The organism is Pantoea conspicua (assembly GCF_002095315.1).
Lineage (GTDB): Bacteria > Pseudomonadota > Gammaproteobacteria > Enterobacterales > Enterobacteriaceae > Pantoea > Pantoea conspicua.
On the sequence record NZ_MLFN01000004.1, the window covers coordinates 57672 to 115342 of the forward strand.

Consider the following 57671-nt stretch of genomic DNA (forward strand, 5'->3'; position numbering starts at 1 on the left):
GAGGCACGGTTGTGGATGTAATCGAAGGAAAAGCATTACAGGTATCAGATGCCATCATTTCCTGCCAGCTGGACGGAAAGGGCGGCCTGATCCCGATTGCAGAAGATGAAGTGATTCATTGTGAGCGTCCCTGCTGGCTGCATCTGAACTATACCCACCGCCAGAGCGCCGAATGGCTGCAATCGACAGCCCAGATCCCCGATGCAGTGCGAGATGCCTTAGCGGGCGACAGCATGCGTCCGCGCGTCAGCCGGCTGGGTGATGGTTTTATGATTGTGCTGCGCAGCGTCAACCATAACAGCGATGCGCGTCCCGACCAGCTGGTGGCGATGCGGGTGTTTATCAACGACAAACTGATTGTCTCAACCCGGCGGCGCAAAGTGTACGCGGTGGATGAAGTGCTGACTGATTTGCAGAACGGCAATGGCCCCATCGATTGTGGCAGCTGGCTGGTAGATGTCTGCGATGCGCTGACCGATCACACCAGCGAGTTTATCGAAGTGCTGCATGACAAAATCATCGAAATGGAAGATGCCCTGCTGGATCAGCGGATGCCGGCACGTGGCGAACTGGGCTTACTGCGTAAACAGCTGATTGTGATGCGGCGTTATATGGCACCGCAGCGCGACGTCTATGCCCGGCTGGCCAGTGAGAAGCTGGGGTGGATGGACGACAGCGAGCGTCGAAGGATGCAGGAAATTGCCGATCGCCTTGGCCGCGGGCTGGATGATCTCGATGCTGGCGTGGCGCGCACCGCCATTCTGGCTGATGAAGTGGCTTCGCAGATGGCGGAGTCGATGAACCGTCGTACCTACACCATGTCGCTGATGGCGATGATCTTTCTGCCTGCCACTTTTCTCACCGGCCTGTTTGGTGTGAACCTCGGGGGTATTCCGGGGGGAGAATGGCGTTATGGCTTCACGATTTTCTGTCTGCTGCTGGTGATACTGGCGCTCAGCGTTGCGGGCTACCTGCGTAAACGGCGCTGGCTGTAACCTGCCGGCGGGAGCCATCAGCACCGTCTGGTGCAAAAATGGCATTAAGCTGACAAAAGCTGATCGACATCAATAACCCATAGCCCCGACTGACGCAGAATCTCTCTCGCAGGTGAATGCAACGTCAAGCGATGGGCGTTGCGCTCCATATTGTCTTACTTCCTGATTTAGAATTAATGCATAGCACATTTAATTCGAAACACGCCGGCCATTGTGCCGGCTTTTTTTTTGCCGCCTGGCTGTAAGGCGTTTCCTTTCCTATGCTTAAAGTCCATTCGCAAGAAAAGGAGCACGGCATGAACGCGATTCTTAACAGCGAGCCCATCCCCACGGATCCGACCCCGATTCCTGACCCGATTCCCCAGCCGCAACCGCAGCCCGATCCGCCACCGGACCCGGAGTTTCCGCCGGTAATGGATCCGCCACCGCACCGTAACATATAAAAAAGGGCGTGCTGATAACAGCACGCCCTTAATCAGGGTAAAAAGGCTTACTTAATCTGCACCACATCCAGACGTGCAGTGATCTCCGGCGCATCTTCCTCTTCCGCGCGCCAGCCAGCAGGCTGCAGCGGCAGCGTTTCACGGTCAAATGCGAGATCGCCGCCGTCTACGACCGCATCGCCATGTTTAATGCCTTTGAAATCGAACAGGTTGATGTCTGCCATGTGTGAAGGCACCAGATTCTGCATTGCACTGAACATGGTTTCGATACGGCCAGGATAACGCTTATCCCAGTCACGCAGCATATCGGCCACCACCTGACGTTGCAGGTTCGGCTGTGAGCCACACAGGTTGCAGGGGATGATCGGGAACTGACGCGCTTCAGAGAAGCGGATAATATCTTTTTCGCGGCAGTAGGCCAGCGGGCGAATCACAATGTGCTTGCCGTCATCGCTCATCAGCTTCGGCGGCATGCCTTTCATTTTACCGCCGTAGAACATGTTCAGGAACAGGGTTTGCAAAATGTCATCGCGATGGTGACCCAGGGCAATTTTGGTACAGCCGAGTTCGCTGGCGGTACGATAAAGGATACCGCGACGCAAGCGCGAGCAGAGCGAGCAAGTGGTTTTGCCTTCCGGGATCTTATCTTTAACGATCGAGTAGGTATCTTCTTCGATAATCCGGTATTCAACCCCTTGCGATTCAAGATACCCGGGCAGAATATGCTGCGGGAATCCCGGCTGCTTCTGATCGAGGTTAACGGCAATCAGACTGAAATTGACCGGCGCGCTTTTTTGCAGGCTGCGCAAAATTTCCAGCATGGTATAGCTATCTTTACCGCCTGACAGGCAAACCATGATGCGATCGCCTTCTTCAATCATATTAAAATCAGCGATTGCTTCGCCGACATGGCGACGCAGGCGTTTTTGCAGCTTATTAAGGTTGTACTGTTCTTTCTTGTCAACCGATTGATTATCCAGCATTTTTACCTATCTCTAAAACCAGAAAGCGCACCTGGTCAGCCCACTGCGGCTCGCGTTCAGGTGATCCACTCTCTGCGGTGTCACGAATATGCAGCGTATGGTACGTATTGTTGCCGCGCTTGTCAGCGCTGGAGTGAACTAATCAGCAGATAAACCTGTGCTACCCACAGAGAAGAGGGCACAGCAGCCGTTATAACGCCAGCCGCTCAGCGCGGCTGACCCGGGAGTGCGGATATCAGGCAAAACGCGCGGTTAGCCATCGCTATCCGGCACATTATTCCACTGACAATCGATCTCGTTGTCGTGTGCTGAACAGAAGGGCATAGAGGCCTGCCAGGCAGCACTGACCGCATCCACTTTTTTTGCGGCACATCCCGTATTAATAAACACAATAGAAAGAATAAACAGGTATTTCATGGCGGTCACCGCGTAAATAAAAGCAAACAGGGTGCGCCGGATAAATTCAATACGTTATAAACAGAAAATAATTTGCGGCTGAATGAACTGATGTGAATCAATGATAGATCTGTTTTTTATAAAAATTGTTATTCAGCGAAAGTCAGAATTTCTGCAACACCCGGTGACCCGATTTGTTTCGGTGACGGCAAAGTTGAATAAGGTCTGGCTGTTGAATCGCTGTTTATTAGCCTGCGCTATAATATTCTCCCTGACCCTTAAAGGGCGATTATGACCGGGTGATCGATAGTTATATTATCTGTGTCGGGAGACGTAATCATCAGACGCAGGATAAACAGGTAAATACGCCACGGTGAAAATTGAGTCAATACTCAATTTGGGTGAAAACATTCAATATCGTGCAACGAAATCGATGCTCTGCTTTGCGGTATAAGAATATGACTTTTCAGGGAATACATATAAATTCAAACTCAGCGTCACACTGATTTTTTTTTATAATGCTATGTTGCAATTATGTATTTAGGCGTGTTGCTATTGAGCAATCATAATGGCTTAATTCATTTTTTATGGCATTAACTCATCTCAGCTACAGGCTCTGACAATCCAGCGGTAGGCCTGGTGCAGAAACAGTTTGAGTGAGGCAAAAAATTCGTGAATACCATCCTCAACCAGATAGTTGCCGGTATCTAACGCATTGTTTACAGAATCCTGATCGCAAACCATCAGCATGACGCCGACCGCCAGGGCGCTGTAAACCGGTACTATCAATTTAAACATAACGCTGTAATTTTTACGCGTACCATCGGGCAGGACATCGTCAAAGTTATTCGGATTGAAAGGCATTAGTCTCCAGCCAAAATATCATCCAGATCAAATTCAGGGGGAATTATGACATTAATTCACCGTCGGCTCCATGTTTCAGGTCATTTAAAAAGAGATGTGAGAAGATAAACTCAGCGTAGTCGGGGGCGTTTTACCGCCAATTCGCAGCCATGACAGACTATTAACTTTAACCTATATTCTCATTGTTATTCAGTATTACGCACCGCAACCTGGCGAAGCTACATCATTTCCAGTGACTGTACCCCCTTGATCTCCATAACCTTATCGTAAAGGTGCGCGTCGTTGAATTTACGTGACAGCGTGACCTGAATACTGAGCTCACACAGTCCGCTCTCTTCATCGCGATTGACTACCGTCACGTTAGCGTAACGAATCCCTTCGCGCTGTATCACCAGCAACACCAGCGGGACGCTTTTGGGTTTAAGAAACACCAGCAGCGTATGATGCTTGCCGATAAAAAAATGGCTGAGACGGCGAAAGAGTTCCAGCACCACTAACGCCAGCACCGTGCCGTAGATGCCGATTTCATACATCCCGCTACCGATCAGCAGGCCAATTGCCGCCGTCACCCACAAGCCCGCAGCGGTGGTTAATCCTCTCACCACCTGTTTCTGAACCATGATAGTGCCTGCGCCCAGGAAGCCCATGCCGCTGACCACCTGTGCCGCCACGCGGCTCGGGTCCAGCGCGACATGTTCACTGTTCAGCATGTCAGCAAAGCCATATTTCGACACCAGCATGAATATCGCGCTGCCGATGCCGACCAGAATGTGAGTGCGCAGTCCCGCCTCTTTGGCCCGCATCTGGCGCTCCATTCCAATCAGACCGCCGAGGATGCCGGCCAGTGCGATGCGGATTAACATGTCCATTAACATGGCATTACTCCGATTTAAGAAAAGCAGGGGAAGTCTGACGATTCACTGATAGCAGGTAAACAAGATAATTCTGCTTGCAAATGACGCTGGAGAATTTTGTAAAAAGCTGTTTCTCCTCTCGATCCCTTGTGCCGCCTGACATATGCTGACCAGGCCTTTAACCTCAACTCCCGGAGTCCGATTGATGAAAGCAGCCACCTTATTGCTGGCCGGTGCCGCGCTGTTACTTTCTGCCTGCAGCAGCAACAGTGATGACAACGAGCCACCGCAACAGGCGACAGCCGCCCATATCCAGCCACGGGTGATGATGTCCTCGCTGGCCGAAAATACCTGTTCAAATGCAGGCGGCACGCTGGCTTTCTCACATCAACTGGACGGCTCCCGGGTCGGGATGTGCCAGCTGGTGAATGGTCGTCGTTGTGATGAGCAGGCGTTGATCGGCGGACGCTGCGCCCGTTAAGTGACAGGCCGGAGATTTCCGGCCCGCCTGTTCAGGCTGAGAGTTGATTCGGGCAATTTTCGCCGCGATCGAGCTGGTTGAGATTACTCAGGGTCGTTTCAGAGATGGCGGTCAGCGCTTCGGCGGTCAGGAACGCCTGATGGCCGGTAAACAGTACGTTGTGACAGGCAGAAAGACGGCGGAACACATCGTCCTGGATCACATCATTCGACTTATCTTCAAAGAACAGATCGCGTTCATTCTCATACACGTCCATGCCAAGCGAACCAATCTTCTGTTGTTTCAGCGCATCAATTGCTGCCTGTGAATCAATCAGGCTACCGCGGCTGGTGTTGATGATCATCACGCCATCACGCATCTGGCTGAACGCTTCGGCGTTAAGCAGGTGATAATTTTCTGACGTCAATGGGCAGTGCAGCGTAATCACATGCGATTCGGCAAACAGCCTTTTCAGATCGACATATTCGGCACCCAATGCCAGCGCCTCATCGCTGGGATAGGGATCAAAGGCCAGCAGATGCATACCTAACCCCTTCAGGATGCGCATGGTCGCGATTCCAATTTTACCGGTACCAATGACGCCAGCGGTTTTACCGTGCATATTAAATCCGGTCAGCCCGTCAAGTGAGAAGTTGGCATCACGGGTGCGTTGATAGGCACGATGGATTCGACGATTCAGGGTGAGCATCATACCCACGGTATGTTCCGCCACCGCTTCCGGGGAATAGGCTGGCACCCTGACGACCGGCAGGCCAAACTCCGCCGCGGCGGCCAGATCGACGTTATTAAAACCGGCACAGCGCAGGGCAATGTACTTCACGCCCAGCGATGCCAGCTCTTCCAGTACCGGGCGGCTGCCATCATCGTTGACAAAGATACAGACGGCATCACAGCCGACGGCATTTTTTGCCGTGCTCTCGGTGAGCAAAAAGTCAAAAAAGACCAGTTCAAAACCGAATTGCTGATTAACCTGCTCGAAGTACTTCTGATCGTAATGTTTGGTGCTGTAAACCGCGATCTTCATCGTTGTGCTCCTGCATACGGGTGTGAAACAAGGATAACGTTTTCTGGCAGACTTTGCTCTAACCGCTGATTTGCGCGCGGGCGGGACCTTCACCTTCCGGGCGTTACATGCCATCATCATTGTCAGGATACTGTAAGGAAAAGGATTATGGCTGTGATGCCACGGATTTTTCGGCGACGGCTGGCGGCCATTCTGGCGCTGATTCTGCTGCTGCTGGGCTTACTGCTGACGATCACCCAATGGCTGCCACGGTTAGTCGGCATCTGGCTGCCGCCAGAGACCCGCATTGCGCTATCCGGCTCGCCGCGCTGGCGGGATGGCGGCTTGTGGTTTCCCGGCATTCGCTATCTGGCCCAGGATTGTCTGCTGGCGGAGATCCAGTCGGCCTCGCTCGGCTGGCAGGATTCGCGCTGGAAGCTGAACGCAGCACAACTGACGCTGAACAGCGACTGCCTGCAAAAATTACCTGACGGTGATGGCCCGTCGGCGGCACCCAAAACCCTGGCCGAATGGCAGGCGATGCTGCCAGGCGCCGACGTTCATCTGACGAAACTGCTTGTCACGCCGTGGCAGGCTTACGCGGGCACGCTGGATCTGACCTTAGAAAAACAGCAGCAGCAACTCCGTTATCAGGGTGAGAATCTGCAACTGGCAGCGACGCTGACCGGACAACAGCTCGCCATCAATCGCCTGACGCTTAATCATCCCGCATTACCTGAACCGGTCACCCTCAGTGGCCACGTGGAATTGCCGACCTTCGCTAACGGCTTGCCGGTTAGCGGCGAAGTCGCCGGGCAACTGGCGCTGACCGCGCTGCCGCATCCGCTGCTGCTGACCCTTAACTGGCAACAGCAGCAGGGCGTGCTGAACGTGGCGATGCCGGATAACGATCGGCCGCTGCTGCGACTGCCGTGGCAGATCAGCGACGAGCAGATCCGCATCCAGCAGGGTCAGTACTTCTGGCCGCTGGCAGGTCAGCCGCTCTCCGGATTTGTCAATCTGACGCTGGATAACTGGCAATCGGGTCTTGAAGCCAGCCAGATCAGCGGCCGGATTAACCTGTTAACCCAGGGGCGCGGCGGTAAAGGCAACGTGGTGCTGGGTCTCGGTCCGGGTCATTTGAGTCTGACCGACAGCCATCTGCCCTTTCAGCTGACCGGCGAAAGCAAGCTGGCCGATCTGCAGCTGTATGGATCGATACCGGGTCTGCTCAGCGGCTCACTGATCGATCCTCAGCTGGTGCTGCAACCCAAATCGCTGCTGCGTCTGCGTGGTCGTCTGCTCTCTACACTGGAGGTGGATGAGGCGCGCTGGCCACTGGCCGGCGTCCGGATCTCGGCGCAGGGGATTGATGGGCGGTTACAGGCGATCCTGAATGCTCACGATCCCAGCTTTGGTCGTTTCCGGCTGCATCTGGATGGTCGTGCCACCGATTTCTGGCCGGATAAGGGCGAATGGAACTGGCGCTACTGGGGCGGTGGCGAAATGCTGCCGCTTCAGGCGCGCTGGGATGTCAAAGGCACCGGCGGCTGGCGTGATACGCTGATTCATCTGGATACGCTCTCCACCGGTTTCAATCACCTTGCTTATGGCAGCGTTCAGGTGGAAAAGCCCCGGCTGACGCTGACCGCGCCGGTCAACTGGCAGCGCGCTGCGCAGAATCCCTCTTTTAACGGCAGCTTCCGGCTACAGGCGGGCGCCACTCACTTCAGTTACGGCGGCAGGCTGGCAGATTCGACGCTCGACTTTGAAGCGAAAGGCCGCGATCCCGGTGACTTTATCTGGCGGGGCGCACTGAACGCCGGCAGGGTGGGTCCGGTACGGGTCAACGGTCGCTGGGATGGCGAACGGCTGCGCGGCGAAGCCTGGTGGCCGCAGCAATCGCTGACCGTGTTTCAGACCTTACTCAGTCCGGACCTGAAGATGCAGATTCGCGGCGGCGAGTTGCGGTCGCAGGTGGCGTTTTCGGCCGCGCGCGATCAGGGGTTCCAGGCGGGGGGGCACTGGACGGTCAACGCGGGCAGTCTCTGGACCCCGGACAGTGAGATAAATGGCGTCGATTTCTCGCTGCCGTTCCGGCTAAAAGATCAGCAGTGGCAGTTTGGGCAACACGGCCCGGTATCGCTGCGTATCGCTGAGATAAAAAACCAGTTTGCAATGCAAAATATTCGCGCCGATCTGCAGGGCGCCTGGCCGTGGAGTGAACAGGCACCGCTGACCTTGCAGGAGGTGAGTCTTGATCTGCTGGGCGGGCAGATCAGCTTACCGGCATTACGGATGCCACAGCATCAGCCGGCGCGCGTGTCACTGCGCAATATCAGCCTGAGTGAGCTGGTGACGGCGATCAAACCGAAACAGTTTGCCATGTCCGGACGGATCAACGGCGAACTGCCGCTGTGGCTGAATCATCCGCGCTGGCTGATCGAGAAAGGGTGGATCGCCAACAGCGGCCCGCTGACCTTCCGGCTGGATAAAGATATGGCGGATGCGATAACCCGCAATAACGTCGCCACCGGCGCGGCGCTGGACTGGCTGCGCTATATGGAAATCTCCCGCTCCTGGGCCACGCTGAATCTGAATACCGTGGGCGATCTCATTATGGAGGCAGAGGTGCAGGGCATCAGCCAGTTCAGTAACCGTCGGCAGACCGTGAATCTCAACTATCGTCATCAGGAAAATCTGTTTCAGCTGTGGCGCAGTCTGCGCTTTGGCGATAATTTGCAATCCTGGGTGGAGCAACATGCCACCCTGCCATCGAACAAGGACACCACACCATGAGCTTCAGGGCATTACTGGTTCTGGCAGCCGGGCTGCCGCTGATCGGCTGTGTACCGCGCATTGAAGTGACGGCACCGAAAGATCCGATCACTATCAACATGAACGTGAAAATCGAGCATGAGATTCACATCAAAGTGGATAAAGACGTGGAAGCGTTATTGAAAAACCAGAGCGATCTGTTCTGAGGAGAGCGAGTATGAAACGCATCAGCGTAGCCCTGTTACTTGCCCTGATGATCGCCCAGCCCGCCTGGGCGCTGACGCTGGATGAGGCGCGTCAGTCGGGGCGGGTCGGCGAAACCCTCTCCGGCTATCTGGCCGCGCGCGCGCAGGACAGCGAAACCCTGGCGCTGACGGAGAAAATCAATGCGGGCCGACAGCAGCAGTATCAGCGGGTAGCAGAGCAGAATAATTTACCCACCGCAGACGTTGCCAGCATTGCCGGTCAGAAACTGGTGAGCCGGGCCGCCGCAGGAGAATATGTGCGCGGCATTAATGGTCAGTGGCTGAAAAAAGAGTAACACCAGGCATAAAAAAGCCGGGCGCAGGGCCCGGCAAGTACAACGGCATCAAAAGATTAAGCAGTAACGATCTGCTGGATAGCGTCTTTGGCTTCCGCGGTCGCTTTGCTGGCCACTTCAGGACCGTAAGCGATACCTTCAGCGAATACGAACTCCACGTCGGTGATGCCGATGAAGCCCAGGAACAGCTTCACGTATGGCGTCAGCAGGTCGGACGCGGTGTCTTTGTGAATGCCGCCGCGGCTGGAGATCACCACCGCACGCTTGCCTTTCACCAGACCTTCCGGGCCTGCTTCGGTGTAACGGAATGTCACGCCAGCACGGGCAATCAGGTCGAAGTAGTTCTTCAGCTGGGTCGGGATGTTAAAGTTATACATGGGGGCAGCAATCACGATTTCATCATGGGCCTGCAGTTCTGCAATCAGCTCATCGGACAGCGCCAGCGCATCCTGCTGACGTGGCGACAGTGGCGCATCAGACGGACGCAGCGCGCCGACCAGTTCACCATCCAGTACCGGAATCGGGTTAGCAGCCAGATCACGTACGGTCACTTCTTTGCCCTGAGATTTTGCCTGCTCGAGATAGAAGTCAGCCAGTTGGCTGGATTGTGAGTAGCCTGCGAGGATGCTTGATTTCAGAACTAAAACTTTGCTCATGGTGATTTCCTGTCTGTACGCGGAAGGCTGTCCGCTCAATGGTTTACACTCTACGGTTATCAATGGCGCGGTGAAAGCGCAATATTTCGAGGTCGATGTTCGAATTTATTGAATAAGCGTAACGTGCGCCGTCCGCCGTCACAGGTCGAAATGTGCTATGATGCGCGCAATTATTTTATTGAATCAGCCGGTTATCCCGGCTTGCAGCGCGCTGCGACAGCAGCGACAGCGTCTGAGTAAGGTACGTCATTATTATGTCATCTCCCGATACCTCCCCACTGGCTTCACTCTGGTCACGGCTTGACGGGTTAATGCTGCGCGACCGCCAGCGCCTGCAGCGTCGCTTACAGGGTGCCAGGAAAGTTAAAAATCCGGCCGCACAGCAGGGCATCGCCAGCGAGCTGGAGCAGGATTTTAGCGCCGCCGAGCAGCGGGTGGCCCAGCGTCGCGCTGCCACTCCGGCTATCACCTTCCCGGAAAATCTGCCGGTCAGCCAGAAGCAGCAGGATATTGCTGAGGCGATACGCGATCATCAGGTGGTGATTGTGGCGGGCGAAACCGGCTCTGGTAAAACCACTCAGTTACCGAAAATCTGTCTGGCGCTGGGACGCGGCGTAACCGGGCTGATTGGGCATACTCAGCCACGCCGACTGGCGGCCCGTACCGTTGCCAACCGTATTGCCGACGAACTGGATACTTCGCTCGGTGGCTGCGTCGGCTATAAAGTGCGTTTTAACGATCAGGTCAGCGATCTGACCCAGATTAAATTAATGACCGACGGGATACTGCTGGCGGAAATACAGCAGGATCGTCTGCTGATGCAGTACGACACCATCATTATCGATGAGGCGCATGAGCGCAGCCTGAATATCGACTTCCTGCTGGGCTACCTGCGCGAACTGCTGCCGCGTCGGCCCGATCTCAAGGTGATCATCACCTCGGCAACCATCGATCCGCAGCGCTTTTCACGGCATTTCAATAACGCGCCGGTGATTGAAGTTTCCGGCCGTACTTATCCGGTGGAAGTGCGTTACCGGCCGGTGGCAGATGAGGCGGATGATGGCGATCGCGATCAGCTGCAGGCAATCTTTGATGCGGTGGATGAACTGGGCCATGAAAGTCACGGCGACATCCTGATTTTCATGAGCGGTGAACGTGAGATCCGTGATACTGCAGACGCACTGATCAAACGCGATCTGCCGCATACCGAAATACTGCCGCTCTACGCCCGCCTGTCGAATGCCGAGCAAAACCGGGTATTCCAGTCACACAGCGGCCGACGAATCGTACTGGCCACCAACGTGGCGGAAACCTCGCTGACGGTGCCTGGCATCAAATATGTTATCGATCCCGGAACGGCGCGCATCAGCCGCTACAGCTTCCGCACCAAAGTGCAGCGGCTGCCGATTGAGCCGGTGTCGCAGGCGTCGGCCAATCAGCGTAAAGGGCGCTGTGGCCGTGTGTCAGAGGGGATCTGTATCCGCCTCTATTCTGAGGATGATTTTCTCAGTCGCCCGGCGTTTACCGATCCGGAAATTCTGCGTACCAACCTGGCGTCGGTGATTCTGCAGATGACCGCGCTGGGTCTGGGCGATATCGCCGCGTTCCCGTTTGTGGAAGCGCCCGATAAGCGCAACATTCAGGATGGTGTGCGCCTGCTGGAAGAGCTGGGCGCACTAACCCTGAATGAAGACGATGGGCATTACCGGCTGACCGGTTCAGGCCGCCAGCTGGCGCAGTTGCCGGTCGATCCCCGTCTGGCGCGGATGGTGCTGGAAGCGCAAAAATTTGGCTGCGTCCGCGAAGTGATGATCATCACCGCGGGCTTATCGATTCAGGACCCGCGTGAGCGTCCCGCCGAGAAAAAACAGGCGTCAGATGAAAAACATCGGCGATTCGCCGACAAAGATTCCGACTTCCTGGCCTTCGTCAATTTATGGAATTACCTGGCGGAGCAGCAGAAAGCGCTGTCGGGTAACCTGTTCCGCCGCCAGTGCAAAAGTGACTTCCTTAACTATTTGCGGGTGCGCGAATGGCAGGATATCTACACCCAGCTGCGGCAGGTGGTGCGCGAGCTGGGCATTCCGGTCAACAGCGAGCCGGCGGGAATGCGTGAAATTCACTGCGCGCTGTTAAGCGGGCTGCTGTCGCATATCGGCCAGAAAGATGCGGATAAGCAGGAGTTCACCGGCGCGCGCAATACCCGCTTCGCCATCTTCCCCGGCTCCGGGCTGTTTAAGAAGCCGCCAAAATGGACCATGGTGGCGGAACTGGTCGAGACCAGCCGGTTGTGGGGCCGGACCGCCGGACGCATCGAGCCGGAGTGGATTGAGCCGCTGGCCCAGCATCTGATCAAGCGCAGCTACAGCGAACCGCACTGGGAGAAATCACAGGGCGCGGTGATGGCAACTGAAAAAGTAACGCTGTATGGCCTGCCGATTGTGGCGGCGCGCAAAGTTAACTATGGCGCTATCGATCCGACCCTGAGCCGCGAGCTGTTTATCCGCCATGCGCTGGTGGAGGGCGACTGGCAGACGCGTCACGCCTTCTTCCGCACCAATCAGAAGCTGCGCAGCGAAGTCGAGGATCTGGAGCATAAATCGCGCCGTCGCGACATTCTGGTCGATGACGAAACCCTGTTTGCCTTTTACGAGCAGCGTATCGGTAAAGAGGTGGTGTCAGCGAAGCACTTTGATAGCTGGTGGAAGCAGGCTAGCCGCGACAATCCGGAATTGCTGAACTTTGATAAGCAGATGCTGATTAAAGAGGGCGCGGATAAGGTCAGCCAGCTCGACTATCCCAACTTCTGGCATCAGCGCAACCTCAGGCTGAAGCTGAGCTACCAGTTTGAACCGGGCGCCGATGCCGATGGCGTGACGGTGCATATCCCGTTGCCGCTGCTTAACCAGGTGGAAGAGAACGGCTTTGAGTGGCAGATTCCGGGCGTGCGGCGCGAACTGATTATCGCGCTGATTAAGTCGCTGCCTAAACCGCTACGGCGCAATCTGGTGCCGGCACCGAACTATGCCGAAGCGTTTCTCGGCCGGGTTACCGCGATGGAGATGCCGCTGCTGGATGCGCTGTCGCGAGAGTTTCGTCGCATGACCGGCGTCACGCTGGAGCGGGAAAACTGGCAGTGGGAACAGGTGCCCGATCATCTGAAAATGACCTTCCGGGTGGTGGACGAACACAACCGCAAGCTGCTGGAAGGCAAAGATCTGACCGCCCTCAAGGCGCAGCTGAAAGGCAAAGTGCAGGAAACGTTGTCAAAAGTGGCGGATGACGGGCTGGAACAGAGCGGGCTGCATATCTGGAGCTTCGGTGATTTGCCACGCAGCTATGAGCAGAAACGCGGCAGTTATCAGGTGAAAGCCTGGCCGGCGCTGGTCGATGAGAAAGAGAGCGTTGCCATTCGGCTGTTCGACAGCGAACAGGAGCAGCAAAAAATGATGTGGCGCGGTCAGCGCCGTCTGTTGCTGCTTAATGTGCCGTCCCCGGTGAAATACCTGCACGAAAAGCTGCCGAACAAGGCCAAACTCGGTCTCTACTTTAATCCGTATGGCAAAGTGATGGAGCTGATCGACGACTGTATCGCCTGTGGCATCGATAAGCTGATCGCCGACGCGGGCGGACCCGCCTGGGATCAGGCCGGATTTGAGCAGTTGCGGGATAAAGTGCGCGGTGAACTCAATGAAACCGTGGTGACCATTGCTAAGCAGGTCGAGCAGATCCTGACGGCGGTATTCAACATTAATAAGCGGCTGAAAGGGCGGGTCGACATGACGATGGCGCTGGCGCTATCCGACATCAAGGCGCAGCTTAGTGGACTGGTCTACCGCGGTTTTGTCACCGGCAACGGCTGGCAGCGGCTGGGCGACAGCTTGCGCTACCTGCACGGCATCGAACGGCGACTGGAAAAATTGCCCGCCGATCCGCACAGCGATCGGGCGAGGATGTTGAAGGTGCAGGCGGTGGAGCAGGCCTACCAGGCGTGGCGGAATAAGTTGCCACCGCAGCGCCAGGATGATGAAGAGGTGAAGGCGATCCGCTGGATGATTGAGGAGTTGCGGATCAGCTATTTTGCCCAGCAGCTCGGCACGCCTTATCCGATCTCTGACAAGCGCATTCTGCAGACCATGGAGCAGATTGCGGGCTGATAAAACGGGGGCGCGTCAGTGATGACGCGCCCCCGGCTTCTGTTGCCCGTGAAGATGCTGTTACTGCGCTAAGGCTTCCAGTTCATCTCTGAATGAGGTAACGGCAATCGCCCGGTTGTCGGCCAGATAGCGATCTTTGGCGGCGGGTGCCGAGCTCTGGACCGCAATTAACTGCCAGCCGTTATCCCCGTTCAGCAGCAGCGGCGAGCCACTGTCGCCGGGCAGCGTATCACACTGATGCGACAGTACGGCGCGCTGCGCCCAGCCGGTAATCAGACAGTCACTGTGAGAATAGAGCGTATCGAGATGATCGGCCGGATAACCCGCCTGGGTCACTTTGCGGCCGGTCTGTTTCAGCGCCGCGGTTAAATCACTGCGTGAGCCGTCAAACAGCGGAATCGGCGTAATAGCGGAGGGCGGATTGCGCAGAATCACAATGCCATAATCAAAGGGTGCGGCATTACTCGGCACGATCCAGCCTTCACCATCCGCTTTCAGTTTCGAAGCCAGCGACGGTTCGACGCGGGCATCGATATCGTGAATTTCATAACGCCAGCCTTTATCACTGGCCATAAAGCGCAACGCAACCGGCTTGTCGAAATTGCCCGGTGGCGCGAGTAAGCAGTGTCCGGCGGTCAGGGCCAGATGCGGTGAAATCAGCGTGGCGGTGCAGAGGTTACCGCTTTCGGTTTCCAGCTGACCAATGGCATCCCAGGGTGCCGCGGTGATATCGGTAATGGCTTGTCGATGATCCTTGCCGAAAAACAGCATTTTGATTTCAGCCGCGGTTGGCGTGTCGTCGTCGTCATCGGCATGAGCAAAGGAGGTAAAGCTGAAAAGTCCAACCATTAACAAGATAGCCAGGCGCATAGAACTCTCAATGGCGAGAAAAAAGTAACGTTATTGTTATCAGGCAACTGCGATAACTATAGTCGTTAGGCGCTAAAAAAGGGAGTTTTATTGGTTAATCAGTACGCTACAACCGTTAAATAAAAAAGCTCGCTGCCACAATGCCACACAGGATCATAATCAGCAGAATAATTTCGAAGCGATAGCGACGCACCATTTCATCCACTCCAGTAAAGAAACACCCGGTATAACCGGGTGTTTTTAATCATTAACGCGTGGCCGGGCGCGCTATGGCGACCTTAGTTTTTAGCCGCGGGCTTAACGACTTTTTTGTGATGAACTTTTTTAGCGGCCTGGGCTTTCTGTGCAGGTTTTACGACTTTCTTGTGATGAACTTTTTTTAGCCGCCTGCGCTTTCTGTGCAGCAGGCTTAGTCACTTTCTTGTGGTGAACTTTCTTAGCGGCCTGAGCTTTCTGTGCAGCAGGCTTAGTCGCTTTCTTGTGGTGCATTTTCTTAGCAGCTTGCGCTTTCTGCGCAGCCGGTTTTACTGCTTTTTTGTGGTGAACTTTTTTTAGCCGCCTGCGCTTTCTGTGCTGCGTCTTTTTTCACCGCTTTTTTGTGTTTCTTGTGTTCAGCTTTGTGTGCAGTTTTTGCTGGCGCCGCTGTGGTCGTTGAGGTCGCAGGTGCAGCGGCAGGTGCAGCCGTTGTTTCAGCAGCGAAGGCAACAGAAGAGATACCCATAGCAGCGGCGACAACCAGTGCAAATAATTTTTTCATTGCAAATTCCTCGGACATTTTTTTCATGTGTAGCCCACTGCGGGGCCGGTGAAGAGACTATAGGGAAATCGGTGCAGGGCGTCCGTGGGTGTTTGGTATCGGCGTGTAACCGATTGTACAACGCGAGGAAAGGGCGGTCAGATGACCGCCGCGCAGCTTAGTTATTCAGATAGCGTTGTTCAAGGTGCTGACGGAAAAAGGCCGGATTCAGCGTCTCGCCGGTAGCGTTAATCAGCAGCTGATCGGTAGAGAAGCGGCTGCCATGCTGCCAGATGTTCTGTTGCAGCCAGTCAAATACCGGCTGCAGTTCGCCGTGCTGAATCAGCTCACTGAGTTGCGGAATCGCTTTTTTTACCGCCTGGAACAGTTGGGCGGCGTACATCGCGCCCAGCGTGTAGGTCGGGAAGTAGCCGAAAGCACCGTCGGTCCAGTGAATATCCTGCATACAGCCATCACGGTAATTGCCACGGGTATCCAGACCCAGCGACTGCTGCATTTTCTCATCCCACAGCGCCGGAATATCCTCAACCTCAATCTCGCCTTCAATCAGCGCCTGTTCAATCTCATAACGCAGAATCACATGCGCCGGGTAGCTGAGTTCATCGGCATCGACCCGAATCAGTCCCGGTTTTACCTGCTGGGCCAGCCGGATGAAATTGTCCGCCTGCAGCGCCGGCTGATCGCCGAAGGTGGTGATGATTTGCGGCAGAATGCGCTGCAGAAATTCGCGACTGCGGCCCAGCTGCATCTCCATAAACAGGCTTTGTGATTCATGAATCGCGGTTGAACGGGCCAGCGCCACCGGCTGGCCACGCCACTGCTGCGGCAGATTTTGCTCGTAGCGCGCGTGGCCGGTTTCATGGATGACGCCCATCATGGCGCTGAGAAACTCCTGCTCATTGTAACGGGTGGTAATGCGGACATCTTCTGGTACGCCACCACAGAATGGATGCGCGCTGACATCCAGCCGCCCGTGGTTAAAGTCAAAACCCAGCGTTTCCATGATGCTCAGGCCCAGCTGACGCTGCGCCGGCAGGGCAAAGGGCCCCTGCGGCAGCGCAGCTGGCTGCTGCGCCTGCTTCTCCACCACCTGTTGCAACAGCTGCGGCAGCCAGCGCTTGAGTTCGCCAAAGGTCTCATCCAGTCTGGCGCGGGTCATGCCGGGCTCATACAGATCCAGTAACGCGTCATAGCGTGAACAGCCGTTAGCATCAGCGCGCAACTGCGCTTCCTTGCGGCTCAGGCGCACCACCTCTTTCAGATTGGCGGCAAAACCCTGCCAGTCATTGGCGGGACGCTGCGTGCGCCAGGCATGTTCACAGACCGAACCAGCCAGCGACTTAGCCTCGACGAAAGCATCCGGCAACAGGCTGGCCTGCTGATAAGCGCGCTTCATTTCATTGAGGTTGGCGCGCTCCACATCGTTCAGGTCCTGCTGTTCTGCCTGTTGCAGCAGTTCGCCAATCTGCGGGGCGGTCAGAATCTGGTGCTGCAACACGCTCATCTCAGCCAGCGCTTCACCGCGCGCCTGGCTGCCGCCTGGCGGCATGGTGGTTTGCATATCGCAGCCGGCGATGGCGGTGACGTGATTGAAACGCGACAGGCGCTGAAATGTCGCGCTAAGTTGTTGATACGCTGAGGTCACGCAAGACTCCTTGTAATAATTAACGTAGCGGAATTTCCCGCAAGGGTAGATCAACCGGCCAGCAAAAGCGAACGCTGGCCCCGCCAAGCGGACTGGACTCAATCGTCACCTGACCACTCAACGCCTGGGCGATAGAGTGCACTATCGCCAGCCCGAGTCCGCATCCGCCGGTTGCCCGATCGCGGCTGGGATCGAGCCGGACAAAAGGTTCAAACACCCGCTGGCGTTCTTCCGCCGGAATGCCAGGCCCATCATCTTCCACCTGCAGGCAGCCAACGGGCCCGTCAAACCACAGGCTGATACGCAACCGCTGACTGGCATAGCGCAGCGCGTTGTTCACCAGGTTATCCAGTACCCGCTCCATCAGCCGGGTATCGGAGATGCCGGTGTTTTCCCGCTGTGGCAGATCAAGATCCATCTGAACCTGCGGATTGATGGCACGAAAGTCGTCGAGCCGCTCGCGCAGCCAGTTCGCCAGATCCAGCGAACGCAGATTAAGATCAACACGCGGCCGGTCGAGCCGGGCATAGGTCAGCAGCTCTTCAATCAAACTTTCCAGCTGGCCGATATCGCGGTTGAGCGCCACCCGCTCGCCATCCGTCAGGTTATCGCTCATCTCCAGCCGGTAGCGCAGACGAACCAGCGGCGTACGTAACTCATGCGCAATGCCATCAATCAGCTGCTTCTTACTGGCAACCAGCGTATTGATGTTCTCCGCCATCTGGTTAAAAGCGATGCCGAGCCGGAACAGGCTGGAGGTGCTGTCAAAATGGGTACGTACGTCGAGTTCGCCACGGCCAAAGCGCTGCGCCGCTTTTTCCAGCCGCTGCATCTCTTTCCAGTGCGGACGCATCCAGATAAACACCGGCAGCGCCAGCGACATGCCAATGAACACCAGCAGCGCAATATCCAGTAGCCGCATCTGATGCAGGTAAAACAGATAGGGGATCGGTCCGACCGACAACACATAATGGCTACGCGGAATATGCTGCAAAAAGGTGTATTGATCGTCGAGCGCCACGATTTCACCGGCGCGCAACCGACGCATATTACCGTCATCGAGCTGATACTTGCTCATGGGCTCAATGTGCAGATCGAACGAGAGCCCAAGATCGAGGCTCTTGATGGTTTTATTCCAGTCGCGCGGCGGAATCTCCCGCAGTTCACTGCGAATCAGATAGAGCGAACTGGCCATCAGGTCATTCATCGACTGGCGGCCAGCCCGCTCCGCGGTGAATTTGTAGACCAGACCGACCAGCAGCGTCATCACCAGAAAGCAGACAAACAGCAGCAGGTAGAATTGTATAAAAAGCTTTCTCATAGCACGGGAGTATCCCAGGCCTGTGGCGCAAACAGATAGCCTTTGTTACGAATCGTTTTGATACGGAACGGCTCGGTGGCGCTGTCGTGCAGTTTTTGCGCAGGCGCGAAATAGCGACGTCAATGCTGCGGTCGAGACCGTCATAGCTGACGCCGCGCAGTGTTTTAAGCAGCGCATCGCGATTCAGGATCTGACCGGCGTGGCTGGCCAGAACCCATAACAGGTCGAAATCGGCGGTGGAAAGGGCGATCTGCTCGTCAAACAGCGTGACCTGACGATTCAGTGCGTCGATGGTCAGCGAGCCGAAACGCAGCATCCGATTGGCGGCTGGCGCAGGCGGTGTATCATCCGGCTGTCCCTGCTGTGACTGGCGTAAATGCAGACGCAGACGCGCCAGCAACACTGCGGGTGGGGTGGTTTTCAGAATGTAATCCTGTGCCCCCATCTCCAGTGCCAGAATATGGTTCATGTCGCTGTCGAGCGAAGTCAGCAACACAATCGGTCCCTGCCAGTTAGCCCTCAGGTCGCGGCAAAGGGTCATGCCATCTTTGCCTGGCAGCATGATATCCAGCATCACCAGGTCCGGCTGTTGTTCAGCGATTACCGCTTCGGCACGATCGCCGCGCGTCTCGACAATCACGTCAATATCATGACGTCCCAGATAAGCGGCGATCAGCGAGCCCACTTCGGGTTCATCTTCTACATAAACGATTTTGTTCATAGTTCACTGCGCGGAATGGGGATGAATGAAAGCATATCTTTTCCTGGTCCTGAGCTCTACGCTATCGCACGAAATATCCTTATCTCACTGGTATATAACCGGCAAAATGTGCCATCATAACCGCGGCCTTTTTGCGCCAGGGTCGGAACCGTAATGATTAATATGAGGAGCGTGAGTGTGTCTGATAAAGAGCTGGCATCAGCCATATACAGTGACCGCATCTGCTTCAATTACACTGATTTTCTTTCCGCTTCCTGCAAAAAACGCTGGAGTTTCGTCGATGCGATCTATGGTGTGATGCCGATTTTCGGCATGGTGACCCGTAAATCTGCGCACAGCTTACAGGCGAGTGATGACCCGCTTAAAGAATTGGCATTACAAATCATTTCTACCCAGGTCAGCGACGAAATTAACATTGCCCGTTTAATTACGCTGGCTGAACAGCAACAGATTAGCCGCTTTGATATTCAGCTGCCTTATCCGCTTTCTGCAGAGCAGCTGGATGCCATTCATCAGGAATATCGCAAGCCGCTGAGTCTGACACAGCAGGATGACCTGCTGTGCGTCTCCATTCCGCTGCAATCCCACTAAGTCGTCAGCTGCCACACCGCAGGCAACGTTGCCGCAATCAACAGTCCCATCGCAATCCGTTCCAGTGAGCTCAGCGCAATATCCGCGCGGCCGCCGCGACGTGCAAACAGAAACAGCAATAACCCTGGCGCATACAGGACGACTGAGGTCATCAGATGAAGCGGGCCGGATGCGTAAAGCAGCCAGATGCCGTACAGGCTGGCACCCAGGCCCACCGCCATGGCCAGCGGCTTACGCTGGCCGCGAACCACTTTGATCAGGTAGAGGCCGACCAGCAGATAGGGCACCAGGATCATCTCTGAGGCGATAGTCAGCAGGTTGTTGTAATTGGCGCCGGTCACCGCGATCAGGATCAGACAGAGCTGAATGCTGCCGTTGGTCAGCCACAGCGAGGCAGCCGGTGCGTTATGGATATTCTGCCGGGCAATGCTGCGTGGGAAGGCACCTTGCTGCGCAGCAATTAACGGCACTTCGGCCGCCATAATGGTCCAGCTCAGATAGGCGCCACAGACTGAAATGATCAAACCGATGGCAATCACCGCATCGCCCCAGTTCCCCATCAGGCGGGTCATCAGTCCCGCCATCGACGGATTGCGCATACCGGCCAGCTCAGCACGCGGCACCACGCCCAGTGACAACAACGTCACCAGCAGATAGACCAGCAACGCCGCCAGCACCGCCAGCAGCGTGGCGCGCCCCACATCCTTTTTCTGACGTGCGCGCGCTGAGACCACCACCGCACCTTCCACCCCAATAAACACCCACAGGGTGATCAGCATGGTCTGCTTAATCTGTTCCCACAACGGTTGCCCCAGCGTGACGCCGGAGAAATCGAAACGGAACCGATCGTAGTTAAACGCCAGCACCGCCAGCACAATAAACAGCAGCAGCGGCACCAGTTTGCCTAACGTCGCCATCAGGTTAATGCTGGCGGCCGTTTGCACGCCGCGCAGCACCAGCCAGTGTACCAGCCACAGCAGGACTGATGCGCCGAGCATCGCCTGCCAGGTATTACCGTCACCAAAAACGATATGGCCTGGGCTGTCCGTGAAGAAGCTGAGCGCGGAAAAGACGATCACCAGATAGGAGACGTTAGCAATGACCGCACACAGCCAGTAACCCCAGGCGGAACAGAAGCCCATCAGCTCGCCAAAGCCGGCACGCGCGTAGGTAAAGATGCCACCATCCAGATCGGGTTTGAGACGGGTCAGCAGCAGCATCGCCAGCGACAGAAAAATAATGCCGACGCCGGTAATCAGCCAGCCAATCAGCAGTGCGGCCGGGCCAGCCACCGCGGCCATATTTTGCGGCAAACTGAACACACCTGCGCCGAGCATTGAACTCAGTACCAGTGCAGTCAGGGCACCGAGACCTAATTTTTTCTCCAAAACAACCTTCCCGCTAGCATATATGGCTGGGTAAACCAGAATTCATCTCAGATATAACGTCGCCGTCAGGCAAATAACGATGAGAATATCCGGTCAAACAGGCGGCAGATTTTACGGAGTGCGGCAGGGGATGGCAATGCGTGAATATGCAAAACAGCACAGGAATTATGCAAACAGCAGGGCGGCGGACGCCGCCCTGACGGGATTACTTAAAGATATCCGCGGTTACGGTCAGGTTACCGCCACTCTGGTTCTGCCACTGACGGGTGACGTGGTAGTACTTGGCCCCTTTATCCGCGGCGCGTTTCGCCACTTCTTCAGAGATCTCGGTCGGCGTGCCAAAGTGTCCGGTAAAGGTAACGGTGTCAAACGGCTGCATCTGGGCGGCAGTGATGGCGTTAACTTCCTGCACTGATTTGCCGTTTGGCAGATTGACGGTATAGCGTTTGCCGGTTGAGCTTTGGGTCTCATAGAAACGGCCCACGCTTTTGGTTGGGGTTTCTGACGAGGCAACGCCCGGAATTTCAACGTTAGCTGCCGCGGCACCCCCGGCGGCCAGCGCGGCTTTGCCCGCTTCTGAATCGGCCGGGATGGCGTTTGGCGTCTGCACCTTACGCTCTTTGGCATCCGCCTTGTAGACGTAAGCGGTGACGTACTGATTGCCGCCGTTGTTGGCGTCAATCTGGCGCACAATGAAGAAGGAGGCTGCGCCTTTCTCTTTAGCCGCTTTGGAGACCGCATCGTTGACGTCAGGCTGGCTGGCGAAGAAACCGCTGACGGAAACCGTGTCGAAAGGTTCAAGTTTATAGGCTTCGGCTTTGGGTAACTCGTTGATGCCGTTGAAACGACGGTAGCGGGTTGACACGGTTGCTTCCGATGCATCGGCTTTATACAGGTCGGCAGTGACGCGCCAGTTGCCACTGTTGCCGTTAGTGTCGTTAATGCCCTGAATATAGTAAGAGGCCGCGCCCATTTCATCAGCACGCTTAGACACCGCATCGGCAGCATCGCCAATCGCGTTGAACCGGCCGGTGATATTAATACGTTCGAATGGCTTCAACGCGGCCGCTTTTTCTGGCGTTAACTCCTGCGCAGCAAATGCATTAGCTGCCAGCAGCGATAACAGGGTGGACGCCAGAATAGTGTTCTTCAGCTTCATAAAAATAATCCTTCGCCTTACGCAAAAATGAGTACGAAAACGTGCTGGACTCTTGATGTATAACAGATTAGCCGCTGATTATTGCATGTTATAAACAGACTGTCGCAGCGATTTTTTGTGTCTGATCGCGTTATTCAACCGGGCTTTATTCATTTGATTGTCACGAATGACGTTTATGGCCCGATTAAGGTACGGCTTACCGCTAATTCTGGTAAGCGATAGTGCTATAACAGTTAATGCATTGTTAAATAAAGGTTTTTGTTAACCGTATCTGCGCCCTGACACGATTATGCATAGCAGATTATCTGCTGATGACGCTGTTTAGTAGTGGGATAACACGGGTTTTTATCTTTAACGCTGAATAATTGGGTGAATGTCTCTACTCTGCCAGGCCGAACTGGATCGGTTGTCACATTTTCAGTAGGTTATAAATACTTTGAAATAAGTGCATTTCGTTCATAAGCAGCTGAAACAGTGTTTCAGCTGCGCTGAGGCCGTGCGGGCTTCAGGCCATCATCCTTTAACCGATGAAAGGAAACACTATGTTAATTGGAATACCCAAAGAACGATTGCCAAACGAGTCACGCGTAGCCGCTACGCCGCAGACCGTCGGGCAACTGATCAAGCTGGGTTTTAACGTCACTGTGGAGCATGACGCTGGCCTGGGCGCCAGTTTCGATGACGACAGCTACATCGCTGCAGGCGCAACCCTCAGCGACAGCCAGCAGGTCTGGCAATCGGATATCGTGTTCAAAGTGAACGCGCCGGACGATGATGAAATTGCGCTTACGCGGGAAGGCAGTACGCTGGTGAGCTTTATCTGGCCGGCACAGAACCCGGCATTACTGGAAAAACTGGCGGCACGCCGCGTCACGGTGATGGCAATGGACTCGGTGCCGCGTATTTCACGCGCGCAGTCGCTGGATGCTCTGAGTTCGATGGCCAACATTGCCGGTTATCGCGCGATTGTTGAGGCGGCGCACCAGTTTGGTCGCTTCTTCACTGGTCAGATCACGGCGGCAGGGAAAGTGCCACCGGCGAAAGTGATGGTGATAGGCGCGGGTGTTGCCGGGCTGGCGGCGATCGGCGCGGCGGGCAGCCTGGGCGCGATTGTCCGGGCGTTTGATACCCGACCGGAAGTCAAAGAACAGGTGCAAAGCATGGGCGCCGAATTCCTTGAACTCGATTTCGAGGAGGAAGCCGGCAGCGGTGATGGTTACGCCAAAGTGATGTCTGAGGCGTTTATCAAGGCCGAGATGGCGCTGTTCGCCACCCAGGCCAGGGAGGTAGACATTATCGTTACTACCGCGCTGATCCCTGGCAAACCGGCACCGACGCTGATTACCGAAGAGATGGTTGCCAGCATGAAGCCGGGCAGCGTGATTGTCGATCTGGCCGCGCAAAACGGCGGCAACTGCGCGCTGACCGTGCCCAACCAGGTGACCGTTACCCCGAACGGCGTGAAAATTATCGGATATACCGATCTGCCCAGCCGGTTACCGACCCAGTCGTCCCAGCTCTACGGCACCAATCTGGTTAACCTGATGAAGCTGTTGTGCAAAGAGAAAGATGGCAACATTACGGTCGACTTTGACGATGTCGTCGTCCGCGGCGTCACGGTGATCCGCGACGGCGAAGTCACCTGGCCAGCACCGCCCATTCAGGTGTCGGCGGCACCACAGGCCGCGCCGGCTGCGGCTAAGAATGTGCAGAAAGCGGCGGTAAAACCGGTCTCACCCTGGCGGAAATACCTGCTGATTGCGCTGGCAATTGTGCTGTTTGGCTGTCTCGCCAACGTCGCGCCTGCTGATTTCCTGTCGCACTTCACCGTCTTCGCGCTCGCCTGCGTGGTCGGCTACTACGTGGTCTGGAACGTCAGCCATGCGCTGCATACGCCGCTGATGTCGGTAACCAATGCCATCTCCGGCATTATCGTTATCGGTGCGGTGTTGCAGATGGGGCACGGAGGCTGGGTCACGTTTATCTCCTTTATTGCCGTGCTGATTGCCAGCATCAATATCTTTGGTGGCTTCACCGTCACCCAGCGCATGCTGAAAATGTTTCGTAAGGGGTAATTCATGTCTGGCGGATTAGTAACTGCAGCCTATATTGTCGCTGCGATTCTGTTTATTTGTAGCCTCGCCGGTCTCTCCCGACATGAGACCTCAAAACAGGGCAATCTTTTCGGTATCAGCGGCATGGCGATTGCGCTGGTGGCAACCATTTTTGGACCCGACAGCGGCAACGTGGTGTGGATCCTGCTGGCAATGGTGATCGGCGGCGCGATTGGTGTGCGTCTGGCGAAGAAAGTCGAAATGACCGAAATGCCGGAGCTGGTGGCGATTCTGCACAGCTTTGTCGGTCTGGCGGCGGTGCTGGTGGGCATCAATAGCTATATCGATCATGCCCCTGGCCTGCCGGCGGTGCTGGAAAATATCCACCTGAGCGAAGTGTTTATCGGAATCTTCATCGGTGCGGTGACCTTTATCGGTTCGCTGGTGGCGTTCGGCAAGCTGTGCGGCAGGATCTCCTCCCGGCCGCTGGCATTACCCCATCGGCACAAGCTTAATCTGCTGGCGCTGGTGGTTTCGTTTCTGCTGCTGCTGTGGTTTGTTAACACCAGCAGTACCGCAGCGCAGGTGTTTGCCCTGTTGCTGATGACCCTGATTGCGCTGGCGTTTGGCTGGCATCTGGTGGCTTCTATTGGCGGAGCGGATATGCCGGTAGTGGTGTCGATGCTTAACTCTTACTCGGGCTGGGCAGCCGCAGCCGCGGGCTTCATGCTCAGCAACGATCTGCTGATAGTCACCGGCGCGCTGGTTGGCTCATCCGGTGCGATCCTCTCTTACATTATGTGTAAGGCGATGAACCGTTCCTTTATCAGCGTGATTGCCGGCGGTTTTGGCACCGAATCCGGCAGCAGTGATGAGAGCGAAGCGGCGGGTGAGCACCGCGAGATCAGCCCGGAAGAAACGGCTGAGATGCTGAAAGCCTCTTCTTCGGTGATCATCACGCCCGGCTACGGGATGGCGGTGGCGCAGGCGCAGTATCCGGTTGCCGAAATCACTGCCAGACTACGTGCGCTGGGTATCAACGTCCGTTTTGGCATCCATCCGGTTGCGGGTCGTTTACCGGGACACATGAACGTGCTGCTGGCCGAAGCCAAAGTGCCCTATGACGTGGTGCTGGAGATGGATGAAATCAACGATGATTTCAGCGAAACCGATACCGTGCTGGTAATTGGGGCTAACGATACGGTGAATCCCGCCGCGCAGGACGATCCGCGCAGCCCGATCGCGGGTATGCCGGTTCTGGAAGTGTGGAAAGCCCATAACGTTATCGTCTTTAAACGCTCAATGAATACCGGCTATGCCGGGGTGCAAAACCCGCTGTTCTTCAAAGAGAATACCCAGATGCTGTTTGGTGATGCCAAAGCCAGTGTCGAAGCGATTCTGAAAGCGCTGTAATAAAAAAGGCGGCTGATAAGCCGCCCGATTCTTTTCTGAGGAGGGTTAATCCTCCTCATCTTCTTCATCATCCAGATCGATTGGCGATTTAAAATCGTCTGGTTTGATCGCCAGCAGATCGCAACGCAGATGATCAATCACCTGTTCCGCCGTATTGCCGAGAAAAGCGGCTGACAGGCCGGTACGTCCGATAGTCCCTAACACCACCACGCCCGCACCCAGGTGCACGGCCAGGTCGGGAATGACCTCTTCTGGTAACCCTTTAGCCACATGGGTGAACTCTTCACCAATAGCGAACTTCTGCCGTAGCGCTTTCATTGCCACCAGATGCTGGCCGCGGATAGCGTCGTTGTAGACGCTGGGATCAAAATCGGGTAGCTCGATAGCGATATTGATGGGTGTAATCGGGTAGGCACCCACCAGATGCACTTCGGTGTGATTCACGGTTTCCGCCAGCCTGACCGTTTCCCGGATCAGCTTCTGATTCAGGCCATCATGATGCGGTTCTTCACTGGCAAGATTGACCGCCACAATCGCTTTACCGCCTTCCGGCCACGGCTGGTCTTTTACCATCCAGACCGGACATGGGCATTTCCGTAACAGATGCCAGTCGGTGGGGGTAAAAATAACCGATTCCAGCCGGTCATGCTGATGCGCCATTTTCAGCACCAAATCATGCTGATGGGCCAGCACTTCCTGAATAATCGCCTCATACGGGCGGTTATGCCAGATCACTTTAATTTCGATCTCAACGCCAGCATCCAGATAGGCGTGTGCCTGCTCGCGAATCCACTCGGTACGCTGACTGATCACCCCCTGACGCATCGAGGCGCGTTCATCAGGCGAGAGCAGGGTGGTCATTTCGTAGGAGAAATCATAGATGGGCAAAAAGGCTTTGATTTTGCCGCCGATGAATTGATTCAGATAGACCGCACGCCGCAGCGCAGGCTGGTCGTCTTGCTGGGCATCGATCGCGACCAGAATATTTTGGTACTGGGACATGAGGAACTCTCCTTAAACCAGAGCGACTGGATTAAAGATAGCCTATGTTGCACAGCGGAAGAAGGGAAAAAGTTACTGCCGGATCAATAAAATAACAATTATTGATCGGCCCGGTATCAGGCAGCCTGATGGCTCTGACCCGCTAACTCTTCCAGTAAGGCGTGGTTCTCAATGGTAATGTATTTACCTTTAACCGCCAGCATGCCTGATTTCTGGAACCGGCCCAGCAGACGGCTGATGGTTTCTACCGTTAAGCCCAGATAGTTACCGATATCACCACGGGTCATGGTCAGACGGAATTCGCGCTGGGAAAAACCACGCTGACCAAAGCGGCGTGACAGATTCCAGATAAACGCGGCCAGACGCTCTTCAGCATTTTTCTTCGACAGCAGTAAAATCATGTCCTGATCGCCTTTGATCTCACCGCTCATCAGTCGCATCATCTGCTGACGCAGGGCAGGCATTTTGCCTGACAGATCATCCAGGGTTTCAAACGGAATTTCGCACACCATTGCGGTTTCCAGTGCCTGAGCAAAGCTCGGATGGCTGGCACCCATAATCGCATCAAAGCCGACTAAATCCCCGGCCAGATGAAAACCGGTAATCTGCTCATCACCCTGTTCGGTGATGGTGTAGCTTTTGATAGTGCCGGAACGAATGGCGTAGAGGGATTTAAGGTCGTCACCCGCTTTAAAAAGGGTTTGCCCTTTCTGAATCGGTTTTTTACGCTCAATGATATTGTCGAGCTGATCCAGCTCATGTTCATTTAGCGTAAAGGGAATGCAGAGCTGACTGATGCTGCAATCCTGGCAGTGAATGGCACAACCGCCCGACTGAATACGACGAATGCTGCGTTTTTCAGGGATCATAATGGTTTGCTCGACGATTATTGACTGGGGTCAATTTTAACATTTTTTGTGCTGAAGGGAACTCATCCGAGCAGTTTTAGGCTTACAAAAAGTATGGACGTGAGAGAGGGCGCTAAACGCAGATGTGACGGGGTTCTCAGAATGGCGCATCCTCTCACTGTCACGAAAAGTTGCCGCTTTTATGATCTGCTACCGGGATTTGATTTGACCTGCGACAGCGAAAAACAGGATTAGCGCAGTGCCGTCAGCTTTTGCTACGCTTTCAGACTGAGCCTGTTTTGCCCTCCATCAATTTTAATCAGGTGTGAGAAAACCATGAACCTTGATGATAACGATCTTTTTCGAGACGCCATGGGAGATGTCACTCCGTTAAAAGACACCACCAGTACCTTGTGGCTGAAATCCCCTTCAACCAAAGCGCCGCGCCATCCGCCGCGCGATCCCGAACAGGAAAATTTCCTGACCCGTGGCTATCTGGATATCGTGCCGCTGAACACGCCACTGGAGTATAAGGCCGACGGTATCCAGCAGGGGGTGCTGGATAAACTGCGTAAAGGAGAGTATCGGCTGGATGCCAGCCTGAACCTGTTGCGTCAGCCGGTAGAGACCTGCAGACAGGCGCTCTTCAACTTTATGGTGCAGGCGCATAAGCAGGGATTACGCAATCTGCTGATCATCCATGGCAAAGGCCGTGAGGATGAGTCGCACGCCAACATTGTGCGCAGCTATCTGGCACGCTGGCTGACGCAGTTTGAGGATGTGCAGACTTTCTGCGCCGCACAGGCGCAGCATGGCGGCGCAGGCGCGCTGTATGTCGGGCTGCGCAAGACCGATAAAGCGCGGCTGGATAACCGCGAGCGGCACGCCAAACGCAGTCGTTAACTGTGGAATTTGCGCATCGTTGACATCAGGACTTCGGCGCTCAGGCTGAGCGGGCTGCCGGTGCGGGTAATAATCCCCACCGGCTCGCCCGGACCAGAGGAGTTGATCGGCAAGGCGCAGACAGCGTTGTGGTTGAGATCTTCTTTAATTGCACCCGACGGCACAAACCAGATGTAGTCGTAACGTAACGCCAGCTGGCGGGCCAGTGAGGTTGACGAGGTCTCGATACAGTGCGGCGGCAGCGAACAGCCCTGTTCGTCCAGCATTTGCTGAGCAATACGGCGGGGCGCGGTGCCTTCCGGTGAGATCACCACCGGCCACTGCATTGCGCGGGATAGGGTGACGTTGTCACTTAACAGGGGGTGTTCAGGCCGGACCACCAGCTTCAGTGATTCGAGAAACAGCAGTTCATAAGTCAGCCCGGTCATCATTTCACTGTCTGCCATCCTGCCGATACCAATGTCGAACTCACCGGCCCGTAAGCCTGCTAACAGCACATTATTATGTAAGGTTGCCACCTGAATGGTGGTGTTGGGTTGTATCTGATGAAAACGATCCAGGATCTGCGGCAGCATACCCATGGCGGCCGTGGTGAGCGCTCCCAGCCGGATAATTGTCGGCTGGTCGGTGGGCTGCTCATTGAAGCTCTGTCCGGCATGGTTGAGGGCATCCAGTACCCGTACAGCATGCGTCAGGAACTGTTCTCCCATTGTGGTCAGTTGCGCACCGAGCCGGCCGCGCTCAAACAGCCTTACGCCGGTCAGCTCTTCCAGCTCATTCAGGGTTTTCGACAAGGCAGGCTGGCTCAGGCTAAGGGTTTCAGCCGCCCGGCCCAGCGTGCCTTGCTGCGCGACCGCAACAAAGGTATGTAAATGGCGCAATCGAATGCGCTGATTGAAAAGGATATTTTTTTCCATCTCTCAAACTTAATGAGGATCACCGGTCTCAGGCAACCATTTAAAATGGATTTTGTTAACTTAGCTGCAAAATTATATTAACAAATAAAGATGGGCGATGACTTAGGGGAGTAAGCCGCTGAAAAGAAACGTATCATATGAGAATGCGATGAAAACGGTCCAAATCGGGGATGTGTCAGATCAACCGCTTAGCAATAAAAAGTTGAATAATTCTCAATAGCATATAAAAATCTGACGTTATAAGGGTAACGATCGGCTATCATTGGCACCGTTTTTTTTACTAAAACTGATGACACATCCCGGTGCCAGAAAGGAGTTTTTATTGTCCAGCGTAGAGGCGATAGATGTACGCCAGCTCATTAACCAGCAAGCGCTGAGTCGCTGGCAAAAGCGGTTAATTGCGCTCTGCTTTGTTGTGGTGGCGCTCGATGGTATGGACATCGCTATTATGGGCTTTATTGCGCCCACCCTCAAAACCGCCTGGGGGGTGACTAATCATCAGCTCGGTATGGTAATTAGCGCCGCGCTGATTGGTCTGGCACTCGGGGCGATGGTGGCGGGGCCACTGGCCGATCGCTACGGCCGCCGGATGATGATTATTCTCAGCGTCTTCTTTTTTGGTCTCTGGACGCTGGCAACGGCGCTGTCACAAAATATCGAACAGATGATGCTGTTTCGCTTTCTCACCGGGCTGGGACTGGGTGCTGCGATGCCAAACGTCGGGACGCTGGTGGCCGAGTACGCACCAGAGCGACGCCGGGCGTTCATCATCACCGTGGTGTTTTGTGGTTTTACCTTTGGTGCCGCCAGCGGCGGATTTGCGGCCTCCTGGCTGTTACCCCGTTATAACTGGCATTCAGTCTTGCTACTCGGCGGGATCTTACCGTTGCTGATCCTGCCTTTGCTGATCCGGGGTTTGCCGGAATCGGTGCGTTTCCTGATAAGCCGTGGGGCGCCAGCGGTGCGCATTCATGCCATCGTTGAGCGGATGATGCCGGGCACCACTCAGCCGGATAGCGCGTTTCATGCGCCGGAAGCCAGCGTCGTGGCACAGGGGGCCATCGGCACCGTGCTATCGCGCAGCTATCTGTTTGGCAGCACGATGCTGTGGGGCGGCTACTTTATGGGCCTGTTTCTGGTCTACCTGATCGGCAGCTGGCTGCCGTCACTGGTTAACACTCTGGGGATGTCGGTGACCGAAGCGGCGATTATTACCGCCATGTATCAGGCTGGCGGAACCCTGGGGTCACTGTTTGCCGGCTGGCTGATGGACCGCTTCAATGCCAACCTGGCGCTGGCGGTCATCTACTTCTGCGGCGGGCTGTTTATTGTGGCGCTGGGCTTTTCACCGGCGGAAGTGGGTATCATGAGCGGTATCGCTTTCTGTAGCGGCTTCTGCTTTAACGGGGCCAATACCGGCATGAACGCCTTGTCTGCCAGTTACTATCCCACGCATGCCCGCGCCACCGGCTCCAGCTGGATGCATGGCGTCGGCCGTGTCGGTGCCATTCTGAGCGCTTTCGTGGGCGCAGAAATGCTGTCGCTCGGCTGGTCGTTTAGTTTTATCTTCCTGCTACTGGCCATTCCCGCTGTGATCACCACCCTGATGCTGGTGCTGAAAAACCGCTACGGCTTTAAGCCGATCACAAATTCATGATTTTTTCCGCTGCTGCCAACGCGTTGCATTACATTAGCAACAACGCTCACGGTGTCAGGTGGAACAGATGGACAACTTTCTCAGTGCGGATGCAATCCGCACCCGCTTCTCTCAGGCCATGTCTGCGATGTATCAGCAGGAGGTGCCGCAATACGGCACGCTGATGCAACTGGTGATGGCGGTTAATGACCGCACGCTGGAGTCCGATCCCGCGCTGAAAGATCGTCTGGCGGCGGCAGATGAGCTGAACCGCCTTAACATTGAACGTCACGGTGCAATCCGGGTCGGTAGCGCCAGCGAACTCGCCACGCTGCGGCAGATGTTTGCGGTGATGGGAATGTATCCGGTCGGTTATTACGATCTCTCACAGGCGGGCGTGCCGGTGCATTCCACCGCTTTCCGGCCGGTCGACGACGCTGCGCTGCGGCGTAACCCTTTCCGCGTCTTTACCTCTCTGCTGCGACTCGAACTGATTGATGATGTGACATTACGTGAAAAAGCGGCGGCGATTCTGGCGTCGCGCGACATTTTCACGCCGCGCTGTCGGCAACTGCTGCAACTGCATCAGCAGCAGGGCGGATTCACGGCTGAGCAGGCGGCAGAATTTGTCAGCGAAGCGTTGGAAACCTTCCGCTGGCATGCGCACAGCAGCGTTGACAGCCAGACCTACCATGCGCTGAATCAACAGCACCGGCTGATTGCCGACGTCGTCTGCTTCCCGGGTTGCCACATTAATCACCTGACGCCCCGCACGCTGGATATTGATCGGGTTCAGCAACTGATGCCGTCACGCGGCATCGAACCCAAAACCCTGATTGAGGGGCCGCCGCGTCGTCAGGTGCCCATTCTGTTACGTCAGACCAGTTTCAGGGCGCTGGAGGAGGCGATTATCTTTAAGGAGGGGCATCAGGGCAGCCACACGGCACGCTTTGGTGAAATCGAGCAGCGCGGCGCAGCGCTGACGCCGGAGGGGCGGGCGCTGTATGACCGGTTACTGCAACAGGCGGGCAGCGGCCAGGATAACCAACAGCATCAGCAGCATCTTGCTGATGTGTTCCGGGATTTCCCCGACGATGAACAGACGCTGCGGCAGCAGGCGCTGGCGTGGTTTCATTATCGCCTGAGCGAAAAGGGCATCGCGACGCCGCCAGCCCGGGGCGAAACGCTCGACAGCCTGATCGCAGAAGGACGCATCATTGCCGAACCCATTATCTATGAAGATTTTCTGCCGGTCAGCGCAGCAGGCATTTTTCAGTCAAACCTCGGCGATCACGCGCAGGTACGCTCGACGGGCCAGGCCAGTCGTGCGGCGTTTGAAGCGGCGCTCGGCAGTGCGGTGATAGATGAAATGACGCTTTATGCGGAACGACAGCAACGTTCGCTGCTGCGTTGTGGGATGATGCAGTGACAACGCTGAAATGATAACGGGACAATCGTCGGTTGTCCCTTGTTAACCGGTGCACATCGGCAACCGATCTGTACATTCTCTCTGACTCTGCATAGCACTATCACTGCGATAACTCGTGTTATTAATGACCTGATAAGCAAGCGATACTTAAGATTATCTGTACGGCGGGTATTCCCTGATGCTGGCGTAAAATAATAAAATAAATTTAACTGTAAAGGCGATAAATGGCAGCGCAATTGCTGTGCTACGCCGATATGACTTGTTGTAATTAACTGTGTGCAGCCTTTTTTTATAGTGCCATCTCTGTTTTACAGCCCCGTAGCGCTGCCGATGTTAGCAGGAAAGCGTTAATAACTATAAACAGAAAGCGGGCGAATGCCTATTCAAACCTTTTGATAATGTTGTTCAGTACTTTGCATTAACCTTCAGCATAATCTGCAAATCTGTTCCGGACATGGACAATGTCTCAAGGCCTGCAAATAATGGAGAGACGTTTGAACAGGGAAACAGGAATGAAAAACGAAACAGGTCTGCGGATCATGACGGCAGAGGGTGAGTTGCGTGGATGCATGGATGACGACCTTTTCGTATTCAAAGGCATACCTTATGCCGCAGCACCGGAAGGGGCGTTGCGCTGGCGTCCGCCGCAGCCGGTAACCCCGTGGAAAAGCGTGCGTGATACCACACAGTTTGCCGCTTCAGGCTGGCAAAACCGTGATTATTGCCGGGCGGTAGGTGGCGGCGATCCGGGCGAATTTAGTGAGGATTGCCTTTATCTGAATGTCTGGACCCCGGACGTTGAACCGGCCACCCCGCTGCCGGTGATGGTCTGGTTACACGGTGGCGGATATACCATCGGCGCGGGCGGTCTGGCACCTTACAGCGGTAAACCGCTGGCCTCGCGCGGCGCGGTGGTGGTGACCATCAATTACCGGCTCGGCCATTTCGGCTTCTTTTCCCATCCGGCATTAGATGCGCAATATCCGGTTGCCGGTACGGTCAATAATTTTGGTCTGCTTGATCAAATCGCCGCGCTGCAGTGGGTGCAGCGTAATATTCCCGCGTTTGGCGGCGATCGCCGTAATGTCACGTTGTTTGGCGAATCGTCAGGCGCTCGTAGCGTGCTGTCACTCTGCTGCTCGCCGCTGGCGGAAGGGCTGTTTCACAAAGGTATCGTACAGAGCGCCTACAGCTTACCGGATACACCGCTGAAAAAAGCGCGGCAGCAGGGCATAGCTGTGGCTCGCCATCTCGGCCTGTCGCCCGATGCCAGTGCCGATGCGTTGCGCGCTTTGCCCGCCGATGCGTTCTGGTCGCTGGAGGGGCCACTGGCCATCCAGCCGGTGCCTATCTCCGGCGATGCGGTGCTGCCTGAGCCGATGCTGAAAACGTTTCTGGCGGCAAAGCAGCATCGGCTGCCGTTAATGGCTGGCAGTAACAGCGATGAAGCCAGCGTGCTGGACTATTTCGGCGTCGATAGCACCGCCATGCTGCATCAGTTGCGCGATAAAAATCGGGTGATTTACCGGATGCTCAAGTGGATGTATGACATCCATGACGATCGGCGTCTCGGTCGTGCGGTGGCGCGCGACATGGCCTTCAGTGTGGTGCCGTGGCTGGTGATGCGCGCCCAGCATAATACCGGGATGCCAGGCTGGCGTTACTGGTTCGATTATGTTTCGGAGAATGCACGCGATCTCTATCCGGACGGTACCTGGCACGGCAATGAAGTGCCCTATGTGCTTAATACCCTAAGTCAGATGCCTGACCCCAGTGAAAATCGGCCTTTCAGCGAAGGGGATCAGGCGTTCGCTGCGCGTGTCAGCGATTACTGGTTTCAGTTTGCCCGCGATGCCAGTGAATATAAGCATCTGCTTGAAGGAGAGGTGGTCTGGCCGGCCTGGCACCCCGGCGAAGATGTGACAATGTCACTGGGTGATAATCGACGCAGCGGTTTTGTCCTCAAAAGGAACTTTATGCGCGCCAGAATGCGCCTGTTCCGCCTGCTGATGACCAAAATGGTGCGCCTTTAGTTAGCGTGCTAACCATCAAATTGCGCGAATGGAATTAATAAGACTATTTGCGCATAATTCATTGAAAAGTAGTGTAATTAACACAAACCCTCGTTAAAGACGCTGTAAAATTTTAGTTAACAAAAGAGTTACACCTTCACTATCCCCTGCCGATAGATCTCCTATGCCCGACACTTACGGGTCAACGTGTATAGGATTTTGGTATGGGAATGCTCAAAAATTTCACCATTCGCGCTGTGATGCTCACCATTCTGGGTCTGTTCTGCTTATTGTGGAGCGGTGTCGGACTATTCAGCATCCATTCTCTCGGTGCGCTGAGCGAAGGGAATGATGTTGACCGTCATCTGGTGGAGCAAATGACGGTGCTCAGTAAAGGTAACGATCAATATTTCCGCGTTATCACGCGCCTGTCGCGCTTAATTGACAGCAAGACTGACGGCAAAACGCTGCCCGATGCCGCTTATGCGCCGGTGCAGCAGGCACTGGATAACATGACCCAACAGCTGGCGAACTTTAAACAGCTGGCACCGGGACCGATGAACCCGGATGTGGTCGACAGCGTGGTACAGAGCTGGCAGAAACTGCTGGATGAGGGCGTGACGCCGCAGTTGCAGCTTGCCCGTCAGGATTCAGCCGATGCCTATCGTCAGCAGGCCAATAATGTCACGCCGCAGCTCAGCCGGGCATTTGGCGCCAGTGCTGAAAAATTCAATCAGGGCGCTGCACAGGTCCTGGATCATACCCGGGTTGAAGTTGACGGCTTAACCGCATTGACCAAAATGATTATCACTGTGACGGTGATTCTCGGCCTGCTAATCCTGCTGTTTACCGATCGCTACCTGGTGGCCATGCTGGTCAGGCCGCTGGAAACCATCCGCAACCAATTTGCCACTATCGCCACCGGCGATCTTAGCCAGCCGGTGGCTGACTTTGGACGCAACTGTGTCGGCAAACTGGTGCCACTGTTAAGCGCGATGCAGGATAGTCTGCGTGAAGCGGTCAATGCGATTCGCAGCGGCACCGAGAATATCTCGCGTGGTGCAGCAGAAATCTCGGCCGGCAACAATGATCTCTCTTCGCGTACCGAAGAGCAGGCGGCGGCGCTGGAGCAGACCGCGGCCAGTATGGAGCAGCTGACGGCCACGGTGAAATTCAATGCCGACAATGCGCGTCAGGCGAGCCTGCTGGCGGAAACCGCCACCACCACCGCGCAACAGGGCGGCCAGCTGGTGAGCGAAGTGGTCAGCACCATGAACGGCATTTCCGGCAGTTCGAAGAAAATTGCTGAGATCACTAACGTGATTAATGGCATCGCCTTCCAGACCAATATTCTGGCGCTGAACGCGGCGGTAGAAGCCGCTCGTGCCGGTGAACAGGGGCGCGGTTTTGCTGTGGTGGCCTCTGAAGTGCGTAATCTGGCCCAGCGTAGCGCCAACGCAGCCAAAGAGATCGCTACCCTGATCGAAGATTCCGTTCAGCGGGTCGGAAAAGGGGCCGAGCTGGTCGCACCACCGGTGGCACCATGAATAACATTCTGAAATCGGTACAGGATGTGGATGCGATCATGAAGCAGATTGCCGCCGCATCGGAAGAGCAGAGTAAGGGCATCTCGCAGGTTGGCGCCGCCGTAACCGAAATGGACAGCGTGACGCAGCAAAACGCCTCGCTGGTTGAGGAAGTCTCCGCCGCTGCCAGCGCCCTGGCGTTGCAGACCGAAGCGTTGCAGGCCTCAGTGGCGAAGTTCCGCCTCTCCGGCAATGCGACCCAGGCTGCGCCCGCCGCACCGCTGAGGCCGAACGTGCCAAAAGCGCCGGCGCTGGCGAACGCTCAGACTAAGCCTGCTGATAATGGCGACTGGGTTACGTTCTGATCCTGGCCCAGCCACGCCACCAGTTCCGCCAGTAACGGTGGGGCTTCTCCGGGCGGCCGCTGCAGTAAACTGTAAGCCGCCCCGGTTTTTACTTCGCCAGTGAAGGGTTTAACCAGCCTGCCGCTGGCGATATCACTCTCCACCAGATTGCTGTCAGCAATCGCCACGCCAAATCCCTGAATCGCCGCACTAATCGCCAGGTCCATGGTGGAAAAATGCTGGTTGCGCTGCATCGTCACTGCGATCCCTTGTCCCTGTAGCCAGCATTGCCAGTCGCGCATGTCATCGGTGGGATGCAAAAAGGTCATGCCGGCCAGTTCCGCGGGTGAAGCGGGTAGCGACGTTCCCGCCGCCATCACCGGCGTCAGTGACTCGTCAAACAGCGTTATTGCATCACGGTGTGGTTTGCCATAAACGATCGCGGCATCAAAATTATCAAGCTGAGAAGCATGGTCCAGCGTGGTGGTCAGCGCCACATGCAGTTCCGGCTGCTGTTGCTCCAGCGCCATCAGCCGTGGCACCAGCCAGCGCATCGCGCAGGTTGGCGCTTTGAGGCGAATACTGGCCTGGGTGCGGCGTGCTTTTTCGCTGGCCTGTGCCATCAGTTCATAGCCCTGACGTAATTCAGGCAGCAGCGCCGCGCCCTGCGGGGTCAGACGCAGGCCACGGGCGTGTCGGTCAAACAGACTCAGGCCGAGCCAGTGCTCCAGCGCCGCAATCTTACGGCTGACCGCGCCCTGGGTAATGCACAGCTCCCGGGCGGCATGAGTCAGATTGAGGTGGCGGGCCGTCACCAGAAAAGCGTGAATAGCGTTAAGCGGCAGGGTTGTACGCGACACTGTGAACCTCAGCTATGCATTTTTATCATGGCTATTATGACGACAATTCGCTTGCCGACTCAAGTCTCAGCCCGTTGAATAGCCATTTACTGCATTCGCTTATCTATGCCTCTGACGGAGAGATCATGTCCCTGAACACGCCTGTCGCCATTAACTCAAAGTTGCCAGATGTTGGCACCACCATCTTCAGCGTTATCGGTCAGCTCTCAGCGCAGCATCAGGCGATTAACCTGTCGCAGGGCGCGCCCAATTTTCCCTGCGATCCGGCGCTGGTCGAGGCGGTCAGTCAGGCGATGCGTGACGGCCATAATCAGTATGCGTCGATGACCGGCTTGCCAGCGTTGCGTGAAGCCTTAGCCAGCAAGGTCGCGTCGCTCTACGGTCAGAAATATGATGCGGCCAGCGAAGTGCTGATCACCGGCAGTGCCAGCCAGGGCATCTATATGGCGATTTCCGCGCTGGTGCATCCGGGTGATGAGGTGATTTTTTTGAACCGGCGTTTGACAGCTACGCACCGGTGGTGCGGTTGCAGGGTGGCAAGCCGATTGGCCTTAAGCTCCAGGTGCCGGCATTTGCCATTGACTGGCAGCAGTTGCGCGCCGCGATTACGCCACGCACCCGGATGATCATCATCAATACGCCGCATAACCCCAGCGCTCAGGTGCTGACGCCAGAGGATCTTAATCAGCTGGCGGCACTCACGCGCAACAGTGACATTGTGGTGTTATCTGACGAAGTTTATGAACATATCCTGTTTGATGGGCGAAAGCACTGCGGCATGGCGACCCATCCGGAACTGGCGGCGCGCAGCGTTATCGTCTCTTCGTTTGGCAAAACCTTCCACGTCACCGGCTGGCGGGTCGGCTACTGTCTGGCACCGGCAGAACTGATGACGGAGCTGGTGAAAGTGCATCAGTTTATGATGTATGCCGCCGACACACCGATGCAGGTGGGCTTCGCGCAGTATCTGCAGAACGCAGAAAACTATCTGTCACTGTCGGCGTTTTATCAGCAAAAGCGCGATCGGCTGGTTGCGCTGATGCAGGATTCACCGTTTGAACTGCTGCCGTGCGCCGGTTCCTTTTTTATGCTGGCCAGCTACGGACATTTCAGTGACGAACCGGACAGCGAAATGGTAAAACGTCTTATCGTCGATTATCGGGTCGCCACTATCCCGCTATCGGCGTTTTATATGGATGGCACCGACAACAAACTGATCCGTCTCTCCTTTGCCAAAGATGAGGCGACGCTGGAGGCTGGCGCGGCGGCGCTGTGTGCCTTCCCGCAGTAACAAAAACGTTGCCTGACGGCTGCACTCAAAGCAGGACAGCGATCGGCTAAAACAGTAATTTCGGGGTAAGTAATGAAAAAACGCAACGCACTATTTCTGGCACTCGGCATGATGGCGTCGGTACAGGCACTGGCGCAGGATTTACGTTATGGCCTGGAGTCGCAGTATCCGCCTTTTGAAAGCCGCAATGCCAAAGGAGAGCTGGAAGGTTTTGATATCGAGCTGGGCAATGCCATTTGTCAGGCCGGTAAATTCAGCTGTCACTGGGTGGAAAGCAGCTTTGACGCATTGATCCCGGCGCTGCAGGCGAAGAAGTTTGACGCCATCAACTCGGCGATGAACATTACCGAAGCGCGAGCCAAAAGCATCGGCTTCACGCAGCCAATCTACCGTATTCCTACCATGCTGGTGGCGAAAACCGGCGAGAAGCTGGCGCCGACGGCCGAATCACTGAAGGGCAAGAATATCGGGGTGTTGCAGGGTTCGATTCAGGAAACCTATGCCAAAAAACATTGGGAATCACAGGGCGTGACCGTCACCTCCTATCAGGATCAGAACCAGGTCTATAACGACATGGTCGCCGGGCGACTGGATGGTACGCTGGTGATGTCGGCCGCCGGTCAGTCGGGCTTCCTCGACAAACCGCAGGGTAAAGGCTTCGGCTTTATTGGAAAGCCGGTCGAAGATGACGCAATTCTGGGGTCGGGTATCGGTTTTGGTCTGCGTAAAGATGATACCCAGCTCAAGCAGTCGCTGGATGCGGCGATCGCCAAAGTGCAAACCGATGGCACGCTGAAAAAGCTGGCGGAGAAATACTTTCCGGGTATTGATGTCAGCGTGAAGCCGTAAACCAGAATCGGGCGCAAAATGCGCCCGATTTCTGTGTTACTCCGTCGCCAGATAACAGAGCTTCTCGGCCACCTGATAAGATTTTACAAATGACGTCAGCGGCAGGAACTCAAAGCGCGAATGAAAGTTGTGCGCGCCGGTGAAGAAATTCGGCGTCAGCAAGCCCTTAGCCGACAGCGCCGCGCCATCAGTGCCACCTCGCATCGGAATCACCTTCGGTTCGATATCCAGCGCGCTAAGCGCTTTAAAAATCAGGTCAATCGCCCGACGATCCTCGCCCAGGGCATTGCTGATATTGCTGTAGATATCGGTGAGGGTAATGTCGACCTTACCGGTTGGATAGCGGGCGGCAATCGCCTGCGCCTGCTGCTGAAGCAGCTGCTTGCGGGCGGCAAAACTGGCGAGGTCAAAGTCACGAATCGACGCTTTCAGGATCGCCTGGCTGGCATTGGCCTGCATCTCATTGAACCAGATATAGCCTTCACGCCCCTCGGTCTGTTCCGGCGTCTGCTGGCGATCAAACTGACTGATAAAATCGTGGGCCATCAGCAGCGGATTAACCAGCACCCCTTTACCTGACATCGGATGCGCCGGTACGCCAGTGAAGCGAATCTCAGCGGCGGCTCCGTTAAAGTTTTCATACACTACTTCGCCCAGTTCGCAGCAGTCGATGGTCCAGGCGAAGTCCACGTTGAATCGGGTTTCCAGATCGAGCGCTTTGGCCCCGCGCAGGCCAATCTCTTCATCGGGTACAAAGGCCACCACAATATCGCCATGATCGCCGTGGAGGTTTTCCATCAGCGTCATCACTACCGTCACCGCCGCTTTGTTATCGGCGCCCAGCACGCTGGTGCCGTCACTGAAAATGACCTCCTGACCGATATAAGGGGCGATCTCCGGATGCTGGTCGCGGCGCAGCCAGATATCCTCATCGGCATTCAGGCAGAGATCTTCATCCTGCCAGCGCAGAATTTGCGGTTTGATATCGGGGGAGAGGCCGACGTCAACGGTATCGATATGGGTAATGAACCCGATGCGAGGCGCATTGGGACGGTTACCGCGTTTCACCGCCGTTACCGTGGCATGCTGATCAATCACTACCTGTTCCAGCCCCAGCGTACGCAGCTCAGCCGCCAGCAGTTCAGCCATCGCGTGCTGGCCTGGGGTACTGGGCAGGCTGGTCGATTTCGCATCACTCTGACTGCTGACGGCAAGGTAACGGAAAAAACGCTCGGTGAGTTGGGTCTCAAGTTTGTCGGTCATCACTATTCCTTATTAGTCAGCCATGTGCGGGGTTCGCTATGGTGCCGAATCGTGCTATCAATGAAGCATCTGAATGATTCATTTAGATATTCTGTTCACCGGAAGTCAATACAAAGCGAGGATGATAATGAAAATGAAGATAGCCACCTTAGCGCTTGTTACGGCTGGGATGACGCTGGCGGCCAGCGTTAACGCTAAAACGCTGGTCTACTGCTCTGAAGGATCACCAGAGAACTTTAACCCGCAACTCTATACCTCGGGCACCAGCGTTGATGCCAGCGCCGTACCGGTGTTTAACCGTCTGGTGGACTTTAAACCGGGCACCACCGAGCTGGTGCCCAGCCTGGCGGAAAGCTGGGAGATCAGCCCGGACGGCACAGTCTATACCTTCCATCTGCGTAAAAACGTCAAATTCCAGAGCAACAAACAGTTCAAACCGGGCCGCGACTTTAACGCTGACGATGTCATTTTCTCGTTTATGCGCCAGATGGACCCGAAGAACCCGTATCACAACGTCTCGGGCGGCACCTATTCCAACTTCGAAAGCCTGGAACTGTCGACGCTGATCAAACAGATTGACCGGGTAGATGACCATACGGTGCGCTTCACTCTGTCGCACCCCGAGGCGCCGTTCCTGGCCGACCTCGCCTGGTATTTCGCCTCGATTCACTCCGCTGAATATGCCGATCAGATGCTGAAAGCCGGTACGCCGGAGAAAGTTGATATGAACCCGATCGGCACCGGTCCGTTTGAGCTGGTGCAGTATCAGAAAGATTCGCGCATTCTGTACCGCGCCTTTCCGGACTACTGGCAGGGCAAGGCGAAGCTGGATCGGCTGGTGTTCAGTATCACCCCGGATGCCTCGGTGCGCTATGCCAAGCTGGAGAAGAACGAATGCCAGGTGATGCCGTTCCCCAATCCGGCCGATCTGGAGAAAATGCGCGCCAATCCGGATATTACGCTGGAACAGAAGGCCGGACTGAATACCGGTTTCCTGGCGTTTAATACCACCAAAGCGCCTACCGACAACGTTCAGGTGCGTCAGGCACTGGCGATGGCAATCAACAAGCCGGCAATCATCGACGCGATTTTTAAAGGTACCGGCACGGTGGCAAAAAATATTCTGCCGCCGGGCGTCTGGAGCGCCGACAAAGATCTGAAGGATTACGACTACGATCCGGAAAAAGCCAAAGCGTTACTGAAACAGGCGGGCGTTAAACCGGGCACCGAGATTGCGCTGTGGGCGATGCCGGTACAGCGGCCCTACAATCCCAATGCCCGTCGCATGGCTGAGATGATCCAGTCGGACTGGGCGAAGGTGGGCATCAAAGCCAATATCGTCAGCTATGAGTGGGGTGAATATCTGAAACGGGTCCGCAGCGGCGAGCATCAGGCGGCATTGATGGGCTGGACTACCGCTACCGGTGATCCGGATAATTTCTTCGGCCCGCTCTACAGTTGCACCTCGGCCCAGGGCGGTTCGAACTCGTCAAAATGGTGCTATCAGCCGTTTGAAAAGTTAATTACCACCGCCCGCGCCGAACCGGATCAGGGCAAACGCACCGCGCTCTATCTGCAGGCGCAGCAGATGATGCACGACCAGATGCCGGCCGTGATGATCGCGCACTCGACCATTTTTGAGCCGGTACGCAAATCAGTCAGCGGTTACCAGGTCGATCCGTTCGGTAAACACATCTTTTATCAGGTCGACATCAAACAGTAACACAAACCCTGTTGCTCGCCGGGAGGCGGACAACAGGGTGCCTGAATTGGCTAATCCTGCCGCAGTTGCCGATCGATTTCGCTTAACCGCTGCTGTAAAAAATCCAGAAACAGCGACAGGGCAGCCGAACGCTGGCGGCCTGATACCGTTTGCAGCTGCAGGGTTCGCTGGCTGAGCTGATCGACGCCCATCGTCCGCAACACCAGATTTTGCGACTCGCGCTCAAACAGCAGGGTAAACGCGCTACAGATGGTGACCGCCTGCGGCGTACGCAGCAAAAAGTGATACAGCGTCGCGAAATAATCACAGGTCAGCACCGGCTCCACCACGCTGCCATTCATCTGACAGGAGAGATCAAACAGTTGCCGCACCGTGGTGTGCTGACCCGGCAATGCCAGCGGCCAGCGGTGGAGATCGGCCAGCGTCACCTGGCGTGACGCCAGCGGGTGGCTCTGATGCATCGCCAGCAGCACCGGCGCTGGCCATGAGCCGAGCACCTCCACGCTGCGTTCCGGATGCAGACTGAACTGCAGCGCGACGTCGCATTCACCGGCCCGCACCGCTTCGGCCACCCCCTGTGAATGCGTGACATTCAGCGCAAACAGCACGCCCGGATTGGTGAGGCGAAATTCAGACAGCAGGCCCGGCAGCAGGCTGAATGCCATGCCATCGGTACAGGCGATACGGATGCGGGTTCGGCGTACCGCTTTCAGTCCCTTGATCTCTGCCAGCGCATATTCCATATCCAGCTGACTCTTGCGCACATGATGCGCGAAAATTTCACCGGCCTCATTCAACACCATCCCACGCGCATGACGTTCAAACAGCGGTACGCCCACCTGCGCCTCCAGCCGCTGGATCTGGCGGCTGATGGCCGAAACGGCGACATAGAGCTGCTCACTGGCGGCGCTGAGCGATCCGCCGTTCACTACCGCCAGAAAATAGCGGATTTCACTGCTCAACATGGTGACTCCTTTCCGACCGGACGCATTAAAAAGGGGCAGGGTGGCATTGCTTTAAAAGCAAGGCTCACTCGATAAATTGATAATTGTGGCAAAGCCAGAAGTTTGTCAAAGATAACTGACCATTAAAAAAACAAACAGGGCAAACATGACAGAGCAACAGGCGGTAAATCAGGCGATGCGCTATTTCGACAGCGGGGCGTTTCAGCAATTGCTGGCCCGCCGTATTGCCTGTATCACTGAGAGTCAGCATCCTGGTCGCCAGGCGGAACTGCAGCACTATCTGCAGGCTGAGATTGAGCCTCAGCTTGAGGCACTGGGTTTTACGCTTCACCGTTTTGATAATCCACAGCCGGAGAGTCCACCGTTTCTGATCGCTGTGCGGATAGAAGATCCGGCGCAGCCCACGCTGCTTTGCTACGGGCACGGTGATGTGGTGTCAGGCGATGCGGAGAACTGGCGGCAGGGATTATCACCGTGGCAGCTGACCGTGGAAGGCGATCGCTGGTATGGCCGGGGCAGCGCGGATAACAAAGGTCAGCACTGCATTAATCTGGCGGCGCTGGAACAGGTGATGGCGGCACGCGGCGGCCGGCTGGGCTTTAACTGTAAGTTCCTGTTTGAGATGGGGGAAGAGATCAGCTCGCCAGGACTGGCGCAGATTTGCCAGCAGCAACAGGCACTGTTAGCCGCCGATCTGTTTATTGCCTCCGACGGCCCGCGGCTGAATGCTGAGCGGCCGACGCTGTTCCTGGGCTCACGCGGAGCCGCTAACTTTCGTCTCACCATTACGGCACGCGATAACGCCTACCACTCAGGAAACTGGGGGGGATTATTAAGTAATCCGGGTACGCAACTGGCGAATGCGCTGGCCTGCCTGGTGAATACGCAGGGCGTGTTGCAGGTAGCGGCGCTGAAGCCCGACTCACTGACGCCAGCGGTGCGCGATATTCTCAGCGATATCGAAGTGGGTGGCATGCCGGGCGATCCGGCGCTGGCTGAAAACTGGGGTGAACCGGGGCTTACGGCAGCTGAACGGTTGTACGGCTGGAACACGCTGGAGGTGCTGGCGTTTGAAACCGGTCACCCGGCGCGGCCGATGAATGCCATTCCGGGCCGGGCCACCGCGGTCTGCCAGCTGCGATTTGTGGTTGGCACCGACTGGCAGAATCTGACGCAGCATATCGACCAGCATCTGCGCCAGCACGGTTTCGACAATGTCAGCGTGGAGTTTATGCGCGGCTCGCCGGCGACGCGGCTGAATCCGCAGGATCCGCTGGTGGCATGGGCGCTCAGCAGCCTGGCCCGCAGCAGCGGTAAAAGCCGGCGCTGTTGCCCAACCTCGGCGGGTCGCTACCCAATGAGGTGTTTGCCGATATTCTCGGCCTGCCAACGCTGTGGGTCCCGCACTCCTATCCGGCCTGCGGCCAGCACGGGGTCAATGAGCATATGCTGACCTCAATCGCGCGCGAAGGGCTGGAGATTATGACCCGGCTGTTCTGGCAACTGGGTGAAGAGGGCCAGCAGCTGATCGCCCGTCACCGTGACTGGCAGGAGAGTGGACAATGAGTAGCATCGCGCAGAGCACGCCACGGATCACGCCGAGCCTGCATAAAACCCTGTTTGCCACCTGTATTGGTAACGCGCTGGAGTGGTTTGATATCGCGGTTTATGGCTTTTTCGCCAGCTATATTGCCCACGCTTTCTTTCCGGTCAGCGACCCCTCGGTGTCGCTGCTGCTGACGTTTGGCAGCTTCGGTATTGCGTTTCTTATCCGCCCACTGGGTGCGCTGGTATTAGGTAACTACGCCGATCGCCACGGTCGTAAAAAGGCGCTGCTGCTGTCGATCAATCTGATGATGCTGGGCGGGGCGATCATCACCTTTATGCCGGGTTACGCCACCATTGGGCTGGCTGCGCCGCTGCTGATTATCCTGGCGCGGCTGATACAGGGATTTTCTGCCGGTGGAGAGTTTGGCAGTTCCACCGCTTTTCTGGTGGAGCACTTTCCGGAACGGAAAGCGTTTATCGCCAGCTGGCAGTTTGCCACCCAGGGCGCGAGCACGCTGATGGCTTCGGCGTTTGGGCTGGGCCTGACGCAGTGGCTGAGTGAAAGTGAAATCCAGGACTGGGGCTGGCGAATTCCATTTGCCTTTGGCTTACTGATTGGTCCGCTGGGTGCCTGGATTCGCCGCCACGTTCACGAGCCTGCCAGTTTTTTGGCACAGGAGAAGCACAGTGCGCCGCTTAAAACCCTGTTCGGCCGGCAGAAGGCGCTGATCACGCTGGCGATTGGGGTGATGGTGATTTCAACGGCGATCAACTACATGCTGAACTACATTCCGACCTATGCCACCAAAACGCTGCACTTGTCGGGATCGGTAGCCTTCACCGCGACGCTGATGGCGGGGATCATCTTGACGGTCGTCACGCCGATTATGGGGCTGTGGGCAGAGCGTATTGGCCGTCTGCCGCTGATGTGGGGATCGCTGTTACTGCTGATGGTGACCATCTATCCGGCCTTTAAAGGCATGGTCGATCACACCACGCCGACCACGCTGATTCTGCTGGTGGCCTGGATGGCGCTGCTGAAGTCCGTTTACTTCTCGACGGTGCCTTCGGTGATGGCCGATCTGTTTCCTGCCACCACCCGGGCCAGCGGTATGGCAATCAGTTATAACGTGGCGGTGACGGTGTTCGGCGGTTTTGCGCCGTTGATTTGCAGCATGTTGATCGCCGCCACCGGCAGCAGCCTGGCGCCAGGCTATTATCTGATGGCGGTCGCCGTCCTGAGCGGTGTGGCGCTATCGCGCAGCCGTAAGCATCTGGGATAATAAAACGGGCCGCGCTAACGGCCCGTTTTTGCTGTTTAGCTGAACTGAAGATAGGCGACGTGGGTCTGCAGATACTCTTCCAGCCCATGTTTGCCGTCGGCACCGCCCACGCCCGATTTACGCCAGCCGGCATGAAAACCCTGCATCGCCTCGAAGTTTTCGCGGTTGACGTAGGTTTCGCCAAACTTCAGCTGACGCAGTGCCTTCATCGTGGTGTTAAGATTCTGCGTATAGAGCGAAGATGTCAGACCATACTGGCAATCATTAGCCAGCGCGATCGCCTCGTCCAGCGTGTTAAAGGCCATCACCGGCAGCACCGGACCAAAGATTTCCTCCTGCATAATCTCCATCTCCTGATGCACGCCGGTGATCAGCGTCGGCTCATAAAAGAAGCCTTTATCGCCAGACCGTTTGCCGCCCAGTACCACCGTTGCACCTGCTGCCACCGCATCCGCCACTTTCTGTTCGACGCGCGCCAGGGCCGCAGCGTTAATCAGTGGTCCCATATCAATATCGTTATGCTGAGCCGGGTCACCCAGTTTCACCTGCCGGAAAGCGGCGGTGAGTGCAGTGATAAATTCATCGTAGATGCCCTGCTGAACATAGACGCGTTCTGCGCAGTTACAGACCTGGCCGCTGTTGATCATCCTGGAGTTGACGATGGCCCGTACTGCGAGATCGATATCGGCATCATCCATCACGATGGCCGGTGCTTTACCTCCCAGTTCCAGTGACACCTTAGTGACATTTTTCGCCGCCGCCTGCATGGTCGCAATGCCGGCACCCACGCTGCCGGTCAGGCTGACCAGGCCCACTTTCGGGTTCGCCGCCAGCTCCTGTCCCACTTCCGGGCCATAGCCATAAACAAAGTTGATGACGCCGGCGGGCAGCTCAATCTGCTGTAAAATCTCAGCAAAAATGGCGGCGTTATTCGGGGTCAGTTCACTGGGTTTGATCACGATGGTGCTACCCGTGATCAGCGCTGGCGCGGCTTTACGCGCAATCAGGAAGAACGGGAAGTTCCACGGCAGGATACCGGTGGTGACGCCAATCGCTTTTTTAAACAGGAAAATATTCTCATTGGCGCGGTCGCTGTTGATGATTTCACCTTCATAACGGCGAGCCCATTCAGCCATATAGTCGAGATAGTCTGCGGTGAATAGCACTTCAGTCTGTGCCAGCCCCTGCGTTTTTCCCCCTTCCGCTACAATGGTCGCGGTCAGCTGTGGTTCGCGTGCGCGAATTGCCGTGGCGATCTTATGCAGCCAGAGGCCTCGCTCCACGGCGGGCAGGGCTTCCCATGCTGGCTGCGCCGCTTCGGCAGCGAGAATAGCGCGCTGTGCATCCTCTTTGTTGCCCTGCGGGATGCGCGACAGCAGCGCTTCGGTGGCGGGATTAATCACCTCAATCCACTTATCATTATGATCGGCGACAAACGCGCCATTGATGTAATGTTGATGATGTGTTGTCATTCGCAGGACTCTCCGCTAACGGTACGTTGCAATAATGTAATAGCAGGGTGAAACAGATCCGGCGGGTCTACCTTTTCCTGATTGCCAAACGCGAAGAACTGCTGGCAACCAATCACAGAAATCGGCGAGTTTTACGGCAAAAACAGCAAATTGTTATAGATTTAAAGGAGTGAAGCCGTAACAGGAGAATCACATCATGGCAAACGGATGGGCGTCGGAAGGCGCAGTACAGGAGCAGATCGACAGCACCGTCAACGACGGCATTGAACGTGTCCGGCAGTCAATCGGTCAGGGCGAAAGCGCCATCGAATGCGAACTCTGTGGCGAACCCATACCTGAGGCGCGCCGCAAAGCGCTGAAAGGCGTACGTTACTGCGTATCCTGTCAGGAGAAAAGGGACAAGCAGCAGCAGAGCAGCAGTTTGTTTAACCGCCGGGGCAGTAAGGACAGCCAGCTGCGCTAGGCGTCAGGAGCCCGGCATCGCCAGACCACTGCCAATAAACCAGGCCAGAAAGGCTACGCCCGCCACGATAATGGCGATAGGAAAGAGGATGCCAATTCTCATTATTTTCCTGCTGATAACAGAGAGGGTCAGGCGGGCGATCTTATCACGACAGCTGTAACACTGCGCGGTGGGTTTTCAGCAGGGTGAACAGCTGGAACTGCGTCGCATCAGTGACCTCACGCAGCAGTTCTCCTTTTTTAAATAAAATATGCTCAACGTGTCCCAGCTGACGCCACACGACAATGGCTGCGGCGATTAAGGCACAGTGTTGTTCTGCCTGTACACATTCAATGGTGGCATAGTGCGTTTCATCCAGTCCGTTGACAAAAACCTTCATGGCATCGGCGGGCAAAATCGCCCGCAGATCATCCAGCATCACCTGGCTCACTGAGCGTGAAAGAAACAGTGTTAACCACTTCGTCGTCATCCCAATCCCTGAATCCGATCAATTTCCCCCAGTTTATACGAACCCCGGCACCGTAAGGAAAGGCTTCTTTGTTCTTTTGCCAAAATGATCGTGCGCATGGCAGTCAGACTGATAATGTGCTGCGTCACACAGCAAAATTATAAAAAATACAGAATAATAAGCCACTTAGACAAAAATCCGTCCGGCAATCTGACAAAGAAGATTTTGTGATCCCTGGCGGGATTAATCGGACGATTTTGCCAGTCCGTTGCGGTATCCGGCATTCATTCAAAGGCTGAGGAATTCCTGCAAAACGTAGACTGCCTGCTAAGCGGAAATCGTCTGGTTTCCGTCAGGCCTCAACCTAACCAGGAAAAAACAATGAACAGTGCCATTATTGCAGGAATCTTCTGGCATTTTGTCGGAGCTGCCAGCGCCGCGTGTTTCTACGCGCCTTTTAAACAGGTGAAAAGATGGTCATGGGAAACCATGTGGTCGGTGGGTGGTGTGATGTCGTGGCTGATTCTGCCCTGGGCGGTGAGCGCTATTTTGCTGCCCGACTTCCACGCCTATTACAGTAGCTTCAGCCTCGCCCAGCTGATGCCGGTATTTCTGTTCGGCGCGATGTGGGGAATCGGTAACATTAACTACGGTCTGACGATGCGCTATCTCGGCATGTCGATGGGCATCGGCATTGCCATTGGTATTACGCTGGTGGTCGGCACGCTGATGACGCCGCTGCTGCAGGGTCGTTTTGGTGAGCTGTTCGCCTCGGCCGGGGGCCGCTTAACCCTGCTCGGTGTGCTGGTGGCGCTGATTGGGGTGGGCATAGTGACCCGCGCTGGCCTGCTAAAAGAGCGGGCGCTGGGCATTAACGCGGAAGAGTTCAATCTTAAAAAAGGGCTGGTGCTGGCGGTGATGTGCGGTATTTTCTCCGCCGGTATGTCATTTGCGATGGACGCCGCGAAGCCGATGCACGAGGCCGCCGCGCAGTTGGGTATCGACCCGCTCTATGTCGCGCTGCCGAGTTATGTGGTGATCATGGGCGGCGGAGCGCTGGTTAATCTGGCGTTCTGTTTCTACCGACTGGCCACCCGACCCGAACTGTCAGTACGCCGTGATTTCTCGGTGGCAAAACCGCTGCTGATGGCGAACGTGGCTTTTGCCGTCCTCGGCGGCACCATGTGGTATCTGCAATTCTTCTTTTACGCCTGGGGACACGCCCGAATTCCAGCGCAGTATGACTATGTCAGCTGGATGCTGCACATGAGCCTCTACGTACTGTGTGGCGGTCTGGTCGGTTTACTGATGAAAGAGTGGAAGTCAGCGGGGCGACGGCCGGTCAGCGTTTTATCGATTGGTTGCGTGGTCATTATCATCGCCGCCAATATCGTTGGGCTTGGCATGGCAGCCTGATCGGAAACAGCAGGGAAGCGCGAGCCTGCGATGCGGGCTCGCGCTATTGTGATTCAGTATCCGCGTTTTTTAATGCCTGAGCCAGTGAAATAAAGCGCTGACGCCAGGCGCTGGGAGTCAGACCGGTATCGCGGGTAAAGACCACCGAAAAGTAGTTACTGTCATCAAAGCCGCAGCGCGCTGCCACTTCACTGATCAGACAATCCTGGGTACGTAGCAGATACTTCGCCTGGCAGAGCTGCAGCTGGCGCAGATAATGGCCGATGGTCATCCCGGTTTGCTGGCGAAACAGCTGCCTGAGCGCCCGCTCGTTAAGCTGGTTATGCTGGCAAAACTCGGCAAGGTCAAAAGGTCGGGCAATCGCGCCCTGTAATGCGGACATCAGCAAATCTAACTGCTCGCCCTCCGGCAGCGCCCACGGGCGATCGGCAGCATAGCCATGTCGGCGAAGAATCAGCGCCAGCTGCAAAAACAGCGCCTCCGACAGCTGCACTGACAGGGAATCGCTTTTGCGGCTTTCGCGTTCCAGCTGACTAATCACACCGCGCGCCAGTGCCATACCGCGCGTGGTCAGACGCCAGCAGCCGGGCGCATCGGCACCCTGTGGTGGTAGCAGCTGATTCCAGTCAAGTCCGAGGGTGAAGCGATCACGACAGTAGAGGATATTATCCAGCACCAGGTCGTTGACGCTGTCATAGCTGTGGCAGTCATTGTCGCCGATATAAAAAACGTCGCCACAGGTGATCAGCCAGGGACGATCGTTGAGGAGATGCAGACCATTGCCGCGCCAGACAATGACGATTTCACTAAACTCGTGCCTGTGCGGCGGGAAAGAGGGTTGAGGCATCCGTTCGGCTACCGCCACCGGTAAGCTGGTGGCAGGAAAATAATCATCCCGGCTGAGTATCAACGCCATACTGTGCTCCTTTACAACATCTGCTGGCGCTCCGCTCGTGGTGCGCAGCCAAATTCGCGCCTGAACAGGGTAGAGAAGTGGTTACTGTCACCAAATCCACACTGAAAGGCGATATCGGTAATTCGCATATCACTGTGACGCAGCAAATGGCGCGCCTGCAATAACCGCAGCCGGTTGAGATAACGCTGCGGCGTGCTACCGGTTTGCTGCTTCATTTGTCGGTGCAGCGTGCGCAGCGACAGGCAAAAACGATCGGCCAGTTCATCCCAGACGACCTCATCACTGTAGTGCTCGTTCAGCCAGTCGAGCAGGCGATGCAGACGTGCCTCCTGATCCTGGCTCTGTTCGTCACGGCACGCTTCACGCAACAGCACCAGCAGTTGCAGAAACAGCTGCTCCTGGCGTGCCTGCTTCTCCAGTGACCAGACCTCATCCTGCCGCATCTGAGTCGCCACACTCAGCGCCTGGGTCATCACTTTGTGATTAATACGCCAGTGCGACGCATAGTGCCCATCTTTATCACAGGGCAACAGCGCCTGCAGTCCGGAGAGAAAACGAAATGCGCCTGGACTGCGATACAGCACGTTAGTCAGGCAGAGGTTTTCAGTCTGTTCATAAAGGTGACGATCGTGATCGCGCACAAAGCAGACGCAGCCGGCGCACAGCGTTTGCGGCTGACCGTTGAACACGTGAATGCCTGACCCATGCTCAACCAGCACAATTTCATGAAAATCATGATGGTGTTCCGGAAAAGCCTGCTGTGGAACACGCGGCTCAATAGCGATTGCATAATCGCCTTCCGGGAAGAAATCTGCACTGTGCAAAATGGTCATCATTGCCTCTCGCCACTGTTAACAAAACTGTAACGAAGTCTAATCAGGACAGTGTCACCTTACCTTGAATTTTCTGCTCATCTCAGCAGTAATCCTGCTGATTATTCAAGAAATCCTCAGCAGTTAACAAATTTGCGGCAGGGGTCACATCACCTTTGCTGCTGTCTCTGTGATCTCTCTCACGAACTTCTTTGCCAGTCTGCCAGTGACCTTCGCCCGCTGGCACTGTCGGGAAGGTGGCGACCCGGCAGGATTTTTACTCTGTGACCATCAAATCACAGGAAAAAATGCTGCCATGACCAAGCGAAATATTGTTGCTATCGATCTCGGCGCATCCAGCGGACGGGTGATGCTCGCACACTGGGATGCCGCTCAGCGCCACCTCAGCCTGCGCCAGGTACGGCGTTTCGCGAATACCCGCCAGCGTCGTGATGGCTATGACTGCTGGGATGTGGCAATGCTGGAGCAGGAGATCCGGGCCGGACTGGCACAGCTGGACGCCGAGGGCGTGGTGCCGGACAGCATCGGCATTGATACCTGGGGTGTGGATATGGTGCTGCTCGATGCCAGCGGCGAGCAGGTAGGAGAAGCGGTAAGCTACCGGGATGCCCGCACTCACGGCCTGATGGAGCAGGCGCAGCGCGATCTGAGCCACAGCGCAATTTATGCCCGCACCGGCATTCAGTTTCTGCCGTTTAATACGCTCTATCAGATGCGGGCGCTGCAGCAGCAGCAGCCTGACTGGCAGGCCCGCGTCGCGCATGCGCTGATGATCCCGGACTATCTGCACTATCGCCTGACCGGCAATCTCAATTGGGAATACACCAACGCCACCACTACGCAGATGCTGAATATCGACAGCGGCGAATGGGATCGCGATCTGCTCAGCTGGGCCGGTGTCGATGCCGCCTGGTTCGGCCAGCCACAGCCACCAGGCAATACCGTCGGCCACTGGCTAAACGCCCGCGGTGAGCGCATTCCGGTGATCGCCGTCGCCACCCACGATACCGCCAGCGCGGTACTGGCGACGCCGCTGATGCAGGAGGATGCCGCCTATCTCAGTTCCGGCACCTGGTCATTAATGGGCTTTGAAAGCCTGCAACCTTACGCGTCGGAAGCGGCACGGCATGCCAATATCACCAATGAAGGCGGCGCGGAAGGCTACCGCGTACTGAAGAACATCATGGGATTGTGGTTACTGCAGCGCGTCTGCGATGAGCTTCATATCGACGATCTCAGCCCGCTGATTGCCGACACCGCCCGACAGCCCGCCTGCGTGTCATTGATCAGCCCGAACGATGCCCGTTTTATTAATCCGGACAGCATGGTCACCGAGATCCAGAATGCCTGTGCGGAGCAGGGTATGCCGGTGCCGCAGTCCGCGGCGACGCTGGCGCGCTGCATTTTTGACAGCCTGGCGCTGCTCTACCGCGAAGTGATCACGGAACTGGCGCAACTGCGCGGCAAACCCTTCAGCCAGCTGCACGTCGTGGGCGGCGGCAGCCAGAATCATTTCCTCAACCAACTGTGCGCTGATGCCTGTCAGGTTCCGGTATTAGCAGGACCGATCGAAGCATCAACTCTGGGCAACGTAGGCTGTCAGCTGATCGCGCTCGGCGAGCTGACCGATGTAGCCGATTTCCGCTGCTGCGTGGTCAACAATTTCCCGCTCAAAAAATTTGAACCGCAAACAACCAGCGCTTTTGGTGCCAGTCAGGCACGCTTTACTGCGCTGAGTCAACCCGCTAAGGAACTCGCTTATGACTAAGCAGATTGAACAGGCTTTTGAACTGGCTAAACAACGTTACGCCGATATTGGGGTTGATGTTGAACAGGCCATCCGCCAGCTGGATAGTATCCCGGTTTCCATGCACTGCTGGCAGGGTGATGATGTCCGGGGCTTCGAAAACCCGCAGGCGCGTTAACCGGCGGTATTCAGGCAACCGGCAACTATCCGGGACGCGCCCGCAACGCAGGCGAGTTGCGGGCCGATCTTGATAAAGCGATGTCACTGATTCCCGGCGCTAAACGCCTGAACCTGCACGCCATCTATCTGGAAAGTGACAAACCGGTGGCGCGTGATGCAATTGAGCCGGAACATTTCGCTAACTGGGTCAGCTGGGCCAAAGAACACAAGCTGGGCCTCGACTTCAACCCCAGCTGCTTCTCACATCCGCTGAGCGCAGACGGCTTTACGCTTTCCCATGCCGATAAAACCATACGTCAGTTCTGGATCGATCACTGCAAAGCCAGCCGCCGGGTCTCTGCCTCATTTGGTGAGCAGCTGGGCACGCCTTCGGTCATGAACATTTGGGTACCGGATGGCATGAAAGATATTACCGTTGATCGCCTGGCCCCGCGTCAGCGTCTGATGAGCGCGCTGGATGAGATCATCTCAGAAAAACTCAATCCGCAGCACCATATCGACGCGGTAGAGAGCAAGCTGTTTGGCATTGGTGCTGAGAGCTACACCGTGGGCTCTAACGAGTTTTATCTCGGTTACGCCGCCAGCCGCCAGACGGCACTATGTCTGGATGCAGGTCACTTCCATCCGACCGAAGTGATCTCCGACAAAATCTCTGCCGCCATGCTTTATGTCCCGCGTCTGTTACTGCACGTCAGCCGTCCGGTGCGCTGGGACAGCGACCACGTGGTGCTGCTGGATGATGAAACTCAGGCGATCGCCAGCGAGATTGTCCGTCATCAGCTGTTTGACAAAGTACATATCGGCCTCGACTTCTTTGATGCCTCAATTAACCGCATCGCAGCCTGGGTTATCGGCACCCGCAACGCCAAAAAAGCGCTGCTGCGCGCTTTGCTGGAACCCACCGATCGTCTGCGCCAGGTGGAAGCCGAAGGCGATTACACCGCACGACTGGCACTGCTGGAAGAGCAGAAGTCACTGCCGTGGCAGGCGGTATGGGAAGCCTGGTGTCTGCGTCACGATGTGCCCGCCGATGCCAGCTGGCTGAGCGATGTCCGTCACTATGAACAACAAATCTTGAGTCAACGTTAAGGATTCACTATGCAAAGCATTCTTTCTTCCTGGTTTGTTCAGGGAATGGTTAAAGCAACCAGCGATATGTGGCTGAAGGGCTGGGATGAGCGCAACGGCGGTAACGTCAGTCTGCGTCTGCTGGAGGAGGAGGTGAAACCCTTTGCTGCCGATTTCTATGCACAACCACGCTGCATTGAACTGACGCAGCCCGCACCCGCGCTGGCAAACTGCTGGTTTCTGGTGACCGGGTCGGGCAAGTTCTTCCGCAATGTACAGCTCGACCCCGCCGATTGTCTGGCGCTGCTGCAGGTGGATGACCAGGGACTCTCTTTTAAAATTCATTGGGGATTGTCGAATGGCGGTCTGCCCACCTCTGAACTGGCCTCCCATTTCCAGTCACATAGCGTGCGTAAAGCGGTCAGCAACGGCGCGGATCGCGTCATCATGCACTGTCACGCCACTAACTTCATGTCCCTGAGCTATGTGGTTGAACTCGATTCAGCCCGCTTTACCCGTCTGTTGTGGGAAGGCAGTACCGAATGTCTGGTGGTGTTCCCGGATGGCGTCGGCATCCTGCCCTGGATGGTGCCTGGCACCGACGGTATTGGCGCTGCCACTGCGGAACAGATGCAGTCGCACAGCCTGGTGATGTGGCCGTTTCACGGCATCTTTGGCAGCGGACCGACGCTGGACGAAACCTTTGGTCTGATTGATACCGCAGAAAAATCCTCTGAAGTGATCGTTAAGGTGCTGTCGATGGGCGGAATGCGGCAGAGTATCACGACCGAACAACTGGTAGCGCTGGGCGAACGCTTCGGGGTGAATCCGTGGCAGGCGGCGCTGGACGTGGGGCCAGCCAATGCTTCGTAAAGCCTTTGTGATGCAGGTGAATGCCGACTGTCACGCAGAGTATGAACGTCGTCATTCCCCTATCTGGCCAGAACTGGCCGAAACGCTGAAGGCGCATGGCGCGCACAACTATGCCATCTGGCTGGATGCGGAGCGCAATCTGTTGTTCGCCAGCGTTGAGATCGAGTCAGAGGCGCGCTGGAATGCTGTTGCTGAGACGGAGGTATGCCAGCGCTGGTGGGCATCGATGAAAGACCTGATGCCCTCTAATCAGGATAACAGCCCGGTGAGCCAGCCCTTAAAACCGGTTTTCTTTCTCGACTGATCGCCTCCGGCTCACAGACAGGCTAGCGGCTCACCAACCATCAGGGCGTTGTTGTCACCGCCCTGATTTTTTACGCTGATTATTACGCTTTGTGCTGACACAAGCCGGTCAGCGTCGGCCACATCGCCATCAGCGTATCAATGATGCTGTCCAGATCGTCCCGCTGCGCACCTTCGCGCGCCCGAACAGACATACCCTGCAGCATACAACCCAGATAGCGCGCTAATGCCGCAATGTTTACCGATTCGCTCAGTTCACCACGCTGCTGACGGGTCAGCAGAAAATCACTCAGCGTGCTCTCCTGTGACTGATGCTGCTGCTGCAACATTGTGGCGATCTCGGCAGAGGCCGCTGACAGGGTGGTAGACGTACAGATAAAGAAACAGCCACCGGGCGAATCGCGGTCGGTAAAGCAGGCCGCCGTGGCGCGAAAGTAGCCTTCGATCGCCTGATCGACCGGCAACCCATCGTTACCCAGTGACGTATCACGCCAGGCGCTAAATTTCTCCACGTAGCGCTCCATTGCTGCCCGGAACAATCCCTCTTTATTGACGAATTCAGCATACAGTGTGGGCGCTTTTGCACCGGTCGCCGCCACCAGGTCGGCCAGCGACGTGCCCTCGTAACCGTGGGTCCAGAACAGGTTCAGCGCCTTATCGAGCGCAGCTTCACGGTCGAAAACTTTGGGACGACCGCGGCACTTCTTCACGTCGCATTCCTGAAGCTGGTTCATAAATCCTCTTGGGTGGTGAAACACCCTATTAAATTACCGATCATTAATAAAATGTGCAAGGCCCGCTTCATTTAGCCGAGATCCCCCTTGCCATTTTGTGCGAAGGCGCTCGCTTATCGCCCCTAAGGTTAAGTGAAAAAGGGGGCTGAAGCCCATAATCACGCCACTTCGCGAATAAAATAACGCTCATTAAATAAATATTGACGGCGTGCCACAAAGGGTTCTATCATTTAGTTAATGATCGTTAATTAAATAACGACACACATTTTTCCATTACAGAATATGAAGAGAGAGAAACTCATGAAAAGCATCAAACTCAGCCTGGCCGCCATCGCACTGACTACCCTGACTTTTGGCGCATTCGCCGCTGAACAGGTCAGCAGTGACCCGATCAATCAGCAGCCTGTCGGCACCATTTCAGTCCAGGGCGGCACCAACCTGAATTCCGTTGAAGCGCAGTTAAATGCCAAAGCGGATGAAGCCGGTGCTAAATCATTCCGTATCACATCAACCAGTGGTCAGAACAAATTGCACGGCACCGCCGTGATTTATCAGTAATTGATGGTTGAAGAGGGGTTCGTTATGAAAAAGTTCACTATCATGGTGGTGGCTGCACTACTCAGCAGCCTCTCCTTTGCCAGCGTTGCGGCCCAGCAGGTTATTCATTCGCCGCTGGATCAGCAAAAAATCGGCGTCATCAGCGCGACAGGCAGCACTAACCTGACCTCGCTGGAACAGCAATTGTCAGA

Annotated in this window: 48 protein-coding genes and 6 pseudogenes (1 of these 54 only partly in view); 28 read left to right on the top strand and 26 right to left on the bottom strand. The window is 55.8% G+C overall.

Annotation, left to right across the window (positions count from 1 at the left end; all coding sequences use genetic code 11):
* Positions 1–11: 11 nt before the first annotated feature.
* A complete protein-coding gene (zntB, locus tag HA41_RS02790; protein ID WP_094119493.1) occupies positions 12–995 on the top strand; it encodes a zinc transporter ZntB in 984 nt (327 codons plus the stop codon).
* 296 nt (positions 996–1291) lie between these two features.
* Entirely contained in the window at positions 1292–1438 is a 147-nt protein-coding gene (ynaL, locus tag HA41_RS21070) for a proline-rich small protein YnaL (RefSeq protein WP_162836816.1), read from the top strand.
* A gap of 47 nt (positions 1439–1485) precedes the next feature.
* On the opposite strand, the gene ttcA is transcribed toward ynaL, so the two are convergent.
* The 4 genes from ttcA to HA41_RS02805 form a co-directional block, all read right to left on the bottom strand.
* Positions 1486–2421 (bottom strand): tRNA 2-thiocytidine(32) synthetase TtcA, encoded by a 936-nt coding sequence (ttcA, locus tag HA41_RS02795; protein WP_094119494.1) that lies wholly within the window; start codon positions 2419–2421, stop codon positions 1486–1488.
* Positions 2422–2673: 252 nt separating this feature from the next.
* A complete protein-coding gene (locus HA41_RS21075) occupies positions 2674–2838 on the bottom strand; it encodes a hypothetical protein (RefSeq protein WP_167373371.1) in 165 nt (54 codons plus the stop codon).
* A gap of 582 nt (positions 2839–3420) precedes the next feature.
* The gene (locus HA41_RS02800) at positions 3421–3681 is read right to left on the bottom strand and encodes a hypothetical protein (RefSeq protein WP_094119495.1); all 261 of its coding nucleotides are present in this window, start codon (positions 3679–3681) and stop codon (positions 3421–3423) included.
* Positions 3682–3899: 218 nt separating this feature from the next.
* Complete coding sequence (locus HA41_RS02805) at positions 3900–4556, bottom strand: MgtC/SapB family protein (RefSeq protein ID WP_094119496.1); 657 nt, start codon at positions 4554–4556, stop codon at positions 3900–3902.
* Positions 4557–4740: 184 nt separating this feature from the next.
* Here HA41_RS02805 and HA41_RS02810 point away from each other — a divergent pair, with 184 nt between their 5' ends.
* Complete coding sequence (locus HA41_RS02810) at positions 4741–5016, top strand: putative hemolysin (RefSeq protein ID WP_094119497.1); 276 nt, start codon at positions 4741–4743, stop codon at positions 5014–5016.
* Positions 5017–5047: 31 nt separating this feature from the next.
* Here the strand turns inward: HA41_RS02810 and HA41_RS02815 are convergent, their stop codons facing one another.
* A complete protein-coding gene (locus tag HA41_RS02815) occupies positions 5048–6040 on the bottom strand; it encodes a 2-hydroxyacid dehydrogenase (protein ID WP_094119498.1) in 993 nt (330 codons plus the stop codon).
* 147 nt (positions 6041–6187) lie between these two features.
* On the opposite strand from HA41_RS02815, the gene HA41_RS02820 reads away from it, so the two are divergent.
* From HA41_RS02820 to HA41_RS02830, 3 genes are read left to right on the top strand one after another with little or no spacing between them, the layout of a single operon-like run.
* Positions 6188–8818, top strand: a complete 2631-nt coding sequence (locus HA41_RS02820; RefSeq protein ID WP_094119499.1) for a YdbH family protein — start codon at positions 6188–6190, stop codon at positions 8816–8818.
* On the top strand, positions 8815–9003 hold the full coding sequence (locus tag HA41_RS02825; protein ID WP_094119500.1) for a YnbE family lipoprotein: 189 nt from the start codon (positions 8815–8817) through the stop codon (positions 9001–9003). Before HA41_RS02820 ends, HA41_RS02825 begins: the two co-directional genes overlap by 4 nt.
* 11 nt (positions 9004–9014) lie before the next feature.
* Complete coding sequence (locus HA41_RS02830; protein WP_094119501.1) at positions 9015–9338, top strand: YdbL family probable chaperone protein; 324 nt, start codon at positions 9015–9017, stop codon at positions 9336–9338.
* 56 nt (positions 9339–9394) lie between these two features.
* On the opposite strand, the gene azoR is transcribed toward HA41_RS02830, so the two are convergent.
* On the bottom strand, positions 9395–9994 hold the full coding sequence (gene azoR / locus HA41_RS02835) for an FMN-dependent NADH-azoreductase (protein WP_094119502.1): 600 nt from the start codon (positions 9992–9994) through the stop codon (positions 9395–9397).
* 254 nt (positions 9995–10248) lie between these two features.
* Here azoR and hrpA point away from each other — a divergent pair, with 254 nt between their 5' ends.
* Entirely contained in the window at positions 10249–14151 is a 3903-nt protein-coding gene (gene hrpA, locus HA41_RS02840) for an ATP-dependent RNA helicase HrpA (protein ID WP_094119503.1), read from the top strand.
* Positions 14152–14211: 60 nt separating this feature from the next.
* Here hrpA and HA41_RS02845 read toward each other — a convergent pair whose 3' ends face one another.
* The 6 genes and pseudogenes from HA41_RS02845 to rstA all read right to left on the bottom strand — a co-directional run bounded on the left by HA41_RS02845 (position 14212) and on the right by rstA (position 19465).
* Complete coding sequence (locus HA41_RS02845; protein ID WP_094119504.1) at positions 14212–15021, bottom strand: trypsin-like serine peptidase; 810 nt, start codon at positions 15019–15021, stop codon at positions 14212–14214.
* Positions 15022–15136: 115 nt separating this feature from the next.
* The gene (ydgU, locus tag HA41_RS21755; RefSeq protein WP_456152378.1) at positions 15137–15217 is read right to left on the bottom strand and encodes a small membrane protein YdgU; all 81 of its coding nucleotides are present in this window, start codon (positions 15215–15217) and stop codon (positions 15137–15139) included.
* 82 nt (positions 15218–15299) lie between these two features.
* Positions 15300–15778, bottom strand: a pseudogene (gene asr / locus HA41_RS02850) (acid resistance repetitive basic protein Asr).
* Between the two features lie 157 nt (positions 15779–15935).
* Positions 15936–17423 (bottom strand): carboxypeptidase M32, encoded by a 1488-nt coding sequence (locus HA41_RS02855; RefSeq protein WP_094119505.1) that lies wholly within the window; start codon positions 17421–17423, stop codon positions 15936–15938.
* A 19-nt stretch (positions 17424–17442) separates the two neighbouring features.
* Positions 17443–18744, bottom strand: coding sequence for a two-component system sensor histidine kinase RstB (gene rstB, locus HA41_RS02860; RefSeq protein ID WP_094119506.1), 1302 nt, complete (start codon positions 18742–18744; stop codon positions 17443–17445).
* A pseudogene (rstA, locus tag HA41_RS02865) lies at positions 18741–19465 on the bottom strand (two-component system response regulator RstA). Before rstA ends, rstB begins: the two are co-directional and overlap by 4 nt.
* Before the next feature lie 177 nt (positions 19466–19642).
* On the opposite strand from rstA, the gene HA41_RS02870 reads away from it, so the two are divergent.
* A complete protein-coding gene (locus HA41_RS02870; RefSeq protein ID WP_094119507.1) occupies positions 19643–20056 on the top strand; it encodes a hypothetical protein in 414 nt (137 codons plus the stop codon).
* Here HA41_RS02870 and HA41_RS02875 read toward each other — a convergent pair.
* Both HA41_RS02875 and ydgH read right to left on the bottom strand, forming a co-directional pair.
* Positions 20053–21444: a basic amino acid/polyamine antiporter gene (locus HA41_RS02875; protein WP_094119508.1), complete on the bottom strand. Its 1392-nt coding sequence runs from the start codon at positions 21442–21444 to the stop codon at positions 20053–20055. The genes HA41_RS02870 and HA41_RS02875 overlap by 4 nt on opposite strands.
* A gap of 205 nt (positions 21445–21649) precedes the next feature.
* Positions 21650–22603 carry a DUF1471 family protein YdgH gene (ydgH, locus tag HA41_RS02880; protein ID WP_094119509.1) on the bottom strand — a complete coding sequence of 318 codons (954 nt, stop codon included), beginning with the start codon at positions 22601–22603 and terminating at the stop codon, positions 21650–21652.
* A 542-nt stretch (positions 22604–23145) separates the two neighbouring features.
* Between ydgH and pntA the strand changes: the two genes are divergently transcribed.
* Both pntA and pntB read left to right on the top strand, forming a co-directional pair.
* Positions 23146–24678 carry a Re/Si-specific NAD(P)(+) transhydrogenase subunit alpha gene (gene pntA, locus HA41_RS02885; RefSeq protein WP_094119510.1) on the top strand — a complete coding sequence of 511 codons (1533 nt, stop codon included), beginning with the start codon at positions 23146–23148 and terminating at the stop codon, positions 24676–24678.
* A 3-nt stretch (positions 24679–24681) separates the two neighbouring features.
* On the top strand, positions 24682–26070 hold the full coding sequence (gene pntB, locus HA41_RS02890) for a Re/Si-specific NAD(P)(+) transhydrogenase subunit beta (RefSeq protein WP_094119511.1): 1389 nt from the start codon (positions 24682–24684) through the stop codon (positions 26068–26070).
* Between the two features lie 45 nt (positions 26071–26115).
* On the opposite strand, the gene uspE is transcribed toward pntB, so the two are convergent.
* Complete coding sequence (gene uspE, locus HA41_RS02895) at positions 26116–27072, bottom strand: universal stress protein UspE (protein ID WP_094119512.1); 957 nt, start codon at positions 27070–27072, stop codon at positions 26116–26118.
* Positions 27073–27188: 116 nt separating this feature from the next.
* The gene (locus HA41_RS02900; protein ID WP_094119513.1) at positions 27189–27941 is read right to left on the bottom strand and encodes an FNR family transcription factor; all 753 of its coding nucleotides are present in this window, start codon (positions 27939–27941) and stop codon (positions 27189–27191) included.
* Positions 27942–28256: 315 nt separating this feature from the next.
* On the opposite strand from HA41_RS02900, the gene smrA reads away from it, so the two are divergent.
* Positions 28257–28823 carry a DNA endonuclease SmrA gene (gene smrA / locus HA41_RS02905; protein ID WP_094119514.1) on the top strand — a complete coding sequence of 189 codons (567 nt, stop codon included), beginning with the start codon at positions 28257–28259 and terminating at the stop codon, positions 28821–28823.
* On the opposite strand, the gene HA41_RS02910 is transcribed toward smrA, so the two are convergent.
* A complete protein-coding gene (locus HA41_RS02910; protein ID WP_094119515.1) occupies positions 28820–29740 on the bottom strand; it encodes a LysR substrate-binding domain-containing protein in 921 nt (306 codons plus the stop codon). The two genes, smrA and HA41_RS02910, sit on opposite strands and share 4 nt — an antisense overlap.
* A 322-nt stretch (positions 29741–30062) precedes the next feature.
* Between HA41_RS02910 and HA41_RS02915 the strand changes: the two genes are divergently transcribed.
* The 4 genes and pseudogenes from HA41_RS02915 to HA41_RS02930 all read left to right on the top strand — a co-directional run bounded on the left by HA41_RS02915 (position 30063) and on the right by HA41_RS02930 (position 36708).
* Positions 30063–31397: an MFS transporter gene (locus HA41_RS02915; protein WP_094119516.1), complete on the top strand. Its 1335-nt coding sequence runs from the start codon at positions 30063–30065 to the stop codon at positions 31395–31397.
* 67 nt (positions 31398–31464) lie between these two features.
* Positions 31465–32805, top strand: a complete 1341-nt coding sequence (hglS, locus tag HA41_RS02920; RefSeq protein WP_094119517.1) for a 2-oxoadipate dioxygenase/decarboxylase HglS — start codon at positions 31465–31467, stop codon at positions 32803–32805.
* 512 nt (positions 32806–33317) lie between these two features.
* Complete coding sequence (locus HA41_RS02925; RefSeq protein ID WP_094119518.1) at positions 33318–34838, top strand: carboxylesterase/lipase family protein; 1521 nt, start codon at positions 33318–33320, stop codon at positions 34836–34838.
* 203 nt (positions 34839–35041) lie between these two features.
* A pseudogene (locus tag HA41_RS02930) lies at positions 35042–36708 on the top strand (methyl-accepting chemotaxis protein).
* Here HA41_RS02930 and HA41_RS02935 read toward each other — a convergent pair.
* Positions 36666–37547 carry a LysR substrate-binding domain-containing protein gene (locus HA41_RS02935; protein ID WP_094119519.1) on the bottom strand — a complete coding sequence of 294 codons (882 nt, stop codon included), beginning with the start codon at positions 37545–37547 and terminating at the stop codon, positions 36666–36668. The pseudogene HA41_RS02930 and the gene HA41_RS02935 overlap by 43 nt on opposite strands.
* 125 nt (positions 37548–37672) lie before the next feature.
* On the opposite strand from HA41_RS02935, the pseudogene HA41_RS02940 reads away from it, so the two are divergent.
* Together HA41_RS02940 and HA41_RS02945 are read left to right on the top strand one after the other, a co-directional pair.
* Positions 37673–38838: pseudogene (locus HA41_RS02940) on the top strand (methionine aminotransferase).
* A 72-nt stretch (positions 38839–38910) separates the two neighbouring features.
* Positions 38911–39687: a transporter substrate-binding domain-containing protein gene (locus tag HA41_RS02945; protein ID WP_094119520.1), complete on the top strand. Its 777-nt coding sequence runs from the start codon at positions 38911–38913 to the stop codon at positions 39685–39687.
* A gap of 36 nt (positions 39688–39723) precedes the next feature.
* Here HA41_RS02945 and pepT read toward each other — a convergent pair whose 3' ends face one another.
* Positions 39724–40950 (bottom strand): peptidase T, encoded by a 1227-nt coding sequence (gene pepT, locus HA41_RS02950; protein WP_094119521.1) that lies wholly within the window; start codon positions 40948–40950, stop codon positions 39724–39726.
* A 127-nt stretch (positions 40951–41077) separates the two neighbouring features.
* Between pepT and HA41_RS02955 the strand changes: the two genes are divergently transcribed.
* The gene (locus HA41_RS02955; protein WP_094119522.1) at positions 41078–42673 is read left to right on the top strand and encodes an ABC transporter substrate-binding protein; all 1596 of its coding nucleotides are present in this window, start codon (positions 41078–41080) and stop codon (positions 42671–42673) included.
* A 50-nt stretch (positions 42674–42723) separates the two neighbouring features.
* Here HA41_RS02955 and HA41_RS02960 read toward each other — a convergent pair whose 3' ends face one another.
* Entirely contained in the window at positions 42724–43638 is a 915-nt protein-coding gene (locus tag HA41_RS02960; protein WP_094119523.1) for a LysR family transcriptional regulator, read from the bottom strand.
* A gap of 145 nt (positions 43639–43783) precedes the next feature.
* Between HA41_RS02960 and HA41_RS02965 the strand changes: the two are divergent.
* Positions 43784–45204: pseudogene (locus HA41_RS02965) on the top strand (M20 family metallopeptidase).
* Positions 45201–46469, top strand: coding sequence for an MFS transporter (locus HA41_RS02970; RefSeq protein ID WP_094119524.1), 1269 nt, complete (start codon positions 45201–45203; stop codon positions 46467–46469). Before HA41_RS02965 ends, HA41_RS02970 begins: the two are co-directional and overlap by 4 nt.
* 35 nt (positions 46470–46504) lie before the next feature.
* On the opposite strand, the gene aldA is transcribed toward HA41_RS02970, so the two are convergent.
* Entirely contained in the window at positions 46505–47941 is a 1437-nt protein-coding gene (gene aldA, locus HA41_RS02975; protein WP_094119525.1) for an aldehyde dehydrogenase, read from the bottom strand.
* A gap of 196 nt (positions 47942–48137) precedes the next feature.
* Between aldA and HA41_RS02980 the strand changes: the two genes are divergently transcribed.
* On the top strand, positions 48138–48404 hold the full coding sequence (locus tag HA41_RS02980; protein WP_094119526.1) for a DksA/TraR family C4-type zinc finger protein: 267 nt from the start codon (positions 48138–48140) through the stop codon (positions 48402–48404).
* 3 nt (positions 48405–48407) lie between these two features.
* On the opposite strand, the gene HA41_RS20645 is transcribed toward HA41_RS02980, so the two are convergent.
* Together HA41_RS20645 and HA41_RS02985 are read right to left on the bottom strand one after the other, a co-directional pair.
* Positions 48408–48506, bottom strand: a complete 99-nt coding sequence (locus tag HA41_RS20645) for a YoaK family small membrane protein (RefSeq protein ID WP_143807232.1) — start codon at positions 48504–48506, stop codon at positions 48408–48410.
* Positions 48507–48549: 43 nt separating this feature from the next.
* Entirely contained in the window at positions 48550–48873 is a 324-nt protein-coding gene (locus HA41_RS02985) for a hypothetical protein (RefSeq protein WP_094119527.1), read from the bottom strand.
* 360 nt (positions 48874–49233) lie between these two features.
* Here HA41_RS02985 and rhaT point away from each other — a divergent pair, with 360 nt between their 5' ends.
* On the top strand, positions 49234–50268 hold the full coding sequence (gene rhaT / locus HA41_RS02990) for an L-rhamnose/proton symporter RhaT (RefSeq protein ID WP_094119528.1): 1035 nt from the start codon (positions 49234–49236) through the stop codon (positions 50266–50268).
* Between the two features lie 43 nt (positions 50269–50311).
* Here the strand turns inward: rhaT and rhaR are convergent, their stop codons facing one another.
* Together rhaR and rhaS are read right to left on the bottom strand one after the other, a co-directional pair.
* Positions 50312–51184, bottom strand: coding sequence for an HTH-type transcriptional activator RhaR (gene rhaR, locus HA41_RS02995; protein ID WP_094119529.1), 873 nt, complete (start codon positions 51182–51184; stop codon positions 50312–50314).
* 11 nt (positions 51185–51195) lie between these two features.
* Entirely contained in the window at positions 51196–52017 is an 822-nt protein-coding gene (gene rhaS / locus HA41_RS03000) for an HTH-type transcriptional activator RhaS (protein WP_094119573.1), read from the bottom strand.
* 295 nt (positions 52018–52312) lie between these two features.
* Here rhaS and rhaB point away from each other — a divergent pair, with 295 nt between their 5' ends.
* From rhaB to rhaM, 4 genes and pseudogenes are all read left to right on the top strand, one after another.
* A complete protein-coding gene (gene rhaB / locus HA41_RS03005) occupies positions 52313–53785 on the top strand; it encodes a rhamnulokinase (protein WP_094119530.1) in 1473 nt (490 codons plus the stop codon).
* Positions 53778–55033: pseudogene (locus HA41_RS03010) on the top strand (L-rhamnose isomerase). Before rhaB ends, HA41_RS03010 begins: the two are co-directional and overlap by 8 nt.
* A gap of 9 nt (positions 55034–55042) precedes the next feature.
* Positions 55043–55885 carry a rhamnulose-1-phosphate aldolase gene (gene rhaD, locus HA41_RS03015; RefSeq protein WP_094119531.1) on the top strand — a complete coding sequence of 281 codons (843 nt, stop codon included), beginning with the start codon at positions 55043–55045 and terminating at the stop codon, positions 55883–55885.
* On the top strand, positions 55875–56189 hold the full coding sequence (gene rhaM, locus HA41_RS03020) for an L-rhamnose mutarotase (protein WP_094119532.1): 315 nt from the start codon (positions 55875–55877) through the stop codon (positions 56187–56189). Before rhaD ends, rhaM begins: the two co-directional genes overlap by 11 nt.
* An 82-nt stretch (positions 56190–56271) precedes the next feature.
* Here the strand turns inward: rhaM and HA41_RS03025 are convergent, their stop codons facing one another.
* Complete coding sequence (locus HA41_RS03025; protein ID WP_094119533.1) at positions 56272–56922, bottom strand: TetR/AcrR family transcriptional regulator; 651 nt, start codon at positions 56920–56922, stop codon at positions 56272–56274.
* A 300-nt stretch (positions 56923–57222) separates the two neighbouring features.
* Here HA41_RS03025 and bhsA (HA41_RS03030) point away from each other — a divergent pair, with 300 nt between their 5' ends.
* Both bhsA (HA41_RS03030) and bhsA (HA41_RS03035) read left to right on the top strand, forming a co-directional pair.
* Positions 57223–57480 (top strand): multiple stress resistance protein BhsA, encoded by a 258-nt coding sequence (bhsA, locus tag HA41_RS03030; RefSeq protein WP_094119534.1) that lies wholly within the window; start codon positions 57223–57225, stop codon positions 57478–57480.
* A gap of 24 nt (positions 57481–57504) precedes the next feature.
* Positions 57505–57671: the 5' portion of a multiple stress resistance protein BhsA gene (bhsA, locus tag HA41_RS03035; protein WP_094119535.1), read on the top strand. It continues 91 nt past the right edge of the window; only the first 167 of its 258 coding nucleotides appear in the window; it begins with the start codon at positions 57505–57507; its stop codon lies off the right edge, out of view.

Excerpts from the sequence above, each read along its gene's own strand:
- ynaL (WP_162836816.1), top strand. The coding sequence starts at position 1,292 with ATGAACGCGATTCTTAACAGCGAGCCCATCCCCACGGATCCGACCCCG.
- ttcA (WP_094119494.1), bottom strand. The coding sequence starts at position 2,421 with ATGCTGGATAATCAATCGGTTGACAAGAAAGAACAGTACAACCTTAAT.
- HA41_RS21075 (WP_167373371.1), bottom strand. The coding sequence starts at position 2,838 with ATGAAATACCTGTTTATTCTTTCTATTGTGTTTATTAATACGGGATGT.
- HA41_RS02800 (WP_094119495.1), bottom strand. The coding sequence starts at position 3,681 with ATGCCTTTCAATCCGAATAACTTTGACGATGTCCTGCCCGATGGTACG.
- HA41_RS02805 (WP_094119496.1), bottom strand. The coding sequence starts at position 4,556 with ATGTTAATGGACATGTTAATCCGCATCGCACTGGCCGGCATCCTCGGC.
- HA41_RS02810 (WP_094119497.1), top strand. The coding sequence starts at position 4,741 with ATGAAAGCAGCCACCTTATTGCTGGCCGGTGCCGCGCTGTTACTTTCT.
- HA41_RS02815 (WP_094119498.1), bottom strand. The coding sequence starts at position 6,040 with ATGAAGATCGCGGTTTACAGCACCAAACATTACGATCAGAAGTACTTC.
- HA41_RS02820 (WP_094119499.1), top strand. The coding sequence starts at position 6,188 with ATGGCTGTGATGCCACGGATTTTTCGGCGACGGCTGGCGGCCATTCTG.
- HA41_RS02825 (WP_094119500.1), top strand. The coding sequence starts at position 8,815 with ATGAGCTTCAGGGCATTACTGGTTCTGGCAGCCGGGCTGCCGCTGATC.
- HA41_RS02830 (WP_094119501.1), top strand. The coding sequence starts at position 9,015 with ATGAAACGCATCAGCGTAGCCCTGTTACTTGCCCTGATGATCGCCCAG.
- azoR (WP_094119502.1), bottom strand. The coding sequence starts at position 9,994 with ATGAGCAAAGTTTTAGTTCTGAAATCAAGCATCCTCGCAGGCTACTCA.
- hrpA (WP_094119503.1), top strand. The coding sequence starts at position 10,249 with ATGTCATCTCCCGATACCTCCCCACTGGCTTCACTCTGGTCACGGCTT.
- HA41_RS02845 (WP_094119504.1), bottom strand. The coding sequence starts at position 15,021 with ATGCGCCTGGCTATCTTGTTAATGGTTGGACTTTTCAGCTTTACCTCC.
- ydgU (WP_456152378.1), bottom strand. The coding sequence starts at position 15,217 with ATGGTGCGTCGCTATCGCTTCGAAATTATTCTGCTGATTATGATCCTG.
- rstB (WP_094119506.1), bottom strand. The coding sequence starts at position 18,744 with ATGAGAAAGCTTTTTATACAATTCTACCTGCTGCTGTTTGTCTGCTTT.
- ydgH (WP_094119509.1), bottom strand. The coding sequence starts at position 22,603 with ATGAAGCTGAAGAACACTATTCTGGCGTCCACCCTGTTATCGCTGCTG.
- pntA (WP_094119510.1), top strand. The coding sequence starts at position 23,146 with ATGTTAATTGGAATACCCAAAGAACGATTGCCAAACGAGTCACGCGTA.
- pntB (WP_094119511.1), top strand. The coding sequence starts at position 24,682 with ATGTCTGGCGGATTAGTAACTGCAGCCTATATTGTCGCTGCGATTCTG.
- uspE (WP_094119512.1), bottom strand. The coding sequence starts at position 27,072 with ATGTCCCAGTACCAAAATATTCTGGTCGCGATCGATGCCCAGCAAGAC.
- HA41_RS02900 (WP_094119513.1), bottom strand. The coding sequence starts at position 27,941 with ATGATCCCTGAAAAACGCAGCATTCGTCGTATTCAGTCGGGCGGTTGT.
- smrA (WP_094119514.1), top strand. The coding sequence starts at position 28,257 with ATGAACCTTGATGATAACGATCTTTTTCGAGACGCCATGGGAGATGTC.
- HA41_RS02910 (WP_094119515.1), bottom strand. The coding sequence starts at position 29,740 with ATGGAAAAAAATATCCTTTTCAATCAGCGCATTCGATTGCGCCATTTA.
- hglS (WP_094119517.1), top strand. The coding sequence starts at position 31,465 with ATGGACAACTTTCTCAGTGCGGATGCAATCCGCACCCGCTTCTCTCAG.
- HA41_RS02925 (WP_094119518.1), top strand. The coding sequence starts at position 33,318 with ATGAAAAACGAAACAGGTCTGCGGATCATGACGGCAGAGGGTGAGTTG.
- HA41_RS02945 (WP_094119520.1), top strand. The coding sequence starts at position 38,911 with ATGAAAAAACGCAACGCACTATTTCTGGCACTCGGCATGATGGCGTCG.
- pepT (WP_094119521.1), bottom strand. The coding sequence starts at position 40,950 with ATGACCGACAAACTTGAGACCCAACTCACCGAGCGTTTTTTCCGTTAC.
- HA41_RS02955 (WP_094119522.1), top strand. The coding sequence starts at position 41,078 with ATGAAAATGAAGATAGCCACCTTAGCGCTTGTTACGGCTGGGATGACG.
- HA41_RS02960 (WP_094119523.1), bottom strand. The coding sequence starts at position 43,638 with ATGTTGAGCAGTGAAATCCGCTATTTTCTGGCGGTAGTGAACGGCGGA.
- HA41_RS02970 (WP_094119524.1), top strand. The coding sequence starts at position 45,201 with ATGAGTAGCATCGCGCAGAGCACGCCACGGATCACGCCGAGCCTGCAT.
- aldA (WP_094119525.1), bottom strand. The coding sequence starts at position 47,941 with ATGACAACACATCATCAACATTACATCAATGGCGCGTTTGTCGCCGAT.
- HA41_RS02980 (WP_094119526.1), top strand. The coding sequence starts at position 48,138 with ATGGCAAACGGATGGGCGTCGGAAGGCGCAGTACAGGAGCAGATCGAC.
- HA41_RS20645 (WP_143807232.1), bottom strand. The coding sequence starts at position 48,506 with ATGAGAATTGGCATCCTCTTTCCTATCGCCATTATCGTGGCGGGCGTA.
- HA41_RS02985 (WP_094119527.1), bottom strand. The coding sequence starts at position 48,873 with ATGACGACGAAGTGGTTAACACTGTTTCTTTCACGCTCAGTGAGCCAG.
- rhaT (WP_094119528.1), top strand. The coding sequence starts at position 49,234 with ATGAACAGTGCCATTATTGCAGGAATCTTCTGGCATTTTGTCGGAGCT.
- rhaR (WP_094119529.1), bottom strand. The coding sequence starts at position 51,184 with ATGGCGTTGATACTCAGCCGGGATGATTATTTTCCTGCCACCAGCTTA.
- rhaS (WP_094119573.1), bottom strand. The coding sequence starts at position 52,017 with ATGACCATTTTGCACAGTGCAGATTTCTTCCCGGAAGGCGATTATGCA.
- rhaB (WP_094119530.1), top strand. The coding sequence starts at position 52,313 with ATGACCAAGCGAAATATTGTTGCTATCGATCTCGGCGCATCCAGCGGA.
- rhaD (WP_094119531.1), top strand. The coding sequence starts at position 55,043 with ATGCAAAGCATTCTTTCTTCCTGGTTTGTTCAGGGAATGGTTAAAGCA.
- rhaM (WP_094119532.1), top strand. The coding sequence starts at position 55,875 with ATGCTTCGTAAAGCCTTTGTGATGCAGGTGAATGCCGACTGTCACGCA.
- HA41_RS03025 (WP_094119533.1), bottom strand. The coding sequence starts at position 56,922 with ATGAACCAGCTTCAGGAATGCGACGTGAAGAAGTGCCGCGGTCGTCCC.
- bhsA (WP_094119534.1), top strand. The coding sequence starts at position 57,223 with ATGAAAAGCATCAAACTCAGCCTGGCCGCCATCGCACTGACTACCCTG.